At 50.5% G+C, this 57,671-nt stretch carries 54 protein-coding genes and 1 pseudogene (2 of these 55 only partly in view); 25 read left to right on the top strand and 30 right to left on the bottom strand.

Going from position 1 to position 57,671, the window contains the following annotated elements:
• A protein-coding gene (locus EL645_RS29000) for a PAS domain-containing sensor histidine kinase (RefSeq protein ID WP_161977784.1) crosses the window boundary here: on the top strand, nucleotides 1-1,180 show its 3' portion. 680 nt of this gene lie to the left of the window's left edge; only the last 1,180 of its 1,860 coding nucleotides appear in the window; its start codon lies off the left edge, out of view; the stop codon is at nucleotides 1,178-1,180.
• A 131-nt stretch (nucleotides 1,181-1,311) separates the two neighbouring features.
• On the opposite strand, the gene EL645_RS28995 is transcribed toward EL645_RS29000, so the two are convergent.
• The 4 genes from EL645_RS28995 to EL645_RS39655 form a co-directional block, all read right to left on the bottom strand.
• The gene (locus tag EL645_RS28995) at nucleotides 1,312-1,758 is read right to left on the bottom strand and encodes a hypothetical protein (protein WP_136625312.1); all 447 of its coding nucleotides are present in this window, start codon (nucleotides 1,756-1,758) and stop codon (nucleotides 1,312-1,314) included.
• 368 nt (nucleotides 1,759-2,126) lie between these two features.
• Nucleotides 2,127-2,480: a hypothetical protein gene (locus EL645_RS40295; protein WP_126555123.1), complete on the bottom strand. Its 354-nt coding sequence runs from the start codon at nucleotides 2,478-2,480 to the stop codon at nucleotides 2,127-2,129.
• A gap of 208 nt (nucleotides 2,481-2,688) precedes the next feature.
• Nucleotides 2,689-3,303 carry a TetR/AcrR family transcriptional regulator gene (locus EL645_RS28985; protein WP_126555120.1) on the bottom strand — a complete coding sequence of 205 codons (615 nt, stop codon included), beginning with the start codon at nucleotides 3,301-3,303 and terminating at the stop codon, nucleotides 2,689-2,691.
• Nucleotides 3,304-3,317: 14 nt separating this feature from the next.
• The gene (locus EL645_RS39655) at nucleotides 3,318-3,476 is read right to left on the bottom strand and encodes a hypothetical protein (protein ID WP_161977783.1); all 159 of its coding nucleotides are present in this window, start codon (nucleotides 3,474-3,476) and stop codon (nucleotides 3,318-3,320) included.
• Between the two features lie 101 nt (nucleotides 3,477-3,577).
• On the opposite strand from EL645_RS39655, the pseudogene EL645_RS28980 reads away from it, so the two are divergent.
• The 4 genes and pseudogenes from EL645_RS28980 to EL645_RS28965 all read left to right on the top strand — a co-directional run bounded on the left by EL645_RS28980 (nucleotide 3,578) and on the right by EL645_RS28965 (nucleotide 8,052).
• Nucleotides 3,578-5,364, top strand: a pseudogene (locus tag EL645_RS28980) (MFS transporter).
• Between the two features lie 199 nt (nucleotides 5,365-5,563).
• Nucleotides 5,564-6,103 (top strand): hypothetical protein, encoded by a 540-nt coding sequence (locus tag EL645_RS28975; protein WP_126555118.1) that lies wholly within the window; start codon nucleotides 5,564-5,566, stop codon nucleotides 6,101-6,103.
• Nucleotides 6,104-6,429: 326 nt separating this feature from the next.
• Nucleotides 6,430-7,341 carry a hypothetical protein gene (locus EL645_RS28970; protein WP_126555116.1) on the top strand — a complete coding sequence of 304 codons (912 nt, stop codon included), beginning with the start codon at nucleotides 6,430-6,432 and terminating at the stop codon, nucleotides 7,339-7,341.
• 192 nt (nucleotides 7,342-7,533) lie between these two features.
• Nucleotides 7,534-8,052: a YqhA family protein gene (locus EL645_RS28965; RefSeq protein ID WP_126555113.1), complete on the top strand. Its 519-nt coding sequence runs from the start codon at nucleotides 7,534-7,536 to the stop codon at nucleotides 8,050-8,052.
• Between the two features lie 47 nt (nucleotides 8,053-8,099).
• On the opposite strand, the gene EL645_RS28960 is transcribed toward EL645_RS28965, so the two are convergent.
• Complete coding sequence (locus EL645_RS28960) at nucleotides 8,100-8,957, bottom strand: class I SAM-dependent methyltransferase (RefSeq protein WP_126555110.1); 858 nt, start codon at nucleotides 8,955-8,957, stop codon at nucleotides 8,100-8,102.
• A gap of 404 nt (nucleotides 8,958-9,361) precedes the next feature.
• Here EL645_RS28960 and EL645_RS28955 point away from each other — a divergent pair, with 404 nt between their 5' ends.
• The 3 genes from EL645_RS28955 to EL645_RS28945 all read left to right on the top strand — a co-directional run bounded on the left by EL645_RS28955 (nucleotide 9,362) and on the right by EL645_RS28945 (nucleotide 13,752).
• Nucleotides 9,362-10,495, top strand: coding sequence for a multicopper oxidase domain-containing protein (locus EL645_RS28955; RefSeq protein WP_126555106.1), 1,134 nt, complete (start codon nucleotides 9,362-9,364; stop codon nucleotides 10,493-10,495).
• A 27-nt stretch (nucleotides 10,496-10,522) separates the two neighbouring features.
• Nucleotides 10,523-11,638 (top strand): multicopper oxidase family protein, encoded by a 1,116-nt coding sequence (locus EL645_RS28950; protein WP_161977782.1) that lies wholly within the window; start codon nucleotides 10,523-10,525, stop codon nucleotides 11,636-11,638.
• Nucleotides 11,639-11,874: 236 nt separating this feature from the next.
• Nucleotides 11,875-13,752 carry a serine/threonine-protein kinase gene (locus EL645_RS28945; protein WP_126555100.1) on the top strand — a complete coding sequence of 626 codons (1,878 nt, stop codon included), beginning with the start codon at nucleotides 11,875-11,877 and terminating at the stop codon, nucleotides 13,750-13,752.
• 314 nt (nucleotides 13,753-14,066) lie between these two features.
• On the opposite strand, the gene EL645_RS28940 is transcribed toward EL645_RS28945, so the two are convergent.
• The 4 genes from EL645_RS28940 to EL645_RS28925 form a co-directional block, all read right to left on the bottom strand.
• Nucleotides 14,067-14,906: an energy-coupling factor transporter transmembrane component T family protein gene (locus tag EL645_RS28940; RefSeq protein WP_371865833.1), complete on the bottom strand. Its 840-nt coding sequence runs from the start codon at nucleotides 14,904-14,906 to the stop codon at nucleotides 14,067-14,069.
• 134 nt (nucleotides 14,907-15,040) lie between these two features.
• Complete coding sequence (locus tag EL645_RS28935; protein ID WP_126555094.1) at nucleotides 15,041-16,786, bottom strand: ABC transporter ATP-binding protein; 1,746 nt, start codon at nucleotides 16,784-16,786, stop codon at nucleotides 15,041-15,043.
• Nucleotides 16,787-16,788: 2 nt separating this feature from the next.
• Complete coding sequence (locus EL645_RS28930) at nucleotides 16,789-17,142, bottom strand: hypothetical protein (protein WP_126555092.1); 354 nt, start codon at nucleotides 17,140-17,142, stop codon at nucleotides 16,789-16,791.
• Complete coding sequence (locus tag EL645_RS28925) at nucleotides 17,139-17,924, bottom strand: hypothetical protein (RefSeq protein ID WP_126555090.1); 786 nt, start codon at nucleotides 17,922-17,924, stop codon at nucleotides 17,139-17,141. The genes EL645_RS28930 and EL645_RS28925 overlap by 4 nt, the downstream gene beginning before the upstream one ends.
• 434 nt (nucleotides 17,925-18,358) lie before the next feature.
• On the opposite strand from EL645_RS28925, the gene EL645_RS28920 reads away from it, so the two are divergent.
• Nucleotides 18,359-18,817, top strand: coding sequence for an ABA4-like family protein (locus EL645_RS28920; protein ID WP_126555088.1), 459 nt, complete (start codon nucleotides 18,359-18,361; stop codon nucleotides 18,815-18,817).
• 81 nt (nucleotides 18,818-18,898) lie between these two features.
• Here EL645_RS28920 and EL645_RS28915 read toward each other — a convergent pair whose 3' ends face one another.
• The 5 genes from EL645_RS28915 to EL645_RS28895 form a co-directional block, all read right to left on the bottom strand.
• On the bottom strand, nucleotides 18,899-19,387 hold the full coding sequence (locus tag EL645_RS28915; RefSeq protein ID WP_126555087.1) for a methylglyoxal synthase: 489 nt from the start codon (nucleotides 19,385-19,387) through the stop codon (nucleotides 18,899-18,901).
• 327 nt (nucleotides 19,388-19,714) lie between these two features.
• Complete coding sequence (locus EL645_RS28910; protein ID WP_126555086.1) at nucleotides 19,715-20,593, bottom strand: carbohydrate ABC transporter permease; 879 nt, start codon at nucleotides 20,591-20,593, stop codon at nucleotides 19,715-19,717.
• A 2-nt stretch (nucleotides 20,594-20,595) separates the two neighbouring features.
• Nucleotides 20,596-21,564, bottom strand: coding sequence for a carbohydrate ABC transporter permease (locus tag EL645_RS28905; protein WP_126555084.1), 969 nt, complete (start codon nucleotides 21,562-21,564; stop codon nucleotides 20,596-20,598).
• A 101-nt stretch (nucleotides 21,565-21,665) separates the two neighbouring features.
• The gene (locus EL645_RS28900; RefSeq protein WP_161977781.1) at nucleotides 21,666-23,039 is read right to left on the bottom strand and encodes an extracellular solute-binding protein; all 1,374 of its coding nucleotides are present in this window, start codon (nucleotides 23,037-23,039) and stop codon (nucleotides 21,666-21,668) included.
• 167 nt (nucleotides 23,040-23,206) lie between these two features.
• Nucleotides 23,207-24,259 carry a LacI family DNA-binding transcriptional regulator gene (locus EL645_RS28895; protein WP_126555080.1) on the bottom strand — a complete coding sequence of 351 codons (1,053 nt, stop codon included), beginning with the start codon at nucleotides 24,257-24,259 and terminating at the stop codon, nucleotides 23,207-23,209.
• Nucleotides 24,260-24,591: 332 nt separating this feature from the next.
• On the opposite strand from EL645_RS28895, the gene EL645_RS28890 reads away from it, so the two are divergent.
• Together EL645_RS28890 and EL645_RS28885 are read left to right on the top strand one after the other, a co-directional pair.
• Nucleotides 24,592-26,559: a discoidin domain-containing protein gene (locus tag EL645_RS28890; protein ID WP_126555078.1), complete on the top strand. Its 1,968-nt coding sequence runs from the start codon at nucleotides 24,592-24,594 to the stop codon at nucleotides 26,557-26,559.
• Nucleotides 26,560-26,670: 111 nt separating this feature from the next.
• On the top strand, nucleotides 26,671-28,167 hold the full coding sequence (locus EL645_RS28885; RefSeq protein ID WP_126555076.1) for a discoidin domain-containing protein: 1,497 nt from the start codon (nucleotides 26,671-26,673) through the stop codon (nucleotides 28,165-28,167).
• A gap of 156 nt (nucleotides 28,168-28,323) precedes the next feature.
• Here EL645_RS28885 and EL645_RS28880 read toward each other — a convergent pair whose 3' ends face one another.
• From EL645_RS28880 to EL645_RS28850, 7 genes are all read right to left on the bottom strand, one after another.
• A complete protein-coding gene (locus EL645_RS28880; RefSeq protein WP_126555074.1) occupies nucleotides 28,324-28,764 on the bottom strand; it encodes a MaoC/PaaZ C-terminal domain-containing protein in 441 nt (146 codons plus the stop codon).
• Nucleotides 28,765-28,796: 32 nt separating this feature from the next.
• Nucleotides 28,797-29,246, bottom strand: coding sequence for an FAS1-like dehydratase domain-containing protein (locus EL645_RS28875; protein WP_126555072.1), 450 nt, complete (start codon nucleotides 29,244-29,246; stop codon nucleotides 28,797-28,799).
• A 20-nt stretch (nucleotides 29,247-29,266) separates the two neighbouring features.
• Complete coding sequence (locus EL645_RS28870; protein ID WP_126555070.1) at nucleotides 29,267-30,025, bottom strand: SDR family oxidoreductase; 759 nt, start codon at nucleotides 30,023-30,025, stop codon at nucleotides 29,267-29,269.
• A 99-nt stretch (nucleotides 30,026-30,124) separates the two neighbouring features.
• The gene (locus EL645_RS28865; protein WP_126555068.1) at nucleotides 30,125-32,266 is read right to left on the bottom strand and encodes an acetate--CoA ligase family protein; all 2,142 of its coding nucleotides are present in this window, start codon (nucleotides 32,264-32,266) and stop codon (nucleotides 30,125-30,127) included.
• 67 nt (nucleotides 32,267-32,333) lie between these two features.
• Nucleotides 32,334-32,744 carry a Zn-ribbon domain-containing OB-fold protein gene (locus tag EL645_RS28860; RefSeq protein ID WP_126555066.1) on the bottom strand — a complete coding sequence of 137 codons (411 nt, stop codon included), beginning with the start codon at nucleotides 32,742-32,744 and terminating at the stop codon, nucleotides 32,334-32,336.
• 8 nt (nucleotides 32,745-32,752) lie between these two features.
• Nucleotides 32,753-33,901 (bottom strand): acetyl-CoA acetyltransferase, encoded by a 1,149-nt coding sequence (locus tag EL645_RS28855; protein WP_126555064.1) that lies wholly within the window; start codon nucleotides 33,899-33,901, stop codon nucleotides 32,753-32,755.
• Nucleotides 33,901-35,067, bottom strand: a complete 1,167-nt coding sequence (locus EL645_RS28850; protein ID WP_126555062.1) for an acyl-CoA dehydrogenase family protein — start codon at nucleotides 35,065-35,067, stop codon at nucleotides 33,901-33,903. The genes EL645_RS28855 and EL645_RS28850 overlap by 1 nt, the downstream gene beginning before the upstream one ends.
• 747 nt (nucleotides 35,068-35,814) lie before the next feature.
• Here EL645_RS28850 and EL645_RS41555 point away from each other — a divergent pair.
• The 3 genes from EL645_RS41555 (at nucleotide 35,815) to EL645_RS28840 (ending at nucleotide 37,915) form a co-directional block, all read left to right on the top strand.
• On the top strand, nucleotides 35,815-36,009 hold the full coding sequence (locus EL645_RS41555) for a hypothetical protein (RefSeq protein WP_218032115.1): 195 nt from the start codon (nucleotides 35,815-35,817) through the stop codon (nucleotides 36,007-36,009).
• Entirely contained in the window at nucleotides 35,919-36,695 is a 777-nt protein-coding gene (locus EL645_RS28845) for a R2-like ligand-binding oxidase (RefSeq protein ID WP_218032302.1), read from the top strand. The genes EL645_RS41555 and EL645_RS28845 overlap by 91 nt, the downstream gene beginning before the upstream one ends.
• Before the next feature lie 80 nt (nucleotides 36,696-36,775).
• Nucleotides 36,776-37,915 carry a zinc-binding dehydrogenase gene (locus EL645_RS28840; protein ID WP_126555060.1) on the top strand — a complete coding sequence of 380 codons (1,140 nt, stop codon included), beginning with the start codon at nucleotides 36,776-36,778 and terminating at the stop codon, nucleotides 37,913-37,915.
• 127 nt (nucleotides 37,916-38,042) lie between these two features.
• On the opposite strand, the gene EL645_RS28835 is transcribed toward EL645_RS28840, so the two are convergent.
• The 3 genes from EL645_RS28835 to EL645_RS41550 all read right to left on the bottom strand — a co-directional run bounded on the left by EL645_RS28835 (nucleotide 38,043) and on the right by EL645_RS41550 (nucleotide 40,788).
• On the bottom strand, nucleotides 38,043-39,203 hold the full coding sequence (locus tag EL645_RS28835) for a GntR family transcriptional regulator (protein WP_126555058.1): 1,161 nt from the start codon (nucleotides 39,201-39,203) through the stop codon (nucleotides 38,043-38,045).
• Between the two features lie 245 nt (nucleotides 39,204-39,448).
• The gene (locus EL645_RS28830) at nucleotides 39,449-39,823 is read right to left on the bottom strand and encodes a hypothetical protein (RefSeq protein ID WP_218032114.1); all 375 of its coding nucleotides are present in this window, start codon (nucleotides 39,821-39,823) and stop codon (nucleotides 39,449-39,451) included.
• A complete protein-coding gene (locus EL645_RS41550; RefSeq protein ID WP_126555056.1) occupies nucleotides 39,769-40,788 on the bottom strand; it encodes a WD40 repeat domain-containing protein in 1,020 nt (339 codons plus the stop codon). Before EL645_RS41550 ends, EL645_RS28830 begins: the two co-directional genes overlap by 55 nt.
• Nucleotides 40,789-41,429: 641 nt before the next feature.
• Here EL645_RS41550 and EL645_RS28820 point away from each other — a divergent pair.
• From EL645_RS28820 to EL645_RS28800, 5 genes are all read left to right on the top strand, one after another.
• Complete coding sequence (locus tag EL645_RS28820; RefSeq protein ID WP_126555054.1) at nucleotides 41,430-43,241, top strand: ABC transporter substrate-binding protein; 1,812 nt, start codon at nucleotides 41,430-41,432, stop codon at nucleotides 43,239-43,241.
• A gap of 96 nt (nucleotides 43,242-43,337) precedes the next feature.
• Nucleotides 43,338-44,420 (top strand): ABC transporter permease, encoded by a 1,083-nt coding sequence (locus tag EL645_RS28815; RefSeq protein ID WP_126555052.1) that lies wholly within the window; start codon nucleotides 43,338-43,340, stop codon nucleotides 44,418-44,420.
• A gap of 18 nt (nucleotides 44,421-44,438) precedes the next feature.
• A complete protein-coding gene (locus EL645_RS28810; RefSeq protein WP_126555050.1) occupies nucleotides 44,439-45,317 on the top strand; it encodes an ABC transporter permease in 879 nt (292 codons plus the stop codon).
• A gap of 17 nt (nucleotides 45,318-45,334) precedes the next feature.
• Nucleotides 45,335-46,303, top strand: a complete 969-nt coding sequence (locus EL645_RS28805; protein ID WP_218032113.1) for an ABC transporter ATP-binding protein — start codon at nucleotides 45,335-45,337, stop codon at nucleotides 46,301-46,303.
• Nucleotides 46,304-46,414: 111 nt separating this feature from the next.
• Nucleotides 46,415-47,308 carry an ABC transporter ATP-binding protein gene (locus EL645_RS28800; protein WP_126555048.1) on the top strand — a complete coding sequence of 298 codons (894 nt, stop codon included), beginning with the start codon at nucleotides 46,415-46,417 and terminating at the stop codon, nucleotides 47,306-47,308.
• A gap of 214 nt (nucleotides 47,309-47,522) precedes the next feature.
• Here the strand turns inward: EL645_RS28800 and EL645_RS28795 are convergent, their stop codons facing one another.
• On the bottom strand, nucleotides 47,523-47,813 hold the full coding sequence (locus EL645_RS28795) for a thioredoxin domain-containing protein (protein WP_126555046.1): 291 nt from the start codon (nucleotides 47,811-47,813) through the stop codon (nucleotides 47,523-47,525).
• Between the two features lie 205 nt (nucleotides 47,814-48,018).
• Complete coding sequence (locus EL645_RS28790) at nucleotides 48,019-48,276, bottom strand: hypothetical protein (protein ID WP_126555044.1); 258 nt, start codon at nucleotides 48,274-48,276, stop codon at nucleotides 48,019-48,021.
• 519 nt (nucleotides 48,277-48,795) lie between these two features.
• Between EL645_RS28790 and EL645_RS28785 the strand changes: the two genes are divergently transcribed.
• The 5 genes from EL645_RS28785 (at nucleotide 48,796) to EL645_RS28765 (ending at nucleotide 52,212) form a co-directional block, all read left to right on the top strand.
• Nucleotides 48,796-49,626, top strand: coding sequence for an IS4/Tn5 family transposase DNA-binding protein (locus EL645_RS28785; protein ID WP_161977779.1), 831 nt, complete (start codon nucleotides 48,796-48,798; stop codon nucleotides 49,624-49,626).
• 115 nt (nucleotides 49,627-49,741) lie between these two features.
• On the top strand, nucleotides 49,742-49,999 hold the full coding sequence (locus tag EL645_RS45910) for a transposase (RefSeq protein WP_126555040.1): 258 nt from the start codon (nucleotides 49,742-49,744) through the stop codon (nucleotides 49,997-49,999).
• Nucleotides 49,936-50,226, top strand: a complete 291-nt coding sequence (locus EL645_RS43265; RefSeq protein ID WP_371865777.1) for an IS4 family transposase — start codon at nucleotides 49,936-49,938, stop codon at nucleotides 50,224-50,226. The genes EL645_RS45910 and EL645_RS43265 overlap by 64 nt, the downstream gene beginning before the upstream one ends.
• Before the next feature lie 242 nt (nucleotides 50,227-50,468).
• Nucleotides 50,469-51,356, top strand: a complete 888-nt coding sequence (gene mshB, locus EL645_RS28770) for an N-acetyl-1-D-myo-inositol-2-amino-2-deoxy-alpha-D-glucopyranoside deacetylase (RefSeq protein ID WP_126555036.1) — start codon at nucleotides 50,469-50,471, stop codon at nucleotides 51,354-51,356.
• Between the two features lie 196 nt (nucleotides 51,357-51,552).
• Entirely contained in the window at nucleotides 51,553-52,212 is a 660-nt protein-coding gene (locus EL645_RS28765) for a cyanophycinase (protein ID WP_126555034.1), read from the top strand.
• Here EL645_RS28765 and EL645_RS45905 read toward each other — a convergent pair.
• Nucleotides 52,149-52,364: a cytochrome P450 gene (locus tag EL645_RS45905; RefSeq protein WP_371865832.1), complete on the bottom strand. Its 216-nt coding sequence runs from the start codon at nucleotides 52,362-52,364 to the stop codon at nucleotides 52,149-52,151. The two genes, EL645_RS28765 and EL645_RS45905, sit on opposite strands and share 64 nt — an antisense overlap.
• A 113-nt stretch (nucleotides 52,365-52,477) precedes the next feature.
• Here EL645_RS45905 and EL645_RS28755 point away from each other — a divergent pair, with 113 nt between their 5' ends.
• A complete protein-coding gene (locus EL645_RS28755; protein WP_126555032.1) occupies nucleotides 52,478-54,148 on the top strand; it encodes an FAD-dependent oxidoreductase in 1,671 nt (556 codons plus the stop codon).
• A 107-nt stretch (nucleotides 54,149-54,255) separates the two neighbouring features.
• Here the strand turns inward: EL645_RS28755 and tnpC are convergent, their stop codons facing one another.
• From tnpC to EL645_RS28740, 3 genes are all read right to left on the bottom strand, one after another.
• Complete coding sequence (gene tnpC, locus EL645_RS28750; protein ID WP_126548577.1) at nucleotides 54,256-55,743, bottom strand: IS66 family transposase; 1,488 nt, start codon at nucleotides 55,741-55,743, stop codon at nucleotides 54,256-54,258.
• Between the two features lie 443 nt (nucleotides 55,744-56,186).
• Complete coding sequence (locus tag EL645_RS28745) at nucleotides 56,187-57,353, bottom strand: homogentisate 1,2-dioxygenase (RefSeq protein ID WP_126555030.1); 1,167 nt, start codon at nucleotides 57,351-57,353, stop codon at nucleotides 56,187-56,189.
• Nucleotides 57,354-57,385: 32 nt separating this feature from the next.
• On the bottom strand, nucleotides 57,386-57,671 hold the 3' end of the coding sequence (locus EL645_RS28740) for a fumarylacetoacetate hydrolase family protein (RefSeq protein ID WP_126555028.1). Its footprint extends 611 nt past the window's final position; only the last 286 of its 897 coding nucleotides appear in the window; the start codon falls outside the window, past its right edge; it ends in the stop codon at nucleotides 57,386-57,388.

The raw sequence follows: 57,671 nt of genomic DNA, 5'->3' as shown, positions 1-57,671 counted from the left end.
AGCTTTGCTGGCATTCAAGCTTCCAACGGACTATATCTACTATGTAGGAGGCAGCGGCTTAACTGCTGAGCAAGAACAGTATCTGCGAGAACGGGGTGGGCGCTTACAGCTTTCAGAGTTCCTGGATGAAACTATGATCATACACCTATGTGCTAATCAGGAAGTATTAATCACCAGTGATCGCTTGCGCAGATCGCTGATCTTTCCATCTGATACTCCTATCGAAAGCCTCTTATTAGTCCCACTATTTGTGGAGCAGAGGATGGTTGGAATGATCCAGATCGTCAAGGCGCGTTTAAACAACGAATACACAGCGGAGGAGATCGCACTGGTAAAAATAGTTGCCAGGCACACTATTCTGATTATTGAATGTATCTGCTGCTTGCAAAGGGCTGAAATGCAGACGAGAGAACTTGTGCTGAATGAAGTCAAGCAACTCACCACTGATTTCCTGACCCTGGCGGCTCATGAATTGCGCACACCGCTGACAGGCATGCTGGGCAACGTTCAATTAGCCCAGCGCCGCATAGAGACCTTGATGCGCCAGTGTGTGTCTCAGTCCGTTCCCTCAGCAGAGCAGTTCGAGCGCTTGCAACAGCCGCTGGAATCGGCCGCTCAAAGCGCCAAATTGCAGCAACGCATGATCAACGACCTGGTTGACGATGCACGTATCCAGAGCAATCAGCTTACATTGAATCTAAAGCCCTGTGACCTGAAAAAGATCGTTTTAAATACAGTGGACCAGCTACGCCATGATGCTCCTGGGCGTACCATCTTTCTCAAGATGGACGACGCAATAAGGCCAGAGCTGATTGTGCGTGCTGATAGTGAACGTATCATACAGGTGCTCACCATCTACATAGAGAATTCCCTGCGCGCGACATCTATGGAACAACCTGTTACGGTACAGCTCAGGGTTGAACATAATGCGGCCCATGTTCTGGTTAATGAGCAAGGGCAAAGTCTCTCAACTGAAGAGCAAGCCCATCTTTGGGATCGTTTCTACCGCTCTAAGAACAATGCGATACAACACGAGCTAGATTTAAGTTTGGGCCTGGGTTTCTATCTGTGCCGCGAATTTATGAAATGCCATAATGGAGATGTAGGTGTGATCAGTGATGCCGTACGGGGGACGACTTTCTGGTTTTGTTTGCCGCTGATCAAACCCATAGAGCAATAACTTTAGAATTGCTAATGTGAAGCGTGTCACTCCTTTACGCCCGCCCGCACCACATAAGATGACTTCTTGAGCGCCCAAGGCGCGCAAACTCAGTCGTGAAGATTGCGGAGCTGATGAGAGCCTGGCGCATTTTACAAACCCATTGGAGTCTGTGGACCAGCGGAAAGCGCTTCCTGGATGATTAAACTGAGATAGTGGTCCTGGGAGGCCTCGGCCAGGCCATAAAACTCTACCCCTTCATCGATGTACACGGCCATCTTTTCAAGGCAGGTCGCGATGGCAATCTCATCATCGGTCAAGCGTGCAGGCTTAAAGGGATTCTGGTAGATCCATTCAGAGCCTGCCAGGATGCCTTTCAGATAATAGCCCTCAAGGTTGCCATTCTCGCCCGCATTTTGGCGCTGTAACGTGAACGAGATTGGTGTCTGTACGTCTTGCAGGTAGCGTACTTCATTATTATTGATCTCGCCGCGCTCGCCGCGTATTAACAGGCGTGGCGAGCGTATCCAGGAGAAATACTGCTCATCGCAGAAATCATAGATGCCGAGCTGCTCACCAAAATTAAGTGAGGCAATCACCTGTCGAGAAGGCTGCAAATTATTGAAATAGGCTAGTTGGGCCTACCACTACTAACATTTATGGAGAAGTATCTGGCATATATAGAGTAAATGACTACCTCGTCCTTTCGCTAGTATGGCTTTTTAAGCTGATATCTGTCAATGGCGATATATAGAAGATCAGCGCTATTTAATATTTCTCTTTGGCGCCTGCGGCGCCGGGTTGGGGGTGTGGAGTGTGAGGAGTGGGCGGCCGCAGCCGCCCACTCCTCACACTCCACACCTGAAAGATGTACATTCTCTGGACGAACATGAAATAGCCCTGATAGAAGATAGCCGCCCTGCGTATGAGTCACTCGCAAGGCGGCTATCTCTATAGCAATGAGGCTTTAGTTCTTTGAGCTGGCAAACGCCAGGGCTTCTTGTGCCAGTGCCAGCCATGATAATTCAGAGGATGGGGCCAGTACAAACCACTCTTTCATTAAACGGCCATCGCGGCGAGGATCGAAGCGCTCCCCGGCGCCGAAAGCGACAAGGGCATCCACCCTGGATTTTGGTATTTTAACTACCAACCTTCCTCTGACGAGCATCGCGAAGATCTTATTCTGAAATTTTAGTCCAGAAGATCCGAAACTTTTTCTGGCCTTAGGGCCGTCCTCGGGCGGTTGTACACCTGGATAGCCAAGGAGCTCACCAACGACGCCCGCAAAACGCTCTTCGGGCGTCCTGGATGTATCAGTCATGAACAGTATACCTCCCACTTAAAAAATATTGCTATAGTTCATTAATCAAGCTGGCAGCAGCTATTCGGTGGTGTATCAAGACCTTAAATGGCGTTGGCGTAGGCGCCAAAATCATACGGGCTTAACTCGGTGCTGATGATATGTCTTATCGTGCAAATAATAATTGCACGACGGTTATTGGAGCGTACCAATTAAATTTTTATAACTTTTAATGGCTCGGACGCAGGGTATGCCAGGCGGCCCGGGCCAGTTCTTGTTGGGCTGTGTGGAAATCGCTGTTCTGGCGTGTCTTAAGCCAGCGGCGTACAAATTCGCGGCTGGGTCCAAGCAGCAGGGGAACATAGAGTTGATCCGGGTAAAGGGCAATGCTCCCATCATCGATAAAAGGGCGTAACCAGGCCATAATATGTTGGGAGACAGCATCGGATGATTGTTGAAGGGATTGTACCTGCGCGCTCAAATATTCGGTGCTATCAGCTTGAATAATATATTGGCCCAGGTCTGGATTAGCTGCGAACCAGCCAAGATAGGTAGAGACCAGTGTCTTGATAACCTCTTCCAGAGACAATCCTGGCGTATCCATGATAGCCTGTAGATGAGAATTCAGGCCTTTGCGGCCTTCCAGGTATAATGCTAGCGCCAGCTTCTCCTTGTTTTCGAAGTGGTGATAGATACTCCCTGTGCTGGCGCCAGACAACTGCCGAATATCCTCCATTGTAGTTTCGGTGTAGCCTCTGGTCGCAAATAATTTGAGAGCCGCCATTAAGATCGCTTGCCTGCGTAAAGCGGTCGTTTCGCTTCGGTAGGAAGCACTTTCAACCATATTAATCGCTCCTTCTATTTTTGCAGCATCTTCTTCCGTGTAGATACCGCATCATCCAGGCGGTGCAATCGATAGGAATACCAGCGGGGACGATGGATGTCGCGGCTAGCCGCACTTGAGCGGCGTTTCCAATTGTCTGTGAAAAATATGCCAGGATTTTGTTCGCACAACATTGTAACATAACCTTGACTAGAATGCTATTCTAGAATATTATTCTATTGATATGTACCTCTCTATTGTCCGCAAGCACTGCAATTTTCAGGAAGGAGAATCCATGGATACTGCGACCTCCAATGTGGACTCGCAAAAAGCACGGCGTGTTTCGCGATCACAGAGACCAGTTGGTCCTCACTATAAATGGGTTGCGCTCACAAACACAACGCTCGGCGTACTCATGGCAAGTATTGATGCCAGTATTGTCTTGATTTCGCTACCCGCAATTTTTAAAGGTATTAACATCAATCCATTGGCTCCCGGAGAAACCAATTACTTCCTCTGGATGTTATTAGGCTATATGGTGGTGACGGCGACCTTATTGGTAACATTTGGCCGCATCTCCGATATGTTTGGTCGTGTACGTTTATATAATCTAGGTTTTGCCATTTTTACCGTTGGTAGTATTTTGTTATGGCTCACGCCTGGTACAGGTAATACCGGGCATTAGAACTCATCATCTTCCGTTTTGTACAGGGTATCGGAGCTGGTTTCCTATTCTCCAATAGCGCTGCTATCCTGACGGACGCCTTTCCGGCTCATCAACGAGGATTTGCCCTAGGCATTAACCAGATCGCGGCCATTCTAGGATCGGTAATCGGTCTGATCCTGGGTGGTATCCTCTCTTACTTCAGCTGGCGACTCGTCTTCCTGGTGAGTGTCCCGGTAGGTATTGTCGGCACCATCTGGGCGTATACCATGTTGCGTGAAGTGGCTACCATTCGTGGCAGACAGAAAATCGACTGGGCTGGCAATGTCACCTTTGCCGTAGGCGCAACAGTGCTATTGCTGGGCATCACCTATGGTATCGAGCCATATGGTGGCTCACCGACCGGCTGGGGCAATCCGCTGGTGATCGGCGCATTGATCGTTGGTGTCCTGCTCCTGATCGCCTTCATCTGGATCGAACTACATACAGAAGATCCGATGTTCCGGCTCGACCTGTTTAAAATTCGCATGTTCGCCGCTGGAAACGCCAGCAGTTTTCTGGCCAGTATCGCCCGTGGTGGCCTGCAATTTATGCTTGTCATCTGGCTACAGGGTATCTGGCTGCCTCTGCATGGCTATAACTATGATGTCACTCCCCTCTGGGCTGGTATCTATATGATCCCGCTCATGGTTGGCTTCTTGCTAATGGGTCCATTGAGTGGCTATCTCTCGGATCGCTTTGGCGCGCGCATCTTCTCGACCACTGGCATGCTCATTCAAGCGGTCAGTTTCTTACTGCTCACATTTTTGCCCGCGAACTTCGATTACACCTGGTTTGCGGTCCTGATCTTCTTCCTGGGACTGGGACAAGGCATGTTCTCATCTCCTAATACCTCATCGGTAATGGGAAGTGTGCCAGCCGAACAGCGAGGTGTCGCCTCTGGCATGCGTGCCACCTTCCAAAACTCAGGTTCAATTGTGAGTATTGGTGTCTTCTTCAGCATCATTACAGCCGGCCTGGCCGCCGCCTTACCGAGCACGCTTGCCAATGGCTTAACCACAGCTGGTGTGCCCGCCGCGATTTCCGATAAGATCGCCCATCTTCCCCCCACATCGGCATTGTTTGCAGCCTTCCTCGGCTACAACCCGATGCAGACCTTGATTCCCCATCCTGTGTTGACATCTTTACCGGCAGCCAACCAGAGCAATCTGTTAGGTCATAGCTTCTTTCCTAACCTGATTTCATCTCCCTTCATGTTAGGAATCCATAACGTCTTCTATCTCTCAGCCGCCATGTGTCTGGTTGCAGCCATCGCTTCGTTACTGCGCGGCAATGGCCAGCAGAAGACCGTTCCAGTGGAAAGCGAGAGCGAAGATATCAACCTGGAGCAGGTCTCAACCTCAAGCCAGGTCAAATAAGCGACATAAATTTGTTTGTTTAGAACAGCAAAAAGAGAGTTTCTTGCTCTGATTGGGTATTGAGCAAGAAACTCTCTTTTTGCTGTAAATCAGAGCGGGAACTTTATTGTCCTGGAACACGTCAATACTATAACTGCGACGAAGCAGAGAGTGGTAATACGATTTTTCTCATCTATAAAGTTGAGAGAAAGGGAAACAGATGAAGAGCAAAAGTTTTACATATACCTGGCCGATCATGTGTACGCTATTACTAATGATATTCGTGTTAGCTGCCTGTGGTGCAAACCAGACCAGTGATCAATCACAATCCAGCACAAAGACATCTACCCCCACAGTGCAAGCTACCCAGAGCGGCAGCGCCCAGACAGCTACTCCTGGTGCTACTCAGGGGTACTGTGGCAGCATCTCACAAATGTTGCAGCGCTCCTCTGCTTCAACAGGAAAAAGTGATCCCCAGCAAGTCGGGAATTGTTTCTGGAATGCGTATCAGACGTGCACACCCGCCTCACTCAATTACGTGGTAGGTAGTGTAGATACCGTAACGACACGCACCTTCCTGATCCAGAAAACGGGTAGTGGTTGTTTGGTACAGGACAAATTACAGATGCGTGTAATACCTCGTCCGCCGCAAAAAAGCCAGCTATATACCTGTTCAGCTATAAAGATGCAGGCAACGGCATTACAAGTACTTAACTGCCAGACTGACGGTACTATTACCCTTTCCCTTATGAAGAAATAAGCTCTTAACATGTATTAAGCACAACAACAAAAGAAGAGACAGGTTTTGGCCTGTTCTCTTCTTTTGTTATGCAAAAAATTACATAAGAAATCGGTTTGATTACATAAGAAGAAAAATAAGAACAATATGCAGTGCAGCACAAAAAAGAATTTTTTTCTTATACTAGCAGTGATTTATTAAGGACTATATAAAAAATTAAGAGTTAATTAAAAATGAATTAAGTGATTGTAATATATTGATAATAGCAAACAGAAAAAACTTCAATAAAGGTTTTAATGTTCTTGCTAGAGATACTTCATCCCCCATTGTATTTAAGGAGGCTTATTTTGAAAAGACGGCCAAGACCAGTTCTTTTCCTGCCACTCCTACTTCTGGCCTTTGCGCTCTTACCTTTAACTAGCGCTTTTGCAGCCAGTGATAATGTTGCCGGGCAGCAACAAAAAGTCCATTTCTTTCCCCATCTGGGAAAATCAAGTGGAGCAGTTACGGCAGCAGTCGTAAATCCAAATGCCACAAACATGGGTTACTATGGAGGATCGGTACAAGGTGGTACCACTAACGTCTACGCTATTTATTGGGAGCCAACGCACAACGTATCTTCAACCTACCACAGTCTCATTCAACGCTACTTCAATGATGTCGGCGGATCTGGCCTTTACAAGAACAACACCCAGTATAAAGATTCCAGTGGCCGTATTCCATCTGGTACTCATCTGGTAGCTACCTGGACAGACACAGCAGGTTATCCTGAGAGCCCATTGCTGGATAGCGACATCCAGAATGAAGTCTCTCGTGCACAGAGCGTGAATCACTGGTCATCCAGCCTGACCAACATCTTCTTTGTCTTCACCCAGGCCAACCAGGATATCTGTTTTGATAGCAGTTACAGCCAGTGTGCATCCAATGCCTTCTGTGCCTATCACAGCTACTTTGGTAGTAACACCATCTATGCCACCATGCCATATGCTGCTAGCTTCAGCTGTAACGGTGGACAAGGACCAAATGGTGACCAGGCTGCCGATGAAACCATCAATGTTACCTCACACGAGCAAATGGAGGCTGCGACCGACCCCTTGCTCAATGCCTGGTATGACAGCAGTGGCGCTGAAATTGGCGACAAATGTGCCTGGAACTTCGGTAGTTCAAACGGCGCTAATGTCAGCTGGAATGGCCACCCCTACCGTGTGCAAAAAGAGTGGGATAACAAAGCCAGAGGTTGTGTCCTGACAGGGCCCTAAAATTACCCCATCCCATTAATAATTGAAAGGTTCCCGTCGCTTGCAATGTGGCAAGCGGCGGGAACCTTTTTTGTGCGTCCACAGATTATGATCGTTGGGTACAATTGGAAATTGTCGATTGTGTATCATCATCTTAAGAGGATTAAATGTTGCGCGTGGGTAAAGTCTATAGTGTGAGAAAGAATAAAGCCTGTGTTACGACGTGTACTTGCTGGAAGTCGTTATCTGATCCTGCTTGCAGTAGCGGGCTCATTACTTGCCTCTATTATTTTATTGCTCTATGGAACCATAACGATCGTAAAATTAGCAATAGAGCTTGCTATCCATCCTATTTTCACCACCGAAGATGCCAAACCTCTGTCGGTAGCGTGTATTGAAGTGATTGACCTATTCTTGCTCGCAACCGTTCTTTATATCGTTGCATTAGGACTCTATGAGCTTTTTATTGGCTCTGATCTTCCCACATTTCCATGGCTCGTGATCGAGACGCTTGATGATTTGAAGGTTAAACTCATTGGTGTTATTATTGTACTCTTAGCCGTAACCTTTCTCGCCTATGTTGTTGAGTGGAAGGGGAGCAATAACATACTTCCCCTCGGGGTAGGCATTGGCCTCATTTTATTTGCCCTGGGTTTTATTCTCAGCAAGGTAGATACCAATCATTCACCGGAGGAACCAGGGCCACTACATGAAGCCAATGGAGACTCCTAGCATCAGATTCGAGCATGCATTCCAACTGACAACAATGTAGCAACTTGCTATTGGACTGGTTTTTTGCCGATAGCGGTTAGCATATGCCACACACCTTTGAAGTCCTCGTGCAGCATTTCGATGCGTACCTGGCGCAAAGCCTCTGTGAAATCCTCCTGCGTCATAGCTTTGCTGTGCAAAAACAGAGGTAACAATGTAGTAAAAGTCACCACGAAATTGTCATATTGACTCTTATGTAATTCAGTTTGGAAAGAAAAATCGATGGGATGGGGATAGAGTGTGATACCTCCAAAGCCGCTTTGAGTCAGCAAATTTTTCAGGGATGATGCTACACCCAGACCACTACCATCGCTAGAAAATCCATAGCCCAGCGCGCTCACCGCCTGGTATGAACTCTTGAGCATTTTTTCAAGGGTCGGACTCGGCCCTACAGTCATTTTATCGCTTTCACTGATGCGTATAATCCCGCCGGGACGCAGGATACGTCGTATCTCAGCCAGTACTCCAGGCCAGGCAGTGCTCAATAAGAAAGTTGCCGCCAGGCGGATATTAACCAGGTCAAATTCAGCCGCAGCAAATTCGAGAGGCTGGAGTACATTGCCATGGACAAAGATCGCGTTCCCGCGCCCCTCGGCAGCCGCCCGTGCCCGTGCATATTCGACCATTTGGATACTTACATCTAATCCAACCACTTCACACCTGGGATAGCGATAAGCCACATCCAGTACCCAGCCACCAGGCCCACAACCGATATCTAAAATATGCATGATATTTTTGGGGAGGGTCGTAAATTCAGGTAAAACCCCTCCCATGCCCTGTGTAAGCAAGCGATCTTGCTCAGACAAACGTGTCATCTCCAGGCCGCTCTCTGGATCTGTGATATAAGTATCTTCGCGCTCCATCATACCCTCCCATTTGTTATTCCTCTATATAGATGGAATTGTACATGGCAAGAAAAAGAAATACAATAAGCAACCTTTGATAAATGAGTATAAATTAGCGGATGAATGATGTTAAAATGACCTGCATTCATTATCGAGGATAAAAATATGGAACATAAATTTAATCATGTTAAATTTATGTTCCATATACAGATTATATTAAATAATATTTAGTGTATTAAAGGATATGCAAGTCATACATCACTGTGCCTTATTGGTAGCTCTGCATCTAGTTACATATATGTAGCGTACTACAATTGTCTACAGTAAGCTCTTGTTTAAGACACGTTTTTAAACAGCAGTAATGAATATCGTTTAAAGAGTTTATTGTGCTTTTTAAATTTGCAATTATAAGGACCGAAAATTTTATGACGAGCAAGAACTTCAGATTCACACGAAAAACGCGTGTGATAGCAATGCTGGTAGTTCCAGTTACGGTTCTATTCATAGGTGCCTTGCTGGCTACACAATTTATGCACGGGGCAGCCAGGGCTGCTACAAGCAATGTGAAGCAACCGAGCGCACAGGTACGCAATTATACCTTTTACATCCGGGATAACTGGATGAAAATGCCCGATGGCCAACGTATTTATGTCATAGGCTACACTGACAAACCCCAGGGGGCCGCACAGGTACCGGGACCTGCGATCGTTGTTGATCAGGGAGATACCGTTAATGTTACCGTGATCAATGATAAGGCTAGTTTAAGTAACAACTTTCCAAATGCCGCTGGGAATTTAACCACCGCGCCTCTGCAGACTGTCGATGGGTTGCAGCTGCCATCGGAACTTGATAAAGAGATTGGTGCGGGCCCAATCGCCAAAAGTGGACAAAATTGGCAAAAAGTCAGCTATCATTTTGTCGCCCAGCAGCCGGGCAGCTATCTCTATCACGATGCCACCCCCATGCATGCCCAGATGGGGCTGTATGGTGCCTTAACGATTAAGCCCAAAGGAATTTTAAGCCGAGCATACCCTGGCGCTCCACCTTATAACAAGGAATATACTTTTGTGCTCAGTGACATGGACAGTGATGCGCACAAAAGCACCTATGATAATCTCACTAAAGGGAGCGCGGCCGTAGACTGGACCAAATACCATCCCAACTACTTCTTCATTAATAGTAAAGTCTGGCCGGACACAATGATGGACTCCAACGACTCCCTCAACGTCACTGTTGGACAGACCGTGCTGGTGCGCCTCATCAACGCTGGTTCAGAAGTCCATATGATGCATACACATGGCCATCACTTCCAGGTGATTGGTGCCAATGGACAGAAGCTAGCCCACCCATATTACAAGGATACCTTGATGCTAGCGCCGGGCGAGACCGCGGACATCAGTTTGTTCTTAAATAAGCCGGGCCGCTATATGTTCCATGATCATATCGAAGCCAATACCACTAACAATGGCGTTTATCCAGGCGGCATGATGACCATGATCAATATTAATTTGCCTAATGGACAAAATCCGGTGGCGATGCCAGATATGGGTAATAAGTAGTATATGGAAAAGAAAGAATTGAATTCTATGAAGAAGCAAAGGACTCGGCTCGCCATCCGCGTACTCTTATTAATGCTGGCCTGTATCGTTACTGGTATGCTTGGGGCCTGTAATCTCCCATTCGGAGGCTCAGCCGCAGACTCAAAGAGCGGCTTACCCATTCCCCAGACACGAAATTTTAAACTCTATGTACGAGACAACTGGCTAACCATGCCCGATGGTAAAAAAGTCTATGTCTTCGGCTATACAGATAATCCCAATGGCCACGCTCAGATACCAGGGCCGCCCATTATCGTAAATGAAGGAGACAAGGTCAATGTCACCCTGATTAACGATAAAGATCCGACCCTGACCAAATATAATCCCGGTGGCGATGGCCACACCATTCACCTGCATGGACTCGATCTATACAGCACTTCTGATGGTGACCCCATGACAACCCCTCCTCGCTCTGCCAGTGGGACTCCGCTGCCTTCGGGTAGCAAGCAGAAAGATGAGAAGACCGGTTCGCTCAAGCAGGGAGAACAATTCACTTATAGTTTTATCGCTGATCATGCTGGGACCTACTGGTATCATTGTCATGAAGCGACCCCCGAGCATATTCAAATGGGTATGTATGGAGCCGTGATTGTTAAACCAATTGCCCACCCCAATCAGGCATATCTCAACAGCCCAAAGTTTGATCTGGACTCGACCTTTGTGCTCAGTGATTTAGACCTGCCCGGCCACAATAATGATTACAGTAAATTGTATAAGAACACACCAGACGTTGATTGGACCAAGTCCAAAGTCAGTTATGCTTTGCTGAATGGTAAGGCCTGGCCCGCGACCAACCAGGATCCTCGTTCAACTATTAATGCGAAAGCAGGGCAGACAGTGCTATTGCGTCTGATCAATGCAGGTACCCAGATCTTTACATTAAGTGCACCAGGTCTCAAATTCCAGACCGTTGGCACCGATGGACGCAAATTGGACCAGTATCCTATAACCGACTCGGTTATTATCGGTCCAGCCGAACACAATGATGTGCTTGTCCATTTCGATCATGCTGGAAAATATATTCTGCACGAGCACATAGACGAAAATGTACCATCCAGTGTACCGACGACAGATGGGAATCTGACCACCATCACTGTCAGATAATGCTATAAGCGCATATATGTATTAGCGCAAGTAGAGTACCTCCATACATAACGGAGGTGCTCTACTTGTTTTTATTTGACGGAGATGTAGGAGTTTGCCGAGCGTGATAAAGGTAAGAATAAACAAGCGGAAGGTACTATATTCTAGAGGATAAACAAAATAGTTGACGTTGTCATATTATTTACGTAAAATATATAACTGTAAAACCTATTTATATATTTTTGGAGGCTCTCTGTATGGTAGATCAATCACTTCTTATTGGGAGACAATTAGGCAATTACCGTATGGAAGGCCTTATTGGACACAGTAGTAGCAGTGAAGTATATCGAGGAACACATGTGCAATTGCACCGGCAGGCAGCGGTCAAAATCTGGCATATACAGCTAAGCGAGAGCGAATGGCAAACGTTCCGCCGCGAAGTGCAGATCCTCTCTCTACTCGATCACCCTAATATTTTACGTGTCTTAGATGTGGGTAGGGAGCAAAACGTCCCATTAATGATAATGGAAGATGTGGCCAATGGCACCTTGAGGCAACGTTTAAAGGATGGCCAACGCTTACCATTATCGATTGTCGTAACCTACATCAAACAGCTTGCTAGCGCCCTGCAATATATCCACGATCATCGTTTGGCCCATCTTAACATCAAGCCCGAGAATATTTTATTAGATGGACAGAATAACGTACTTCTGAGCGATGTGCGTATCGCTACCATTGTGCGCCATATCGCGTCCAAAAACAGCCAGCTGAACATGAGTAATATTCAGTATATGGCTCCAGAGCAGGCTATGAATCAGCCACACTTAACGAGCGACCAGTATGCCCTGGCCGCCGTCGCCTATGAATGGTTGATTGGCGTTCCCCCATTTCAAGGTTCATACAACGCTATCCTTGAGAAGCACCGGATGTCGCCGCCACCTTCTCTGCTTGATAGGCTGCCAACGCTGCCAGAAGAGGTAGAGCGCACCCTGTTCACCGCCCTGGCTAAAGACCCTACCCAGCGCTTCCCGCGCATCACAGACTTTGCAGATGCCCTTGAGAAAGCCAGCTATCAAAAGCCCAGAGCGCGTAGTGAGCATGTGACCAACGAGATCAGTCCTATCTCAAATGCAGGGCAAAAAGCAACGGGTACCACCTCACAATTTGCCCGTTCTTTTTCATCCTCATTGCGCCCAAAAATGAATCTTACATCAGTCACTTCCTATGGTCAGCTCTGTGCATTGCCAGAGCCTGTCATGAGTCTAGACTGGTCTGCCGATGGCAAACAGATTGTCGCTGCTGGCGAAGGGCGCACCATAGCTATCTGGGATATTGCATCCAGGCAGGCCATTAAAACCTATCAGAGGCACCGAGGTAAAGTGCAGATGGTTGCCTGGGGGCCGAAAGAGATGAGCAAATCAATCGCTTCGGCCAGTAGTGAGGGAAACATTCAGGTCTGGAACGTCAACACAGGCACGCAACAGGCCTCCTGGCTTGAAGACGCCCCTATCCAATATTTTACCTGGTCGCCTGACGGCCAATTTATTGTTTCGCTTAACATTGCCGGAAACAGCATCAAGATCTGGGACGTCAAAACTGGTCGGCTCGTAATTCAATACAAAAGCAAGATTCAGCAATTGCAGGCCCTGGATTGGTCCGCCGATGGCACCTATATTGTTGCCGCCAGTAAAGAGGGTTCAATGCAGATGTGGTTTGTCGGAACTGGCATGGATGGGGACCGAGAAGCATTGCAGCGTGAGCAGACCCGGGTTTATCAGCGAACAGCAGTAAGCAATATTAATGCCCTGGACTGGGCTCCTAACAAGAAACTGCTGGCCTATGGTGGAGGCAACAATAGTGTCGATATCTGGAATCCTATTACGGGTATCTCGCCGGTTCATTATGACCACCACACAGGACCCATTCACTATGTCCAATGGTCTCCGGATGGAACAACCATCGCCTCGGCCAGTGCCGACAAATCGGTACAAATCTGGGATTCCGCCAAGGGGAAAGAGATCTATAGCTATCGCGGCCATACTGACAGTGTCAACACTGTCAGGTGGTCGCCTGATGGCAAACTGCTTGCCTCAGGTAGTAGTGATAGAACCATTCATATCTGGAGTCCCAGCTAAGCTCATTGGTTATCTCTGGATGTGTCAGACTCCCATTCGCATGGGAAGCGTGTCGTTTCTATGCGGACGTGCGCATGCGCGCCCGAATCTTTTTATTATAGGATGCAGAAAATGTTCTTCGCACATTTTCTGCATCCTATAATAAAAATGGACCAGAGTTATGAAGGATAATAGCGCATTTTATGCACTACATAAGAATACTTTGTGCTGACGCAGGCGCGCAAATTTAGACGTGAAGAGAGTAATTCGCATATATTGCAGCAGATGCACAAATTTGTGCATCTGCTGCAATATATGCGAATTACTTATTGTTTTTAGGCCTGGCGATTGGCGATGTGGAGCAGGATCAGGGCCAGGGTTAATAGGATTACCAGGGCGAGCACGCCGATAGCGTAGTAATCGTCGGTGGTCAGGCGATACTGATGCAGGGATGTGCGTTCGCGTTTGGTACCAAAGGCGCGAGCATCTACGACCATGGCGGTCACAGAGGTAGAGCGTAGCGAGCCGATCAATAGCGGGACTGTGATGGTGGGGATGGCGATCACGACACGGGTGATGTAACCAGGCCAGGCTGCGACCTCCCACCAGCGCGGGCGGCTTAAGTCATAGCCGCGCAGTTGTAGTACCTGCAGTAAAACGGTGGTACGCTCGATCAATTGGGGCAAGAAGCGCAGTGCCACCGTAAAGGCCAGGCCGACCGCGGCCGGCATGCGAAATTTGTAGAAGGCCCAGATAATTTCGGCCGGGGTGGTGGTGAGCAACAGGATCAGTGAAGCCGACAGGGCCACAATCACACGTCCCGCCTGTTGCACTCCATAAAGCAGACCATCAGTGGATAGGCCAGGGGTTCCTAACCAGCTCAGAGTCGGTGGAAAGACAAAGAAGAGATGGGCATTGGAGTGTGAGGTAATATAAAACATACCTTGCGACCAGATTAAACCAATGGCTGGTGTAAAGACCAATGTTAATACTACGCGGACTCGGGTAGCTGAGGGCCGCACTAGAATCCAGGGAATGACGGTGAAAAGTAGCAGGGCATAGACAAAGTTCCAATTGAGTAGCACACTTAAGATGCCGATAATGAATGGATAGAGCACCTTTATGCGCGGGTCCAACCGATGTACAAACGAGGGTCGTGGTTCATATGAGAACAGGTGGCGCAAACCTTTGGCTCCAATTAATGTGATGAAGAGAACTGGTAAGCTCAAAGGCACCACAAACATCAGCACATAGCCCAGTATGGTTTGTCCAGCAAGGGTGTGAAAGAAAAAATTATGTAGCCAGGGTATCATGAATGTGCCTCGATCGACTGGAGCGCTTGCAGAAACGCCTGGACGCTAAGCGAAACCTGGGGAGCCTGTCCACTACAGAGACGAGAGTGGAGCTGAGCAATGGGTGGCGCCAGGATACCATAGTCGGCTAGCTCGTCAGTATGGGCGAACACATAGCCAGGTGAGCCATCCAATACAATCCGGGTATTGTGCAGCACAACCATGCGATTAGCGTACTCGGCCACCGCCCCCATATTGTGGGTAATCATGACATAAGTTAAAACTTCACGTTCCCGCAAGGATTGTAAGAATTGTAGAAACGCACGGGCGTGCCCTTCATCTTGTCCCGTCGTAGGCTCATCCAGGATCAATGCCTGTGGATAGCGTGCTAGCAGCGCGCCGATCGCCAGACGTTTACGCTGGCCATGGCTCAGGTGAAAAGGATTTGCCGCACGATCGGCGGTCAAATCTATGATCTCGAGCAGTTTTTCCACGGTATAGGGTTGCTGTGTGCGCTGCTTGCGGCCGCGCTGATGCTTGACGCCAAACAGCAATTCTTGTTCGACCGAAGCCGTGAACAGCATTTTATCCGCAGCCTGAAACAGATACGCCATATATTCTGCCTGGCGTGAAATCTGTCCGGCCACCACTGGCTTACCACCATAGAGTATCCTGCCACGGGTGGGCGCTTGAAAGCCCATGGCAAGAGAGGCCAGCGAGGTTTTGCCCGTGCCATTGGCGCCCACAATCGCCAGCCAATCCTGAGCCTGAACTGTCAGATTAATATCTTGCAAGATCTTTTTGTCGCCATATGACAGTCCAACCTGTTCCCAGTTCAGAACATGATTAGTACCTGCTGCGCTAGCCTGGTCGGGATAGACCGAGATGGCAGATTGGCGTTGGGCGTGTTCGAGCAGCATCGTAGAATAAGATGAATGCGCGAGGGCGGCATAGGCCTCATCGGAGGTCAGGGGAAGCGTGTGCTGGAAAACATCTGGCAGGGCGTTGGCCAGTGAAACCATTTGCGGGACCGAAACTTCTAAGCGCTGCCAGGCGGTTAAATCCCTGAATGCGTTGCGTGGAGGGGCATCCACAATAATATGACCTGCATCCATCAACAAAACCCGATCCACCCAGGGCACAACCTCATCAATCTTATGCTCAACCAGCACGATGGTCCAGCCATACTGCTTATTCAACGTATGCAGTACACTTAATACCTCCTGGGTTCCCACAGGATCGAGATCGGAGGTTGGTTCATCAAGTACCAGCACCCGTGATTGCATGGCCAGGGTGGCTGCGATAGCGACGCGTTGCTTCTGACCGCCCGAAAGTGCGAATATCTCCAGTTTACGCGCGTATTCCATACGCGTATAGGCCAGTGAAGTAGCGACCCGTTGTTCAACTTCACTATGTGGTAGAGCCAGATTCTCAGGCCCGAAGGCGACCTCAGACTCCACATCCAGATGGACAAGTTGCTCATCGGGATTTTGAAAAACGATACCAATGTGTTGGGCCGCTTCATGTACCTCCATGGTACCAATCTCTTGCGAGCCCAGATAGACATGACCTTCAAATGTACCAGCGATACGCGATGGTATGAGCCCCGCCAGGGCCAGGGCGAGGGTTGATTTTCCGCATCCCGAGGGACCTGCGAGCAAGACGAACTCGCCCGCAGGAATAGTTAATTGTACAGAACGTAACACCGCCCGGCTTGCACCAGCATAGATGAAGGATACATTATCGACGTGCAGATCCGGCATGGTTATCCTTTGAGTTCTGTACTTGTCTCGACCTCTGTCGCACTATTTTCCGCCACTGGTTCAGCCGGAGCGGCTGTATCAGCTGCTACTTCAGCAGGAGCAACCTCAGCGGCAGGAGTCGTATCAGCAACTGGCTGAGTAGCTGCATTGCGCGACAAGACAAAGGCGATAATGGTGACTACCAGTAAGATGGCCGCAGCGATCAAGACAGTGGTTCCATCCGACATATGCAGCGTGTTATTGCTGGTATCGTCTGGATGGTAATTAGCTACCACCATATAGATACCATCAAGGGCAAGTAGAATGGTTAACACCAGGCCCGCAATAGCTATACGTCTGAGTGTAAGACTATTCATAATGATCCCCCTTCCCCAAGAGCACTATTAGCCGGTACATCCTGCGGCTCTTCAACTGGCCTGGTCGGTGTTGGGATAGCAGCAGGGTTAACCGAGCGAGCGATACGCACAGCCAGAGGACCCGAGATAGCAGCCTCAACCCCATTACCAATCACATTGAAGAGTGTGTAGAAGAAGATATAGCCCAGCGTTTTTGTTTCGCCCTGGATAAAGGGCCCTAGAAAAGCACTCTGAACTGTAACCGCCGGGAAGGCTCGCAGCGCACCCATGATCAAACCATCTACGACCGCGCTCCAATCGCCTTTGGAAAATACCTGGCCACCGCGCAACACGATATACAGATCTACGAATAAGCCCTGCAGCAGACCGTAAGGCCACATTAACACATTGATGCCAGTGCCGCTGTAAAGCAACTGCATCAAGATGAAGTTCAGGAAAACCATGGCGGTCGCACAACCAGGCTTGCGGATGAGTGCGATACCAACCATTAAGAGGAACATATAAGGGAGATCGTTCAAGGCTAAAAGGTGTCCGAAGGGAATCAACTGAATGATTGGCGTAATAAACTGATCGCCAATCAAGTTGTCATACACCTCAAGCAGCACACCCATGATCGCAATGATCAGAATGTCCTGAGTTGTCCAGCGGGCAAAATTACGACTGCGCTGATAAATAAAATAAATACCGGCGATCACGACCGCCCAGATAATGATGTACACAACAAGGCTTGTCGGATATGGCAAATTAACCGTTGTTGTGCCTTCCCAGGATTTAGGAAGCATGTCCACACCTCCAGATGAAAGAACATAGTCAAACAAGATGTTAAAAAGGACAATATAAAAGGGCACTGTGAATGTGATGGATTAATCCTATGCCAAGTATACGTGGTTTTATTTAATTAAAGGTAATATCATTATTAAATACTAGTAAACTATATGTAACTACAAATATTAAAAAGAGTTAGATAAATACATGCTCTCATCCAGTTTTGCTAAACCCTTCCATATAATAGATGCCCCGTGCTCATCTCGCACAGGTCACTATGACATTTGTCATCCTGGGATCATGACGAGCTTCACTATCGATCTGCGCGTTTTCCATTTATACTCATAGCAGATAACAAGATTTGAACAACATGACTGAGGCGTAGTCGCCAGCACAACTGAAGTTTAGTGTGCTGGCCTTATACCACTATATATGAGAGGATGAGTATTATATGGCGACACTTTTTTCACTCTGCAGCTTTTTAGCACTCCCTTTCTGGGCCTTGATGATTGTGCTACCGCATTGGAAATGGACCAGGCGCATCATACAATCGCCGCTGATCGTGGCGCCACTGGCCCTGCTCTACATAATTCTGGTATTGCCGCATGTGGGCGAGATTTTTCTGACCGTTGCCTCGCCAACCCTGGCGGGTATTGCCAGTTTGCTGAGCTCGCCGCTCGGGGCAACGATTGCCTGGGTACACTTCCTGGCCTTTGATCTTTTCGCTGGACGTTGGGCTTATCTGGAAAGTCAGGAGCGCCACATCAGCGCCTGGTTAATGGCCCCCATCCTCTTTTTCACTCTCATGCTAGGCCCATTGGGCCTGCTCCTCTTCCTTGGCGTGCGCGCGCTAAAATTAAAATCTGCCAATGATGCACAGGATCAAAGCGTGGTGGAGGCGAAAAACTAAATATAGGGTTGTGGGTTGATATATAAGAAGAAGATAGAGCACTATTAGTAGCTCTATCTTCTTCTTATTGTGCGTGTGTTACTAGACCGTTCCGACCGGGAATGGCAGCTCACGATTGACCTGGATTGCATGTTCCTGGAAGTTGCGCTCCAGGTAGTCATGGTAGTCAGGGAGATGAGGTTGATACTCATTGTGCATCAGATTTGAAGAGATCAAGAAATCGGCTGACGACCGATTACAGGCGATAGGGATATTCCAGACCACCGCGATGCGTAAGAGCGCCTTCACATCAGGATCATGAGGTTGCTGTTCAAGCGGATCCCAGAAGAAGATCAGCACATCAATCTCCTGGGTCGAAATTTTCGCCCCGATCTGTTGGTCACCACCCAGCGGTCCACTTTGCAGTTTGTGAATAGGGCGGCCAAGTTCTTGCTCTAATAATTTACCGGTTGTACCCGTCGCATACAACTCATGCTGGGCCAGGAAAAGTCGATTAAACTCAGCCCATTCCAGGATATCGCGCTTCTTATTATTGTGCGCGATGATAGCAATGCGTTTGCTCTGTCGCAAGGGAAATCTCCTTACATACTCATGTCGTCGGGATATTAAATTGGACACATAAGCTATTTGCTACCTTGCTACCATGCAAGCATAAAAAAGGCACAGAATTGTGGGGGTATCGTTACCAGGAAGGAGCGTTCCAAAGGAAATTTGTGGTCTCGCTGCAGTACAAGACGCGAGGATAATTGTATCTGATGTATTAAGCATTTTAACTGGCGGAAAACCATCTATGGATCTCCACATTCAATTTGTATCATATGTGCACGGCACTTGTCAAGAAAGCCCTGCCATATGGCAGGGCCTTTCAATTTATACTCAAATCTCCTGCATACCGCCTTATCCTTTAAGGCCAGTCGTCACGATGCCCTGGACAAAGTACTTCTGAGCAAAGAAGAAGAGGATCAGCATGGGAAGCACGTAGAGCACGCAGCCTGCGGCCAAGACATTGATCAGTGTCAGACCATGGAGATCGGCATAGCCATGACTGATCGCCACGGCCAATGTCGTATTATCAGAATCCAGAAAAAGTGTTGGGCCCAGAAAATCACCCCAGACTCCAGTAAACGCAAAGATCATCGAGGTCGCAATTACTGGCTTTGAGAGCGGCAGAAAAATCTGCCAGAAGATACGTCCATAGCCACAGCCATCGACGATCGCAGCTTCCTCTAATTCTTGTGGAATCGAGGCAAAAAACTGTCGAAAGAGAAAGCTCAAGAAAGGCGAACTAGCCAGTCCCCACAGTACCCAGGGCCAGTAAGTATCTACCAGGCCAAACTGTGAAAAGAGGATATAAGTTGGAATGATACCTACAATAGATGGAAGCATCATTGTCGAGAGCATCAGCATAAACAGTGGGCGTTTGCCCCAACCCCGTAAGCGCGCGAAGCCGAAACCCACCAGCGAACTGGTTGCGGTAATCAAGACGGATTGGATGGTTGAGAGCGCAAACGAATTCCAGGCAAAGTGCCAGTAGTCAATCAGTGTGACCGCCTGAACAAAATTATTCCAATGTACATGATCTGGCAACCACGTAATAGGAAAGGCATCCAAATCTGCGGGTGATTTAAGCGCCGTAAGAATCAGCCAGGCAAACGGAGCAATAAAGAGGAGGGTAAACACGATTAATAGTATGAGTACCGCGATATTGCCAAATATCTTGTGCGTGGCTACGGATTTGCGCTTTGTCGTCCTGGATGATAGTTGGATACTGCTCATAATCAGTCTGACTCCTTATCTACTTCGTAATATACCCAGAACGCACTGGAACGAAATACGAGTATAGTAATCAATAAAATAATGGCGAACAGCATCCAGAGCAACGCGGAACCATAGCCGAAGCGTTGTGAATAGAAGAACTGCTCGTACACATGAACCATATAGAGGTAGTTTCCGTGTGGAACTGAACCGTTGGTCGCGGTGTTACCGGTATCGGAGAGCAGCAATGGTTGGATCAGCGTTTGCAATGAAGCGATCATCCCCATTACGACCTGGAAGAAAAGGATGGGACTCAAAAGTGGCAGCGTTACTGAATGGAATACTTGCCAGTGACCGGCTCCATCTACTGTAGCGGCCTCTTGCAGTTCTTGTGGGATACCTTGCAAACCAGCCAGAGAGATAATCATACCACCGCCAATGCCCCAGAGTGTCATCAAGATCAGAGCATAGAACGCGGTTGGATCGATCAGCCAGGTAATGGTAGGGCCACCAAGGCGTTCTATCAGAGCATTTAGCGCGCCGGTATCGCGTGCGAACACAGAGCGCCAGATAACCGCAGACGCCACAATCGGCACTACTGAAGGCAGATAAAAGATGGTCCGAAAAATACTGATGCCTTTAAACTGCCGATTTACCAGTAGTGCCAATCCCAGTCCGCCAGCTATGCTGATCGGCACTGTGATGATCATAAAGAGCAAGGTGCGCCCCAGGCTATAATAGGTGAGAGGATCGGAGAGCAATTCCACATAATTCTGAAAACCGATCCAGCGCCAGATCGAAATGCCATCAAAATTGGAGAAGCTCATTACAAAAGCATAGATAAAGGGAATAACAGTCAGCGCTAGAAAACCTAAAATCCAGGGAGAAACAAAGAGATAGAACAAGCGATTAGAGTAGCGTTTCCATTGCCGTCGTGTTGTGCGAGAGCGTGGATTGGCTATTGTTGCGCCCTGCTTCGTCGCAAGTGCCATGAAGACCTACCTTTCTGGGTGTCTACATATGTCTTTGCTCACACAAGAGGGTCTTGCTGGTTTTGATCCAGGCAAGACCGCTCCTTGTTGTAACCCCATACTTAACCAATCTGCGACTTGCCCTGCTGCAACAGTTTATTGATGGTTGTATTCAACTGCTGTAGTCCACTGTCCAGGCTCGTTTGTCCGAGCATAACAGGTTTAATATTGTTATCAATGGCCTGGCTAATGGCCTGTGTTGTCGCATAGGGGGTAAATTGATAGGTGCTGAGATAAGGCAGTTCTGCTTTTTGTACGTTATAAGCCTGCTTATCATAAGCAGTTGCATTGGGTATTTGATCAAAGAGGTGCTTAAGGGGGGAGAGACCGGTGCCGGATTTCGCGCGTGCCACAGCTGGATCGCCACCCATATAGAACTCGAAAAATTTCCAGGCTTCATCCTGATGTTTCGATTTTTTAGGGATATACCAGCCGGTGCCACCATAACAATTACTGACTCTTTTGGTCGTACCCCATTGCGGCGCTGGAATCAGCAACGATTGCTTGCGCGTTTTAGGATCGGAAGTAGCCAGGTAGCTACTGAACCAGTAGCCCCATGGAACCATACCCATACGGCCACTAATAAAGAGTGGCCCCGACCAATCAGTACTAGGGTCGAGCGGTGAGTCACCTACACGGGCTTGCGCCCAACTCACAAACCACTGTATGATCTTGCGTATCTCCGGCTGCGTAAAGTCCATTTTACTGAGATCATTATTGACGTAGAGGGAAGCGCCCGCCTGATCCGCCATCGTCAGAATTTGTGCCAGGAAATCCCAGTTGGTACTCATGCCATAGGTTTTTAATTTGCTGCCCTGGTGAACCGTTAAGCGTTTGCCCAAATCCAGCATCTCATCAAAGCTGAGAGGCTGCTCCTGGCTGGGATAAGGCACCTTTGCCGCATCGAAAGTTGCCTGATTGATCCAGTACATAGAATCCTGTGACCAGTCATGTGGCATACCATAGCGTGGCCCCTGACCCTGCTTTTGACCATCCCAGCGATAGAGATCGCACACAGGTTGCAGATCATCCTCCTTAAGCAAGGTACTTTGTTTAAAATAATTGGTCAGATCGAGGGCTACGCCGCGCGCCGCTAAATTGGTAATCTCCGAACCGCCGGGCGTCTTAACAATATCGGGAGCGCTATTCGAGGCCAGCATGGCGCTCAAGCGGCTGACATCATAGTCGATGCGCTTGATAACGATGTTGGGATTTTGTTTCTGGAAGACACTGATCCAATGCTTACTCAATCCGGTATCATTGTTGTCATTGGCGTCATCCATGATGGTCAATGTGACGGGCCCTGAAGAACCGACCGCAGGCCCACTACAGGCAGCCAGTATGGCTTCGATACCACTGGCCGCACCGACAACGGCGGCTGATTGAGCAAGGAAACGACGACGTGTAGGTGATGAAATGTTGTTGTGCTCTGTCATAGAATATTCCTCCATCCCTGGGAAAATAAAATAGACGCAACACTTCGAAGCAAAAATTTTGTGCCTCGACTTTGAGACTATAGATAGAAAACACAGGCGCCAGTGGCGCAGCCTGGGTACGACTTCCCCTCGTACTGAATGGCAAAAGGGCAAATAAAGCTCTACAATTATCTGGGTGTAGGGCAAGGCGCGGTTGAATCACGAACGATCAATTTGGTTGAGAGCTCGATGCGCGGAACTTCAAGGGATTGTTCATCCAGTACGCGATAAAGCGTTTCTATTCCTACTCTCCCCAATTCATATGTTGGCTGGCGCACTGTAGTTAGTGGTGGGGTTACAAATGAAGCAAACCTGGTATCGTCAAACCCAACCACAGAAATATCTTCTGGTATGCTTAGATTATGCTCGCGAATGGCCCGCATTGCGCCTACTGCCATATCATCATTAAAGGCAAAGATAGCAGTTGGCCGATCTGCAAGTTCCAGCAGGCGGCATGCCGCGCTATATCCCCCATCGACCGAGAAATCACCATGGCACACCATCTCGGCTGAGTAGGTATTGTAGAGGCCAGCGGCTATCAGGACTGAATGAAAGCCGGCCAGGCGATCAATGCTGGCATTCCAGTCTGGATAGCCAGTGATCACTCCGATACGTTTATGCCCAAGTTCGACCAGGTGCTCGGTGGCGGCTCGACTGCCAGACATGTTTGCCGCCGATACAGTCGGAATCTCGTCGCCAAGCGGGTAACGCGGATCAACGACTACAAACGGATAATTCTGGGCACGTAGTTTCGCCAGCTCATCTTTGCTCTCAGAGGGCAAAATCAATAGTGCGCCGTCGGCCCCGCCGCCGCGCAAGCGTTCTAGTAGCGTTACCTCGCGGCTATGCTCGTGTCGGGTGGGGCAGATTACCAGATTGGCGTCATGCTCTTCGGCTACCTGGGTGGCTCCCTCCAAAATTTCAACAAAGTGGTCGACTCGGGGAACTGTAAAAGCGATGTAGCTGACGTGACCACTGACCAGCGAACGAGCATGGCGATTTGAGACATATCCCAACTCACGTACATATGCCATGACCTTATCGCGTGTCGCCTGTGACACATCAGGCCGCTCGTTCAGGACGCGTGAGACGGTCGCAATCGACACACCAGACTTTTGGGCGATATCCCAGATGAGCGCACGCGATGGGCCGCCTTGATTCTTTGCCCTTTTATCACTCACAAACCTCTCCTACTAGAAATACCAGTTGTACTTCGTTTTCTTGATCGCGGAAAAAACCGTAAACGTTTCCGGGACTTGCTTCAAGTCTAAACGGAATAAAACATGTTTGTCAAGTATTTTAACCAGTAAAAATCCCCAATTTGAAATATATCTAGCATAAAGCCATGTCTTGACAAACAAAAATGCCCATGTTACCTTTATTTCAGTGCTGCAAATCCGGAAACGTTTACGGAATGGCACACCTTTAAGAAGGCAGCTCTATTAACCTATCCCCATCGAAACAAATTGGTCACGGAGGACCGGCATACCTATTTTCTAAGGAGAAAAAGGCTATGGGTAAAAAGCAGCAGATGCTGAGATGGATGATGGTAGTGGGTGCGGTGATAGCAACGATTAGTCTAAGTCTAAGTTATGTTTTGTTCACAGGTGTACAAACCGCGGAAGCCAGAGCAAAACCCTCCTCCAACAATCTTGTGCTTAATCCCGGCTTTGAGTCTGGACTTACTAATTGGCTAGACGCCGGAGGCGATCCTCAAACCAACACCCAGGTGGTGCACTCAGGCACACAGGCCCTCCAACTAGGGCCAGCACAGCAGGCGCGCACGCAGACTGTGACCTTGCAGCCCAACACCCTTTATACGCTGACCGGCTGGGGCAAACTGATAGGGAGCCACGATTACAGCCAGATCAGTTTGCTAGTTACAGATAACACAGGCCAGCTTTATGGATACCAGATGCATTTTAGTGATGTCGACTGGACCTGGCAGGGGCAGACGGTTTTAACCCCCAGCACGATTAAATCGGCGTTAATTTTTATTCAGAAAAATGCTGGCACAGGAACATTTTACGCAGATGATATCTCGCTGGTTGCTGGTCGTAATCCTCTGGTCTGGCCTTACGAGGCTAACAGTATCTGGAACACGCCAATCGGCTCTAATGCGGTCTACAAATCAACGTATATTCAGAAGGCCGCCAATGTCTCCTTTGATCCTGTTTTCTTTTCCAACTTGCAGGGGGCCGTTGATTATAGCACCTATCCTCTGTATAGTCCCGATGGGCCTTCGTACACAGTGGGTGGCGTTACCTATGGTGGACGCTGTAAAGGCACCACGAACTATGGTACGATCAAATTGCCTGACAATCTGGTGGTAGGAGATGCTACACTGGCCCCCAATTATTCGACGCCCAATAATGCTGCTGGTATCGTACAGCCTGATGGGCGCACAGTTGTACAGATACAGCCACTGGCACGTTGTGACGCGAACGGACCGGCGAATGGCTATCGAGGGACCGAGAGTGATCTCTATGGAGATGGAATTCTAGGGACACACTTTGGCTCTGGTATGAACGTGTTGGGAGGCTTAATTCGCCAGAGTGAACTGGTTAATGCCACACCGATTATGCACTCCTTGCAGCTTGAAGTATGGGGTCGCAAATATTTTGCCTACAATCAAAGCGATCCTCAGCCCGGCTTCCGCTGGCCTGCCGCAAATCCAGATGGTTATGCTAAAGATCCAAATTATGGTTATTGCACCCTTGATCCCTGTAAGAGTAATCCAGACACCAGTTTCCGCCAGGGATCATTAATGGCGCTCAATCCCAGTCTGACTCCACAGAGTCTGGGTTTGACCAGCGCCCCAGCTATCAAGCTTTTCTACGCACTCCAGCACTACGGTGGTTATGTTGTCGATGATACCGGTTGGGATGACAACCAGATTGGCATCGATAATAGCGCTCTTGCTGATACTAACCTTGCGGATGCAACGTTTGTAAATGATGTTAACACGCTCTTTGCCAATCTGCAGATTATCGATAACAATAGCCCGAACAGCATTGGTGGTGGTGGAACGCCCCTGGTAAAGCCTGCCCCGGCGATCCATGCGAAAACCCTTACGCCCCTGAGCAAAACAGGCTGGAGCGCAACCGCCTCGGACAACAGTGCCGATGCATCGCTGGCACTGGATGGTAATGTCTTAACCGGTTGGAATACTGGCAAGGTCCCCTATGCAGGAGAAAACATTGTCATCGATATGAAGAAGCCACGCACCTTCAACCGCGTTGATATGGATAGTAGTCTCTATCCGTTCGCGCATGTCCAGGATTATGACATCTATGTCTCAGATGATGGCGTCAACTGGAGTAGCCTGGTCACGCATGGTTCTGCATCGCGTACCAGTCAGATTACTTTTGATACACAGACCGCACGTTACATAAAGATTCAATCGACAGGAGGTAGCATCAATCCATCCCAAATCTGGGCCGTCGACGAGATCAATGTCTTTAATGTCAAAACCCTGTAATATCACAACCCTGTAAACCCTGATTGGAGGGTCATGCAGGCTACGAAAAGCGACCAGCAGACATTTTTAAAAGTCTTCTACCACACGAAGTCGTGAAAAGGAGTTCCCTTCATGAGAAGACACGTTTTGCAGCGTTGGCAAACCAATCCTGCCAGGAAAACCTCCTGGTTAACTCTCTGTATCGCTTTGCTTATAGGCATAAGCCTGGCTTTTAGCTCGCCACAGACGGCAAGTGTAAAAGCCAGCAGTGGAACGCGTGACCCCCTGGTCCAACCCTTTGCCAGTACAAGTATCTGGAATATGCCAATTGGTTCTAATGCCAGTTATGTTGCCGCTAACATACCTGCCGCTGGAAATACCAGTAGCGACGCTGATTACTTTATTACGACCTCGGCCTCTGATCCGCAACGCAATCTTTATGATCCAGGCGCGTGGGGTCCTGGACGCTGTACCGGGACGCAGTTGAATGGGCAGGGGCCGATCGTCATTCCTGATAACACCGTTGTGCCCGATGCAACCAGCAATCCCTATTCTACTCCAAACAATGCAGCGGCGATCTTGCAGCCAGATGGGAAGACGCTGGTGCAGATTGAGCCGCTGGCACGCTGTAGTGCGGGTGGCAATGTTTATGGTTATCGTGCGTGCAATGCAGATATCACAGGAGATGGCATCTGCGGCGGCCATTTCGGTTCCGGGCTTAGCAGTATCGGGGGCATGATACGCTTAAGCGAGTTACAGGCCAGTGGTGATCAAACGATCCCGCATGCACTCCAGCTAGAAATCTGGGATAAATATCTCTACGCCTGTAATGGCACCGTCAATGGTTATCGCTGGCCTGCTGATCGTGCCGACTCAGGTGCCTGTGACAGCAGCAATGCAAATTCCTACAAAGGGACAAATGCCAGCCTTATGCAAGGCTCTCTGCTGGCTCTTTCACCAACGGCCACGCTGGATGGCCTGGGGATCAAGACCGACGCAGGGCGTAAAATGTTCTATGCGCTGCAAAATTATGGAGGTTATGTGGTCGACGATACAGGCTGGGATGACAACCAGATTGGGGTTGAAAATACCGTGCCTGCGAACTATGACTTTGGCTCCGGTGATTTAAAAAGCGATATCAATAGCCTGTTTTCTTCGCTGCAGGTTATTGACAATAATTCATCTAGCAATATTGGCGGTGGTGGTACGTTACGTGCGCCTCTTGCGCCACCGTTAGATGGTACTGCGCTGGATCGTAGCGGCTGGACTGCCAGGGGAACATCCAGTAACGCGCTACAGGCTCCTTTTGATGGAGACAGCTCAACACGCTGGACGACAGAGACTGCGCAGACCAATAATCAGTTTTATCAGATAGACATGGGACAGATTAATCGTATCAGTAGTATTACCCTGGACAGTAGTCAGTTTCCCGGCGATTACCCCAGGCAGTATATTGTCTTCTTATCAACATCTAATTGGACCTGGGGGAATGCAGTTGCGGCCGGGAGCGGAAATAACTCAATCCTGACCATTTCATTCAGTACACAGTCTGCTCGCTATATCACTATCCAGCAAACAGGTAGCGCAAGTAACTGGTGGAGTATTGGTGAGCTCAATGTATATCCATAAGTTGTAATGTGGAGCCTTTCCTTTTTGAGATGCATCTCTCTCGTGATGCTGGTGATCGCCAGCATCGCGTACGATCGACCCGTTTGGCCAGCAAATGGGTCGATCATACGCGATGCACTTTGTTGAGGTGCAGGTAAAAGATTTGCCACCAGTTGATTAACGATTGGGTAGGGCGGCCACAAATGTGCCGGCGACTTTAAGGTCGCCGGTTTGATCGATGGCCTGGAGCGTACCTGCAATGCGGACCTCGCCCTCGGCCTCATACTTCTCTGTGATCTTCCCTGAGCAGGTGATGATATCGTTGAGATGGGTCATGCCCTTGAAGCGGACGCCGAATTTGCGTATAGCCTGTGGACCTACGTAATCGCTCACCATCTGTCCCACCAGACCCATGATGAGCATCCCGTGGGCGATGATGCCGCCAGTACCAATCATCTCACCAACCTTTGGATCGGTATGCAAAGGATTAAAGTCGCCCGAAGCTCCTGCGTAGCGCACGAGTTGCAGGTGGGTGATCGGCTGTGTCGTCAAGGATGGAATGGTATCGCCAACCTGGACATCATCGGCATACAGCACTGGCTGTACCTGGTTTGTCATGGCGTTGCGCCTCCTTTCTGTGCTATCCCACACTACTCCCGAACAACGATGGTGGTCCTGGTATTCACTGGCTGATCATTTTGGTTGACATAACGTGTCTCCATGGTCAGGATATCCAGTGAATGGCCGCCGCTGCCGGGACGTGTCTTACCATCAACCAGGGTGGTGGTACCGGTTAGTACATCATTGGGATAGATGGGGGCCAGGTACTCATACTCTTCTTCGCCATGCAGGATACGAGCCACATTGATGCCCAGTTCCGCCATGCTATTGCCGCGTTGACGATTACCCCAGAAGTTGAACATGGTGGGAGTAGTAGGCGAAATGGGAACATCGGGGTAGCCAGCCGCCTGGGCCGCCTCACGGCTGTGATAGATCGGATTGGTATCGCCGATCGCCGTGGTGAGCTCATGGATCTTATTTCTCTGCACCTCGTAAGTGAAAGGGGCAAAGCGATAGCCAATTTTGCTGGTATCGAACATACAGGCTCCTTTGCGCAAACTTAGCGTGGGCCGCCGGCTACATAGATGATCTGACCACTGACGTAGCTGGCTTCCTCTGAAGCAAGGAAGTTAATAACATTGGCAACGTCGCGTGGTTGGCCCACACGGCGTACTGGAATAGCTTTGGAGGCCGCCTCAATCCGCTCCTGGGGATCGAAGCCCATGCGCCGAGCCGTCGCGCGCGTCATCTCAGTATCGATAAAGCCTGGTGCCACCGCGTTGGCGGTGATGCCAAAGGGTCCCAGCTCGATGGCCAGCGTGCGTGTCAGTCCCTGGAGTCCAGCTTTGGCGGTCGAGTAATTACTCTGGCCGCGATTACCGAGGGCCGAAGTAGATGAGAGCGAGATGATGCGCCCATATTTTTGTTTGACCATGTGCACCTGGGCGGCCCGGCTACAGAGGAAAGCGCCGCGCAGATGCACATTCATGACCGTTTCCCAATCATCATCCGTCATTTTGAAGAGCAGATTGTCGCGCGTCACCCCGGCATTATTGACCAGGATATCCAGCTGCCCAAAGTGGTCAACGCCTTGCTGTATCGCTGCCTCCACCGCATCCTTCTCGGTTACATTGCAAGCCACGGCCAGAGCCTGTGAGCCCACTTTTTCTATTTCAGCCACCACCTGCTGACTACCATCGGTATCGATATCGGCAACCACAATCCGTGCCCCATCTTCAGCCAGTCGTAATGCTGTGGCGGCCCCGATGCCTCGACCAGCACCTGTGACAAAAGCTACACGTCCATCAAGTTTACCCATGATACTTATCCTTTCGTACTTATAAAGCATAATAAATAATGGTTGTTTGTGGGTTTGCCCGGTATCCAACTGGTTCCGGGCAAACCATGCGGCAGGAACTTATTCCTGCCAGCTTAGCAGCACATCCAGTGCCTCAATCGAGCCGGGCTGGACGAGCAATGGATTGATCTCCAGCGCACTCAAATGAGGTCCCAGTGCCTGTGCGAGCATGCTGATGCGATAAATGACCTGGCTGAGTTCGTGCAGGTTGACACCAGCCTGGCCACGCGCGCCCCGCAGGAGGGCCGCTCCGCGCAGCTCACCCAGCATCGTGAGAATCTCAGCAGACTGGATCGGCAGCACACGGACCGCTGTATCTTTGAGCACCTCCGTCCAGATTCCACCCAGACCAATCGTGAGGACCAGGCCCCAGAGAGGATCGCGCACAATGCCGACCAGCAACTCAAGGCCGGGCGCCCGCATCGGACTGACCAGAATACCCTCGATCTCCGCATCTGGTGCTTGCGCCCGCACACGCTCCAGCATGGCGTTGAATGAGGAATGCACCTCTTCCACTGTACGCAGGTTAAGCGCTACACCCCCGATATCGCTTTTATGCGGCAGCGCGGGCGATTGGATTTTGAGGGCGACAGGCAGACCCAGCGTCCGGGCGGCCGCAACCGCTGCATCCGCCGTAGTGGCTAGCTGACCGGGCACCAGTGGGATGCCTGAGCGCTGCAGCAACGTACGTGCCCGTGCCTCAGACCAGGTTCCTCTGGCCAGATCGGTGGCAAGCGGTGGCAGTGGTGTAGCCTCCTGTGCTGGCATCCCTGCTGAGGCTTTAAGTTGTTCGGACCACCAGATGAATCTACCCAGGGCACGTACGCCATGTTCCAGGCCGGCGATAAAATGCAGGCCGGTACGCTCAACGACCAGGCGTGTCGTAGCTGGCAGATCCATGCAGGTATTGGTGGTCAGAACGACCGGGCGCGGCGCCGAGTGAATAATGCGCTTGAGATTATCATAGAGTGGCAGCGTGGTGGCCAGCGTTTCAGGGGTGGGTTCCCGTCCCCCTTCGACCGTAGTCAGGTTGAGCACAAAATCCAGATTGGGATCGTTGACCACTACCTCCAGCGCACGTTGCTGAAGTGTTGCATCCACTACCACATAGCCGGTCACATCCAGGGGATTGTGGCTGGTCGAGAACGCAGGCAGCACATCATGAAGCCGCTCTATAGTTTCCGGTGCGAAATCAGGGAGCTCCAATCCAACCTCTTCCGCCAGGTCCGAAATAATATCACAGGCCCCGCCGGAGGGGGTCACTACGCCCATGCGACGGCCGGGTAGCGGCGGCGTATAGCCTGCCAGGGCAGCGGTCGTCAAGAGATCTTCAAGCGAGGAGACACGAATAATACCCAGCTGGCGAAAGGCGGCCGCATTAATGGCATCATTGCCAACCAGGGCACCCGTGTGGGCCAGGGCGGCCCGCGAGCTGGCCTCGCTCCTGCCAATCTTGAATACCACGATAGTCTTGCCCAGTGCGCGTGCCTTCTCGGCAACGCGCCGCAGCTCAGCCGGATGGCGCACGCATTCCAGAAAGAGCGCAATAGAACGCGTAGACTCATCGGCCAGCAGATAGTCCACCACATCGGTTACCGAGATCATACTCTCGTTTCCTACCGCCACCAACAAACTCAATCCAATGGCATGTCCCTGCGCAAAGGCCAGCACCGCGCTGGTAAGGGCACCGCTTTGCAGGACCACGCCGACTGGACCAGACTTGAGCGGAGGGGTAATGGGCAGGCCGTAAGGTGTGATCTGATCAGTGATATTAATGAAGCCATTGCCATTAGGACCCAGAATGGTCAGCGCATGTGCCCGAGCATACTCAAGCAGCTCCTGTTCAAGCTGCGCGCCCGCCTCACCCGTCTCGCTAAAGCCGGAGGTTAACACCACAAAGCGCGTCGTACCCAGCTCGGCTGCTTCCTGCACAATCGAGAGCACGCGGGCCGTTGAAACCATCACAAATGCCAGGTCCACCACCTCAGGCAGGTCGCGCAAAGACTTGAATGCCCGTTGTCCATGCACAATCTCCCGATTAGGATTAACCAGGTAGACAGGACCCGCAAAGCCGAAATTCTTCAGGTTGTCAAAGGTATAGATCGACCAGCGTGAGTTATCGGTTGCTCCAATCAAGGCAATATTACGTGGGCGAAAAAAGCGGTGAAGCTGCTCTGCTGATATATGTTGGGACGGTATCATGCTTTAGTACCTCGCACATATACGAACTCAAACAACATTGTAAGAGAACTGGTTCAGGCCGAGAATATCACTCAAGGAGCTGAAAATAAGGCAGGGTGAAGTTCTCTTCAACGCTTTGAAAGCTGACCTGCACCGCAGCACCAATCTGGATACGTTCACGCGGAGTCTCGACGAGGCGTGACATCATGCGCACACCTTCCTCCAGTTCAATGATCGCGACAACAAATGGGAGATCTGTGGCGAACGGTCCGTAAGCCTGGTGGACAACCGTATACGAATAGATCTCCCCCTTGCCGGTCGTGACGATCCAGCTGAGAGTGGAGGCATGGCAATGTGGGCAGAGTGCGCGAGGATAGAATACGGCCCTTGAACAGCTAGTGCAGCGCTGGATACGCAGTTCGCCCTGCGCCAGGCCCTCCCAGTAGGGACGGGAATCGCTATCCTGCTGTAGCAGAGAAATAGGTAATTGTTCAGGCATGCGCTCAATTAATCCTTTCCCAAAATAACGGTAGCGGCCGACGAGAGCACACCACCCGTCCCATGGGCCAGGGCGATCCGAGCCCCCTCGACCTGGCGCGCGCCACATTCACCACGCAGCTGGCGTGTCGCCTCAATAAGCAGGAAAATGCCATACATGCCGGGATGGCAGTAGGAGAGTCCTCCGCCATTGGTATTCATCGGGAAGAGGCCGCCGGGCGCCGTACGTTGTCCGCTGACAAAGGCTCCTCCTTCACCACGGCCACAAAAGCCCAGTGCCTCCAGCGTTAGCAGCACCGTAATCGTGAATGAATCGTAGATTTCAGCCACATCAATAGCGTTCGGCGTAAGGCCAGCCATCGCGAAGGCGGCCTGTCCAGAGGTAATCGCCGCCCGGTGGGTAGCCAGATCAGGCATATTAGCGATCGTATTATGTGTATGGGACTCGCCATGTCCGAGTATCCAGACTGGTGCTTTGCGGGTAGTACGGGCCCGCTCGGCCGATGTGACAACTACAGCCCCGCCACCATCGGTGACCAGGCAGCAATCCAGCAAGTGCAGTGGCTCGGCCACCCAGCGCGAGTTGAGTACATCCTCGATACTGATCGGGTCGCGCATCATTGCCTTCTCGTTCATGGAGGCCCATTTGCGGGTCGCCACCGCCACCTCGGCCAATTGCTCACTGGTCGTGCCATACTCATGCATATGGCGCATCGCCGCCAGCGCATATGCGCCCACCGGTGTTGGCAGGCCAAAGAGCGGCTCATACTGTTCGGTCAACTTAAAGGCTGTATGGCCACGCTGGCGTGAACGATCAGAGCGCTGGGTGCTGCCATAGGTGATCAAGGCCACCTCAAAGAGTCCCGCCTCAATGCCGGCCAGCGCGTGTCCGATATGGGCTTCAAATGAAGAGCCGCCGATGTTCGTGGAATCGGTATATTTGGGCTGGAGACCCAGATATTCGGCCAGCATCAAGTTGGTGGACCAGGCCCAGTTGCCAGCCCCAAAGAGTGCCTCCACATCATTGAAGTCCAGGCCCGCATCGGCCAGCGCGGCCTGTGCCGCCTGCGCCTGGAGTTGGAGCACAGTTTTATCCGGGGTGCGGCCAAGATCTGATTCGGCCACACCCACAATCGCGGCCCTGCGCGAGGAGACCATTAAAGTGCCTCCCCCAGTTTCACATGGCCGCGCAACAGATTACGTGAAATGATAAAGCGCTGGATCTCATCGGTGCCCTCAAAGATTCTCCACAGGCGCACTTCGCGATACCAGCGCTCCACCGGTAGCTCTTTGGTATAGCCCATGCCGCCGTGGATCTGGAGCACCCGATCAACGACATGATTGACCATATTGGAGCCATGTAGTTTCGCGATCGAAGAGGCGTGGCGATTATCCTGTTTCTGCTCCGCCAACCAGGCCGCGTAGAGCGCGAGCCAGCGTGTCGCCTCGATCTCAACATGCGAATCGGCGATCATCCACTGGATCGCCTGGCGATCAGCAATCGGCTTACCAAAGGTCACGCGTGTATGGGAATAATCGATGGCCATCTGCAAGGCGCGTTCCGCCACACCCACTGCCCGGCAAGCGATCGCCCAGCGTCCCGCCCCGATCCACTGCATTCCGAGATTGAAGCCACCATTAAGTTTGCCCAGGATATTCTTTTCGGGGACGCGTACATTCTCAAAATAAAGCGAAGCCGGTCCCCACTCGCCCATCGTGTGGATATAATCGGAGCGCCAGCCCATCTCACGATCAACCAGAAAACAGGTCACACCACCGTGCGCGCCCTTCTCCACGTCCGTGACCGCAAAGACCATAGCAAAGTCCGCCTCATTCCCATTAGTAATAAAGACCTTCTCGCCATTAAGAATCCAATGATCTCCATCCTGGATCGCGCGCATCTGAATATTAGCGGCATCCGAGCCGGCGCCAGGTTCGGTCAGCGCAAAGCAAGAGCGACGCTCACCATTGATGGTAGGGATTAAATAGCGCTGTTTTTGTTCTTCATTGCAATAATAGAGGATATTATCGGCGTTGCCGCCAAAGGCAAACGGCACAAAGGTGCGGGCCAGCTCCATGCTAACGACCGCTGTCATTAACGGACCAAGATTCGCCCCACCGTATTCTTCTGGGGTATTAATGCCCCAGAAACCCATCTCTTTGGCCTTACGTTGTAACTCCCGAATCTTGCCAGGCTCGATGCCGGGGCGGCCCTCGCGCTCATTGCGTAGCACATCCCCTTCCAGGGGCATCAATTCTCTTTTTACAAAATCACGCACGGTCTGCTGAACCATTTTCTGTTCGTCGGTCAGGCTAAAATCCATGGCTGGCTCCTTTGCACTATTGATTGAGTCACGACCTTGCAGATAACAATAGACCTCTTAGTCTACTGTCCGTATCAGGCTCATAAAAAAGATGGGCAGACCCTTACTAATCGTTGTAAATGTCTGCTGCTGGTGGCACTGTATCATTCCTTTTTGTTTTTCGAGTGGGACGGGAATAAAGCGCCCGCAAGGGGCGCACGTACTGTGCGGGAATAAAGCGCCCGCAAGGGGCGCACGTACTGTGCGGGAATAAAGCGCCCGCAAGGGGCGCACGTACTGTGCGGGAATAAAGCGCCCGCAAGGGGCGGTATATTCCATTTAACGCTTCATAGAAATGAATGCAGCAATAAACACGATCAGTACGTGCGGGGCTTGCCCCCGCTTTTAATCTTCCTGCTTAAAAAAAGCAAAAATAAGCAGATTTTGCAGCTATTTGATTGAGCGCATAGCATTACTCTTGTTGCTTTTTCGGGTAGGAACGGATGAAGCGGGGACAAGCCCCGCACGTACTGATCTTTATTCTTGTTGCTTTCGATGCATTGATTGTTTCTTAAATGAAAAATATTGCCCGCAAGGGGCGCATACACTGTATTGATCTTGTGCACAAGCGTAGCATATTTTAATTGAATATTCAATAGAAACAGCTTTACGCGATATGCACCTTGACTTTCATTTGTTAAGAAAATACACTGGAAGTATATCTAAGGTCTGCTATAAACTCCGGTATCCGGCGAAGGAGCAACTTCTATGACAGCAGTTCCCAATCGGACCTATACCACGTTGAGTAGTCGTGGTTTGCGCCACGATATTCTCCCCATGAAACTCTATCATAAGGCCAAGAAACTGGGTACCTGGGACCCCGCGCGATTGATCTCACTCAGGATCGGCTGGATTGGCAGCAGGTGCCAGCTGAAAGGCAGGCGCAGATTCGGCGTAGCGTGATCGCTTTCCAGGCTGGCGAAGAGGCGGTTACCCTGGATCTGCTGCCATTGATTATGGCTATTGCCCGCGAAGGTCGACTTGAAGAGGAAATGTTTTTAACCACGTTCTTATGGGAAGAGGCTAAACATACAGAATTTTTCCGGCGTGTGCTGGATGAAGTATTGCGGGAACAAAACGATCTCCACGAAGGGCGCAGCTCGAGTGGTGGACGCGACATATTTGCGCATGAGTTGCCGCGCACAATGAATTTATTGCTGACCGATCCCTCACCGGTCAACCAGGCTCGGGCCTCGGTACTCTACAACATGATTGTCGAAGGGGTGCTGGCCGAAACTGGCTATTTCAGCTTTGCAAGGATGCTAGATGAGGGCAATATCATGCCCGGCTTCAGGCAAGGCATCGGCTTGATCAAGCGCGATGAATCCCGACACATCGCCTACGGGGTCTTCTTAATTTCCCGCCTGGTAGCTCAGGACCCTGATCTCTGGCCGGTCGTCGAGGGGCGCATGCATGAATTATACGATGCCATTGCTCGCAACCAGGAGCAGGATGGAACGCCCGAAGTGATTCGTGATTATGCCCGGCAACAATTTGAGAAACGGTTAACGCGTATTAGTCGTGCCCGTACTCAGAGTTTGGAACAGGTCTACCATGCCGCCGAAAGCGAAGAGGCCGAAGCGATATAAGTAATATCCTCGACCCGTTCGTTATAGTGCATCGAGGATAAAGTGGCCGCGAAGGCCCCATGTACAGGAGGAGCTAAAGGATGCTGGTAAAGGCTGCTGTATTGTATGAGGTGGGCAAAGCTGCCCCCTATGCAGATTCGAAACCGTTGAGCATTGAAGAGGTTGAGTTAGATGCTCCTGGGCCAGGGGAAGTTCTGGTTGAGGTGGTTAGCGCAGGTCTGTGTCATTCTGATCTCTCGGTGATCAATGGTTCAATGTATCCACAACTTCCCTATCCCATGATTCTGGGTCATGAAGCCAGTGGCATTGTGCGTGAAACTGGTTCTGGTGTTACCGATGTCAAGGTAGATGATCATGTGGTTTTTTCGTTTGTGCCGATGTGTGGGCACTGCGACAACTGCGCGGTTGGGCGCCCTGTTCTGTGTAAGAATGGAAGTGTCTCCAATGCGCGTGGGACATTGTTGAGTGGTGAGAGGCGTTTTCATACGGCCAAGGGCCAGCCGATTAGCTATTTTACAGGGACCTCGGCCTTCTCACAGCTTACGGTGGTGTCGCAAGAATCGCTGGTCGTCATTGAGCGTGATGTGCCGCTGGATAAAGCGGCTCTATTGGGCTGCGCACTGATCACTGGCGTCGGGGCCGTGATGAATACCGCCAGAGTTTCGCCGGGTGAGGCTGTCGTGGTATTTGGTCTGGGTGGCGTGGGTTTAAGCACGATCATGGGCGCTAAGCTGGTCGGGGCGTCACCAATCATTGCGGTTGACATGCTGCCCTCCAAATTTGAACTGGCCAAACGCCTGGGGGCCGACTACACCATTGCGGCAGGCGAAGGTGATCCAGTCGCTATGATAAAAGAGCTAACCCGCGGTGGGGCTAATTATGCCTTTGATGTCGTTGGCAACACCAACGTCCTGGCCCAGGCCTTCAGTGCTATTCGTCCTGGTGGAAAAGCTATCGCCGTGGGCATTCCACCCAGCGACAAATTTGTCTCAGTACATGCCGCCGCCATGGTCTTACAGGAAAAAGTGCTGCAAGGTTCTTTTATGGGATCGGCAGTGCCGCGCCGCGATATTGCGCGCCTGGCCCACCTGTATATGACAGGTAAATTGCCGCTGGACGAACTGCTCAGCCCCTCAATTACTCTCGAAGAGATCAATACAGGCTTTGATCGCCTGGCCCAGGGAACCGCCATTCGCCAGCTACTACGCTTTAACGAGTAGCGGCTTGCGTGCAATACCACACGCTATGTTGGCTCATGGACGCGTTAGAATTAGAATTAGAATTATAGCGCGTCCATGAGCAGAGATAACTCTGACCGCCCATCTACACATGATCTGATGCGATGGGTCAATTATGTTCTTCATCGGGCGAACTGAGAACCTGGAGGCGGGCACCACACGATTGACGCACAATCAATTGGGTTGGCAATACAATATGTTTCGCCGCACCGAGTACATGTTTCTCGATACGATTAATCAACAGGGTACCAGCCTGGATACCCATTGCAATGCCCTGCTGTGCGACGGTAGTAAGCGGCACACTCAACAGTTCAGCATAGCTCAAATCATCGAAACCAACGAGCGCCACGTCCTCAGGAATTCGCACCCCGGTGCGAGCGGCAGCTTTAATAAATTCCAGCGCGACCCAATCGTTGACCGCGAAAATAGCGCCCGGCCGGTCTGGTCTGCGTAAAATCTCATCAAAGCGAGCCGAGTCAGGCTCTGAGCCAGTAAGTAGATCGGCGAATAGCAGGCTATCATCATAGGGTCGCTGATACTCGGATAACGCCTTGCGATAGCCTTCCCAGCGATCGCGAACCGAGGTTGTCTGCCGTCCGCCCGCGCGTGAATAGGCAAAGCCAATCCGTGTATGTCCCAGAATGGCCAGATGTTCCGTAGCGCGATAGCCACCACCCACATTATCAGACACAACATAGTCACTATCCAGCTCAGTCATATAGCGATCAACCAGTACAAACGGGAAGCCGACATGTTTTAAGCGCGCAATAGCATTATCTGTAGACTTATTGCTGAGCGGAAAAATGATCAAGCCTTCGGTCGTTAGCTGCAGGCGTGCAATATCGCGCGCCAGCAACTGTTCGTTTTCTTCACTATATGCGAAGATCACCTGGTAGCCACGTGATTTTACAGATTGTTCAATGCCCCGCAAGAGCTTCATATTCAGCTCATCGGTAGCCTGATTCAAAATGACCCCAATATTTTTTTGTGTAGAGATGGTCATATCTGATCCATGCGTAAGTGCCGCGGAGCGCACAAATGTGCCGCTGCCTTGAATGCGCTCCAGCAATCCTTCACGCGTCAGCTCACTCAGCGCCTGGCGCACCGTTCCCCGGCTTACATGGTATTGCTGCGCAATCTCGAACTCAGTCGAGATACGGCTGCCATGGGTTAACTCGCCAGATAGAATACGCGCCCGCAGCTCGCTGACAATCTGCATATACATAGCTTTCATAGTCTTCGCATGTGACTCTTTTTCAGGTTTATGCACAGTACGGAATTCCTCACTGGATGAATGGACCAATAGTAAATATTGCGAACCAATGGTGTCGCCTTACGTTGGGAGAGAGTATGCACAAACAAGGTTGCATTTGTCTATACAATTTTATGGACAAATTTGTATAGATTTCGGGTATTCTCTAATGTTAAACGTCAGTGATACAGGAATTTCTGATCGACTGTAGCAAAATAGCTGGATCCTTAGGCTATGCTAGCCGTCGATATGTCGTATAGACATTAAGGAACCTGAAAGACCTGCAATGCATAGTTATCATACCCATAGCGACACATTGAGAGACACGTCTTATTTGATAGAATTCCATAGGCTTTGGGGGTAACAATGGCGAGATATTGGCTATCTGGCGACCAGGCTAATTGAGCTGGATTTTTAGGTGCTGGATAAGAGAATAGGGTTTTCCCATTCTGTGCATCCCAGAATTGTATTACCGAACGATTGCCATTATCTCCCTGAATCAACTCACCGCTTCCCACCAGATAATTACCCGCAGCCAGATAGTTGCCATTGGGTGACCAGGTAGCATAGACGGGTTGCCCATTTACAGGCTGGCAGGAAAAGAGCTGTTTTCCTGTCTGACTGGAGCAAACGACCATGGTTGAGCTATGCTGACTGATAAGCGTAAAGGCCATACGTCGGCTGTCGGGTGACCAGGCAATGCTCCTGTCCTTGCTATCGGGCGCATTGGGGCTGACCGCAGCCGCGATCTGAAAACGCTCATGGCCGCTGCGAGCATCCCAGACCCCCAGCACTCCTTGTTGCTGTACTCCTGGGAAGAAAAGGCCAATGCAGAGCTATCGGGTGACCAGCTTAAGAGTGTGAGTGGACCTGCAGAGCTGGGGGCAGCATAGTGCCAGAGAAGTCGACCCTCTGAGCCATCATGTACCTGTACAGAGCCATCTGGATCATTGATAGCCAGTAGCGTGCTATCGGGCGACCAGGCAAACATACTTTTGCTGGAGGCTAGCGGGTACTGTGAGAGCAGGCGCTGAGCTGATACATCCCATATCTGCACAAATTCGGCGCTAGATTGATGCGGTGGAGGAGTTTGAGCCTGGGTAAAGGCGATATGTGTCCCATCAGGCGATAGGGCCACTGCCCGCGTTGTCGAGTTCGGGAGGCTGTGCGTCCAGAGATTATAACCATTGAGGGCATTCTGGATCAGAAACGCTGTATCTGTTATATATATCAGGCGTGTACCATCCCTGGACCAGGCTACCGTGTGGGCCTCGGTGTAGCTATGTCCCGGCCAATTTTTTTGTTTCCACTGTTGCTGTTTACTTTGTATATTGACCACAAACAGGCCCTGGTTACTGGCGTAAGCAATCTGCTTATTATCTGGTAGCCAGGCGAAGTCTATTCCTTGCCAGGGTATATCACATACCAGGTGGTTGAGAGGCACTTTCACCCTAACAGTATCCGCCCGGGTTGCCAGATCAAGAGCGCAGCCGCTACCAAGCAGGGCTCCTCCCAGTAACACCCCACCACGTAAAATAGAGCGGCGAGCATACATTTTCCTGGCGCTATAGGGCGCAGGTTTTTGTTTAGTGTCGCTGTCCATAAAGTATGACCTCCTTGTCAATACAGCATGGAATTAGTATACCTAATTAAAGAACAAATTACGAGTCTGAGAGAACAAATTTCGTAAATTTGTTAAATACTATTGACAAAGCGCTATACATTTCATTAATATAATTTGTATAGCTAATTTGCAAAGAGTCATTGTCGATTCTTGAAGATTTTTAGTATATCCTTTGTTCCTATTGCGCAGATTGCAATAGGAACAAAGGGAACCTTTGAATGCTACTTATTAGCGAAAAAGGTTTTTTAATTCGACTGAAAGAAAGATGTAATGGTAGAGGATGCCATACGTCTTTCTATTATGCCAATATGGCATAGCTATGTTTGAGCTTGCGCAAAGTGAAAACAGTGGTATCAAGGAGGATGCCTGATGAAATGTGTAGACAGCTTTACCCCAGGTTTTTTTCCTGTTACAGTTCTCCGTTCGCTACATACATATGACCTCCTGTTACCAGAACCCTTACTTTACCCAAATGGTAAACATGACAACGATGTATCCATGTAGGTAGTACTGGCATAGTCGCGTCTGGCATGCTTAAAAAGCCTCTGTGAGCGCGTGTATACGTCAGGACAAACACAGCCACCAATCTTTGGAGATTGGTATGGGAAAGGGGTATTTTCATGTCTGAGCAACCGTATGTTGAGCAGCCTCACACCGAGCAACTCGATAATCCCGTAGAACTATCAATGTCGCGACGGCAAGTACTGCAGTTGATGCTTTTGACAGGAGGGAGCCTGGCATTAGGCAACGTACTGGCGGCATGTAGTGATAGCTCTTCACAGAAGCAGCAATCACAATCTCTCTCCCCTACGCCGCGCAACCAGACCGTTATTATCGATCAATCCCCCCAGTTTGCTGTCTTTGACAGTTTTAATCCCTTTATTCCAAACGGCCAGGAATATGAGACAGGTTTTGGACAGATCTGTAAAGAATTTCTCTTTTATTTCAACATGGTATCAGGTGAGATAAAGCCATGGTTAGCCACGGGTTGGAAATATAACAGCAATCATACCCAGCTGACCTTGAGCTTGAATCCCAAGGTGCATTGGAACGACGGAACCGCCTTTACCTCCAAGGACGTAGTTTTTACCATCCAAATGTTATTAGGTAACACCGCACTGATTGGTTCATCCAACTACACACCCTACGTCCAGAAGGTATCAGCACCAGACGATCATACTGTGGTCTTTGATCTAAAAAGCTCGAATCCACGTTTCCACTACAATTTTATTTGTGGCATCGTCGGTTCACAGGAGATTGTTCCTGAGCACATCTGGTCTAAGCAGAATCCTATGAGTTTCAAAGGAAGTCCACCAGTCTGGACCGGACCATATAAGATTGATCGCACCATCCCATCCCAGTTTATGTACGTCTGGAAGAAAGATCCTAATTACTGGAACAAGGATGAGTTGGACCCCAAACCAGAATATGTAGTCTATCGTACAGCGCCGAGTGTGGACTCAGAGGTTGAGCAATTTAAACGGGCCCAGGTTGATGTACCAGCTTTTGACTATCAACATGCCGTAGCCCTGAAAAGTAGTTATAGCAATATCATCATCGAGACCAAATTCCGCGATCCCTGTCCACGCGCCATCGGCATCAACAGTGATCCCTCCAAGGGTTTGCTGGCCGATCCACGGATGCACTGGGCTATCTCCTACTTGATTGATCGTAAGACCCTGGGCTCGACCGTCTGGTTTGTCCCGACCCCGCCAGCGCAGTATCCATGGGCGGATTATCCCGCCAACGACAAATGGTCGGACCCGGCTGTGGCCTCCAAGTATCCTTTGACCTATGATCCTCAAAAGGCTAAAGACCTGCTCGACCAGATGGGGGCCAGGGCGGATAGCAGCGGCAAACGCAGTTATAAAGGGCAACCCTTACAATATGAGATCATGACCACGGCTAAAGTCGGAGATCCCGAATATATCAATGGGCAGAAACTGGCAGACGGACTGAACAGCGTTGGTGTTGGGGCAACTATCCGCTTCTATGAAAGCTCTGTCTGGACCAACAAGCTCAATAATGGGCAATTTGACATCACCACCTGGTGGTTGTGTGGCAACGTTTTTGATCCAGGCCAGCTATATACAGGTTTTGAGACCAGCAGGACCAAACCCATCAACCAGGATGCCAGTACTGGTGGTAATGTACTACGCTCCCAATATAAAGATCTGAGCGATCTCGCGGTAAAGCTGGATAATGCCGATCCTTCTGCCAGTGAAAACAAGCAGCTATTCAGTCAGGCATTGGATGCTTACTACAGAGAGATGCCACTGATCCCGCTCTACCAGACAACTTATCCAACCATTTTTAATAACAGCTATTGGACAAACTGGCCTACTGATGACAATCTTTATCAAGTTCCCTCTAACTGGTGGGGACAATTCTTGTTTGTGATCGGTAGCATCAAGCCCACCGGAAAAGCGTAACGCGCATACTCAGTTATCCTGAAAACCGTTCCATGCTGGCTCAGACATGCGTAAGGATGTTTGGCCAGCATGGACCTCGCATAAAGGAGTTCCGCGATGATCAAAAGTGCGCCGCAAAGAATTACCCCTGGCAAAACACGCATCTTCCCAGCCCTACGCTTATGGCTGGCAACCCATCCATTAATCGCCTATGCATTACGACGCTTTGGAGCCTATCTACTCACCCTCTGGGGCTCATTGACCGTCACCTTCTTCTTCTTTCGCCTCATCCCTGGTAATCCGATTGCCTCATTTGTGCAAAGTTTGCAATCGCGCCAGGTATACAATGTTCATGCCAGCCAGGATGTCGTACAGTATTACAATAAAATATTTGGCCTGGACGGCAACTTATTTCAACAATACCTGCACTACATGTATCAACTGATTGTGCTCCATGACCTGGGGCCATCTCTAATTAGCTTTCCCACCTCATCGCAGGTCCTCATTGCACGATCTCTTCCATGGACTATCGGCCTGCTGGGACTCTCGACCCTGATCTCCTGGGTGCTTGGTCTGATACTGGGCGCATTGATTGGCTGGAAACGCGAAAAAAAGGCTTCGGAATGGATGACCAACCTGTGTATCGCGCTCTCCCACATCCCTTTCTACTTTATCGCCCTGATCCTGATCTTCTTTATTGCCTACCGGCTCGACTGGTTTCCCCCTACCTCAGCCTATGATCCTTCGCTGGACCCGGGCTTTAACCTGGATTTTATCCTCAGCGTGATCAACCACGGCACCTTGCCAGCCCTTTCGATTGTCATCATTGGTGTCTGTAGCTGGATGCTCTCAACGCGTATGTTGATGATCACTATTGTTGGTGAAGACTACCTGACCTTTGCGGAAGCCAAAGGACTCAAGCCACGTAGTATTTTGACCCGTTATGCCTTGCGCAATTGCTACCTGCCACAGATTACCGGTCTGGGTATCACGCTGGGATCGATCTTTAATGGCAACGTACTGGTGGAGCAGCTCTTCGCCTATCCTGGCATCGGGAATCTATTTGTCACAGCCATTCAACAATTAGACTTTAATACAATCCAGGGTATTGTCGCATTGGCCATCTTTGGCGTACTCACCGCGAATCTGATTCTGGACCTATTGCTACCCGCATTTGATCCACGGGTCAAATACAATTAAGGGAGGGAGAGATATTTAATGCGCAGATTTCTACATGCTCTCTGGAGTTTATGGAGCTCAAGCATCAAAGTCCAGGTTGGCGCGTTGATCCTGGCTTTCTTTATTATTCTGGCCGTGCTGCATCCCGTGATTGCAAATATTATCGGACACGGCAATGATCCTCTGGCCATCTCCATCAATCCTCCCTGGGAATTGCCGAGCTGGCAACACTGGCTGGGGACCGACCGTTATGGGCGTGATATCCTTGCTATGACAGTGACCGCCTTGTCAGCCTCACTTGAGGTCGGAGTTATCGCGGGCGTGCTCTCGACCGTGATTGGAGTCGTGATAGCCTTTACCGCCGGCTATAAAGGAGGGAAAGTAGACAGCGTTCTCTCCAGTATTACCGATGTGTTTCTGGTTGTGCCCAGTTTTCCCCTGTTGATCACCCTGTCAGCCTATTCAAAAGGGGTCAGCCTCTTTTCTGTGGCCGTGATCCTCGCCATCTTTAGCTGGCCATTTGCCGCGCGCACAATTCGCTCACAGGTACTCAGCCTGCGTAGCCGTCCTTATGTGGAACTGGCCAAGGTAACCAAGCTCAACGACTTCGAGATCATCTTCGAAGAACTGATGCCCAACCTGCTCCCCTTTATCGGAGTTGGTTTTGCCTCGGCCTCACTGGGCTCCATTTTCGCCCTGGTTGGCTTAGAGGTTATTGGCCTGGGACCCAGCAGCACGTTGGATCTAGGCTTAATGCTAAACTGGTCCCAGAGCTGGGGGGCGTTGAGCCTGGGAGCATGGCCCATTTTTGTGGCCCCGGTGGTGGTGCTGGCCCTGCTCTTCTTCTCCGTCAACTTGATCAATATCGGACTCGAAGAGGTATACAACCCACGCCTGCGCAAGACGGCTGGCGCATAAGCAGGAGATAGATCAAAATGGCAAACAGTATATTACAGAGTGTCGATATGAAGTCCCTGATCGGCACCCCGATGCTAGAGATCGAAGACCTGCGTGTCTACTACGACACGGTCAGCGGGGTCTCAAAGGCGATCGACAGTGTCACCTTGAACGTAAAGCGCGGTGAGATCCTGGGCATCGCGGGCGAATCTGGTTGTGGTAAAAGCACCCTGACCACGGCACTTTTGCGTTTGACGCAGAGGCCCGGCTATATTGCCGGGGGCAGTATTCGTTTTTATCCCGCCAACAAGAAGCCAGTTAGCCTGTTAGAGTTGGGCGGAGAACAGCTGCGCACAATACGTTGGAAGCATATCTCCTATCTTCCACAAGGCTCAATGAACTCGCTCAATCCGGTTCTGCGTATCGCGGACCAATTCGCGGATGTGATGTTAGAGCACAGCTCAATTACCAAACGAGAAGCCTTGAAATTGATCCCCCACCTGTTGCAACAAGTGGGCCTGGATGGACAGGTCTCCAGGATGTTTCCACATGAGCTCTCAGGTGGTATGAAGCAGCGTGTCACCATTGCCATGGCGATTGCGCTCAATTCGGACCTGGTGATTGCCGACGAACCAACGACTGCTCTGGACGTCCATAACCAGCGCATAGTAATTCAGATGTTAGGTGAATTGCGCGACAAACTAGGGATGACCATCATCCTCGTCACCCATGACATGGCGGTACATGCCGAACTGGCCGATCGGGTCGCCGTCATGTACGCGGGCTCATTTGTCGAGATTGGTGATGTGCGGCAGATCTTCAAAGCCCCCCGCCATCCCTATACACAAGGACTGATCAACTCTATTCCCAGTGTTGGTGGACCCCGAGTGCGCCTGGCTGGCATCAGAGGCAATACCCCAGTCCCCGTGACTGGCCGTCCGGCTGTCGTTTCCACACTCGTTGTCCACAGGTCATGCCGCGTTGTTCCCAGGAGATACCAGCGCTGATCCCACTTTCTAATCTACCAACGCTCGGTGTGTCAGAAGCACAACTGGAGCAGCAAAAGCAGACCCTGGTAGCCTGTCACCTGTATACACAACCCGAAACGGAGAATGCTCATGACAACTAGTTCCAGCGATATCGTCCTGACCAATATTACTCAGATTTTCCGTGGAGCTTCGGTTCGCAGCGTGGGTGGTGAATTTAAGGCTGTCGACAATGTCTCATTCACACTGTCAGCTGATCCGCCAGGTATCGTCAGCCTGGTTGGACAGAGTGGTAGCGGTAAAAGTACGATCGCGCGCATTATTCTGGGATTGCAAAAGCCAACCGAAGGGAGTGTAACGTATCGAGGAAAAGATATATATAAGCTCTCCGCGCGCGAGTATGATGCCTACCGCCAGGAGATACAGCCTGTTTTTCAGGACCCCTATGGTATTTTTAATCCCTTCTATCGCGTCGATCGTGTCTTCTGGACCGTGATCAAAAAGTTTAAGCTGGCCCGAAACAGGCAACAGGCCCTGGCTAAGATCGAAGAGTCGTTGCACGCCGTAGACCTGCGGCCTGAAGATGTGCTCAACCGTTATCCCCATCAATTGAGTGGAGGACAACGCCAGCGCGTCATGCTCGCGCGTGTTCACCTGCTACAGCCCAAATTTATTATAGCCGATGAGCCCATTTCCATGCTGGACGCAGCGGTGCGTGTCTTATTCCTCAACATCCTGATCGACTTCCAGCAAAAATATGGCATGACCACACTCTTTATCACGCACGACTTATCCACGGCATATTATGTAGGGGGAAAGATATTGGTAATGTCAAAAGGGGAGATCGTCGAGCGCGGTGATATAGACGATGTCCTGGTCCACCCGACCCATCCCTATACTCAGATGCTGCTATCCTCGATCCCGATCCCTGATCCCGATGCTCGCTGGCAAGACAAGACCAGCCTGGTTGATATTGAAGGAGCTATGCCAATTGTAGCATTGCCAGATATGGAAGTTCCGCGCTAAGCGCTCCTGTGCGGGCATTTTCTATACCACACTATAAACTAATGTTGAGCATTGCAGGTGTGCACGCACATGTATATGGGAAGTGTGTTACTCTTGTGCGGGCATGCGCTGGCGCGCTCAAACCTGTTTTCTTATGTGGTGCCAAAAGTGCGCTCGGCGCACTTTTGGCACCACATAAGAAATTCTGCCTGCTGACACTGGCGTGTCCTAAGACTTATTTAACGAGTACGACCAGGCGCCAGCCACCGAATATGCGGACGGCCAGGTCTGGATTGATGGCATAGCAGAGTCGGCCAGGGAATCTAACCAGACCTCTCTTAGTCATGCGTAACATTTTGACCAGGGCCTGCATTGGATGCCTAACCTTCGACCAGGGGGTCGTATCGAGAGGCTGCAAACTATAGAAATAATCCACAACTTCATAGCCAGCATCGCGCAAAATTTCTAAGGCGATATCTTTAGTAAAGAAATGCAGATGGCCCGTGGCATGGCGATAATCGGCCAACTGATTTCTGGCAATTGAATGCTGATTGAATGACTGAAAGGTCTAATGGCAACTGAAGTATTTATAGGTGCTTTTCGGTTTGAGATCGCGCAAGACCTGGAAGCAATTCTCAAAATGCTCCAACACATCTACTAAAAGGATCAAATCAAAAGTAGATGTTCGCTCCTGAAAAAAGTCAGCTAACTGAAAATGGAGTTGGGGGTTTTCACGTAGTTTGGCCAGCGCAATTGCCTGCGGGCAATGTCATAGCCCACAAACGTGCTTTCTGCTGGCAATTCGTGTTGCATGATACGTAGAATCTCGCCAGCCCCGCACAGCCAATGTCACAGATGGTATGGGGGGAAAGTGCATTACGCTTGATCATTTGGAGTACACTATCAGCTTTCCATTGAGCTGCATCGATATGCCAACCGGGATTTTTCTGAAGATATTCACCATTGGTGTAGAAATCTGCGACTACCATCTCGAGTTCTCCTTCATTGGTACAGGGCTTTGTAAACGCGTTGGCAGGTATACAGAATATTTTATACTACTAAGACGAATATTAGCTGAAAAGGGCTTCCTGCTAACTTTATCATCTATTATATTGTAATTTGTATTTACCTGGCTATGGCTCGTTTACTGGGAACATAATATAATAAAAAGTTGTTTTCATTCAAATTTGAATTAAATGTATTTGTAAACAGTAAATAATTTTACTGTTCTTGTAATTGAATGATAATCCCCTAAGATTAACATGTCATTAATGCTTTGAATGAATTCTGCCAATCTCCGAGAAGTATGAGTCATCCCGGATTTTTCAAAAATCCGAAAAACGGGTTTTGCGCTCCCAATGCGGGAGGTGCAGGAGGTCGGCGAGCCCTCCTGCCGGGGTCTGACTTTTTATCACATTTTTAGTCGTTGAATCGTGGAAGCAGAAAAACCACGGTTCTTGGTGCACATGCCATTGGAACGACCAAGAACGAAAAGAAAGGAGAAGGTGATGTTGTCTCCAGCAATCTTGTTGTCGTCTCAGCAGTGGGCTCAAGCCACCTTTGGCTCGGTCCAACTGGGCGATCCACGTCGTGTGCAGCGTGCCGTCGATCTTGCGTTCCACCTTGCGCAGCATCCACAAGCGTCTCTGCCCGGTGTGTTGAGCCCGGCGGGCTTGGAAGCGGCCTATCGATTTGTGCATTCGTCGCATACCTCGTATGAACATCTGGTTGCTCCCCACCTGCAACACACACGGCAAGCATGCCACCAGCAGGCACAGGTCTTGTTGATTCAGGATACCACAGAGATGGATTACCAGGCTCATCCTACGACGCGTGGACTGGGGCCCATTGGCAACGGAACGCATCACGGCTTTCTGTTGCAAAGCGTCCTGGCTGTTGTACCTCAGCACGATCAGTTGTTGGGATTGGCTCATCAAGAACCCTTTTTGCGCCAGCCAGCCCTGAGAAAGAGAGCAAGCAACAACGCTGGAAACGCGAACGGGAATCGGAGGTATGGGAGCGCAGTGTGCGCATCCTGGGCTCGCCTCCTGCTGGCAGTCAATGGATTCATATGGGCGACCGCTACAGTGACATCTTTGCGTTCATGCGCCAATGTCGAGAGCAGGGGTGTGATTTTCTCGTCCGGGCCTATGAAGATCGCTGTATTGATCTGTTGGTGGAACAAGGAGAGACACCGGTGCCCCCACGATCGCATCATCATCGTAGCCCCACGCTGCATTTGCTGGAGGTGGTCAAGCAGATGCCCATTCGGTCGAGCATGTGGCTGGAACTCAAGAGTAGCCAGAAACACCCGGCCCGCAAGGCCCTTTTGGCCGTGAGTTGGCAGCCCGTGCGTCTGTTGCCTCCCCGCACACGGGAAGCCAACCAGTGGCGTCCGCTGGTGATCTGGGTCATCCGTGTGTGGGAACCTGATCCCCAGAAGGGGTTGAAGCCTTGGACTGGATCTTGTTGACCTCGGTCCCCACCCACACGGCAACTCAAGCCCAAGAGCGGGTCGAGTGGTATCGCAGGCGTTGGATTGTTGAGGACTATCACCAAGGTCTCAAGACGGGATGCCATATGGAAGAACGAGAGATTCGGGATTACGAGGGGTTGCGAACGTTGCTGGGCATCATTGCCCCATTGCCGTGCGCTTGTTGCAATTGCGTGTGCTTTCGCGTCAATGTCCTGACGAGCTGGCACGGGCAGTGATACCCACTGATATTGTCCTGGTGGTGGCTCATTTGAGTGGGCATCCAGCAAAAACCATGACGGTGCAGCAATGCTGGCATGGCATTGCACGTCATGGTGGCTACTTGGGTCGCAAAGGCGATGGCCCACCTGGATGGAAAACCTTGTGGTTGGGGTGGATGTATATCCAGAACGTGTTGCAGGGAATGCAACTCGCTTCCCTCCTTTCGAATCAACTAGATTTGTGATAAAAAGTCAGACCCCGGCAGGGAGGCCCTGCACCCCCAGTTTTGGGAACTTTTTCAAAAGTTAGGGATGACTCATATCCTGTGCGGGCGGGCGCGCCTGCGCCCGCCCGCACAGGAGCGACAGCCTCACATATTGATTTGAATCGATCTTATAGATAAAAGGAAGAAGGAACCTCTTTAGGCATGTTATAATGTTGAGGCATTGTAAATGTCAATTTATAAATATTGGAAGATTGAGATAAATGTCACAGATTGAAAAAGAGCCATTGACCTTTATGGCCGTACATGCGCATCCCGATGATGAAGTAATGGGTACAGGTGGAACCTTTGTGCACTATACCGCACAGGGAGTACGTACAGTACTGGTCACCGCCACCCTGGGTGAAGAGGGTGAAATTGTCGATCCAGCCTTAGATGAACAGGCGAAAGCAGCTATGTTCCCACGCCTGGCTGAGGTACGACGTCAGGAGTTACAGGAAGCAGTTAAAGCATTAAATATCCAGGAATCGCGTTTGCTGGGTTTTCGTGACTCAGGCATGGCCGGAACCGACTCCAACAACCATCCCGAATCTTTTCACCAGGCCCTGTTTAATGAGGCCGTCAAACGTCTGGTAGCCTTGATTCGCGAGTTCAAGCCACAGGTCCTTGTCACTTATGACGCCTTTGGTGGCTATGGTCATCCAGACCACATTCAAGCCAACCGCATCACCAATGCCGCCTTTGATGCCGCCGGTGAGGCTCGTTGTTTTCCTGAACTGGGCCTGCCAGCCTGGCAGCCAGCCAGACTCTATTATACGGCCATGCCGCGCTCCATGATGGTCGAAGCCATGAAAGAGTTGCAAAAATCTGGTGTTCCCGGTCCCTGGGATAATCCAGCTATGAATACCGCCATTATGGGCACGCCCGATGAGTTGATTACCACGCGCATCGATGTAAGAAAATACGTTGATCATAAAATGAAGGCCCTGGCCGCCCACAAAACCCAGATCTCACCCGATAGCTTCTTCTTTACCGTTCCTGAAGCACAGCGAGAGCAAATGTTGGGTTATGAATACTTTGTGCTGGTGCGCAGTGCCCAGACCCCGCACAACGGAGCGCTGGAACAGGACTTGCTGGCTGGTCTGGGTTAGTGGATACCCACACGCGCAGCACTGTAATTCTTATAGTCTGAATAAGACAATGACGAAATACCTTTGACCCGACTCGTTCTTCTTTGAATGATATGATCATAATGATACAGGGGTAACGACGACGTTGCCCCTGAAGGGAAGGAAAAATGATGAGTGGATATATTGTATTAGAGGGTGGGGCCGAGTTTGGGGCAAGATGGCAGAGCCAGATCGAAGGGCGATCGAGCTGGCGGGTGGGATGGACAGCATGATCAGTATTATTCCGACCGCCGCAGCCCCCGATCATAATCATCGACGAGCGGGACAGAATGGAGTCAACTGGTTTCAGCACCTGGGAGCAACGAACGTCAAATCATTGCCCCTGATCGACAAAGCGTCCGCCAACGCGGAAGAGATTGTGGCCGCGCTCAACCAATCCAACCTGATTTATTTGCTGGGTGGCTTTCCCCACTTTCTGGGCCAAACCTTGCTCAAAAGTAGGAGCTGGGAGGCCATGCGCCAGGCTTACGAGCGCGGCGCTGTACTGGGCGGCAGTAGCGCTGGAGCCATGATTTTATGCCAGTACTACTTTGATCCCCAGAGCAAAAAGGTGGTTGAGGGACTGGGCCTGATTCCCCAAGCCTGCGTCTTGCCGCATCACAATGCCTTTGGTAGTAACTGGGCCGCTCAACTAACAAAACTACTACCGCAAGCGCTGTTATTAGGTATTGATGAACAGACAGGCATGATCAACGATAGTGGCTCCACTCAAAAGAACGTATGGCACGTTTACGGTAAAGGTACAGTCACACTCTACCATAACGGTGACACCAGTGTATACAAAGCGGGCGAGCCCTTTGAGGTCCCTATTGCCTGAGTATTCAACCCCGACGCCTGACAGTCATTTTCCTTTAGCACCTGCAGCGTGTAGGGCAGTCGAGGGAGATCGGCATAGGAGGGCGCGCGACCCTGCTGAACCGTATCGACCTCATGCTGCAAACGCTGATTGATCTCAGGACGGAGAGCCAGCAGATATCAGATACGGCACGCACGGGATATAATATATGTGGAAGTATACTTTCATCGGCTAGCCAGTACAGTGTCTGAGCTCTTCAAGTTCTGATTGATACAGAAGGGGTAATATGATTACAGCGGACCTTGTGGCGCAGGTGCCTCTATTCTCTCAACTTTCCAAGGAACAACAGCAGCAGATTGCCAGCCAGGCCGCTGATGTGCGCTTGCAAGCGGGCGAATGGTTAATCCAGGAGGGCGAGTTGCCATCTTTTTTCGTGTTATTAGATGGTTCGCTTGAAGTAATTAAACATCAGAACGATGTTGAACGGGTGCTTGATTATTATGGTCCTGGTAGCTATTTTGGAGAGCTTCCGCTCTTGCTAGGATCGACGGCGGTAGCAAGTTTGCGCGCCCATGAAGCCTCACGAGTCTTGCGGCTGGATCCAATCGATTTCCAGACATATATCCTGGGGATACCCTCTCTGGGCCATGAACTGCTCAAGACGATGGCCCGGCGTATCAAGAACTTACAAGAGCTTGCCGTCTCCAATACGCCAAATCTTATCCAGGTAATTGGATATCGTTGGGATCCAGCGTGCCATGATGTGCGTGACTTCCTGGTGCGCAATCATGTACCCTTTACCTGGCTCGAACCTACCGATCCTAAAGCCCAGGAGCATCTGCAAGCGCTGGGCAATCCCGATGTCTGCCCTATTATCGTGCTGCAAAATGGAGTGACCCTGATTACCCCTACCCTGAGGCAGCTCGCCGAGCAGGTTGGATTGCAGACCACACCCACAGAAGCCTCCTATGACGTTGCCATTCTTGGAGCCGGTCCGGCTGGTCTGGCGGCCGCAGTTTATGGGGCTTCAGAGGGATTGCGCACATTACTGATTGACCGAGAGGCCCCCGGCGGACAGGCTGGCACCTCATCACGGATCGAGAACTATCTTGGCTTTCCTTCAGGCCTTTCCGGGGAAGAACTGAGCCATCGCGCCTTACTGCAAGCCAGGCGCTTTGGGGCTGAGATTATCGTAGCTCGCTGTGTGGAGGGGATTACCCTGGAGGCTGATCCACATACGATTATTCTGGATGGAGATGAGCGCATCAATGCCAGGGCGATAGTGATTGCGACCGGGGTCAACTGGCGCCGCCTGGCTATATCGGGTGTTGAAAAATTTGTGGGTCGAGGTGTGTATTATGGAGCCGCCCGTAGTGAAGCACTGAGCACAAGTGGCAAGGATGTATATCTGATCGGAGGCGGGAACTCGGCGGGCCAGGCGGCCCTGTTCTTCGCCAACTATGCCAGCTCGGTTACATTGCTAGTGCGAGGCGATAGCCTGGAGGCAACGATGTCGCATTACCTGATTGAGCAGCTTGCACTCAAGGCAAATGTTGTGGTGCAGGTACATTGTGAAGTAGTTACAGCTCGCGGTAAGGATCATCTGGAGTCAATTGTGGTGCGCGATCGCCAGAGCGGGACCGAGCAGACACATAACACGGATGCGCTATTTATCTTTATTGGTGCCAATGCTCAGACGGCATGGCTGCCAGCAGCTATCAGCCGCGATGAAGGCGGCTATATCTTAACGGGACAGGATGTGCTTGCAGATAAAGCCGCCGAAAAACATTGGCCGCTCAAACGCAATCCCTTTCTACTTGAGACCAGCGTCCCCGGGATCTTCGCAGCCGGAGATGTACGCCACGGCTCAATTAAACGTGTCGCCTCCGGTGTTGGTGAGGGCAGCATGTCGATCGCCTTCATCCATCAATATCTTGCTAATAATGCACACCCATAATATTTCTTTAAATACATCGATATGCGTGGTTTGTTTTGGCTGGAGTCGCAACAACAAACACGATTTGTACGTACGGGGCTTGTCCCAATACATTTCATTTAAGGTAACTACTCAGTAGCCCATGCAATGGGGAAAGGAGAACCAGCAAAAACCGCAGCAATGGCAGCAAGCATTGAGCGCCCCTGCTTGCGCATGGTTGAAAGATAGCTGCGAATGATGCAAAAAGCCGTAGCTCCATCGTCACTGCGGAAGGTTCCGGAAATCTTTTGCTGCACTTTCACCATGCGTAAATCTCGTTCGGCGAGATTGTTGGTAAAAGGCACAGACAGGTCCTCCAGAAAACCCAACACTTGATCAGCTCGCTTTAAGAGCGCATCGAGCAGATTCTTGGAGGCTTCCTGTTTTTTGCGTCCTTGTCGTTTGGGCTGCAGACTTCCTGGGGGAGGGGCTTGAGCGGCATGCGTGGCAAAGCCAGCGGCCAGAATGGCAAAATACTGGGCAAGCCACTGCTCCCGTTCGGGGGTGGGGACGGCGCTCGCTCCTTGGAGGCGCCAGCGATCAGCGGCTTGCTTCATCGCCAGCAACAGATCGAACATGGCTTGTCCCCAAGGCTGCTTCTCCTGTTCGGCGACATACAGGCAGTCGCGTAGCAGGTGGGCTCCGCAGAGGCTATGGGTACAGAGGTAGCGATCATAGCTGGACCAGCGATCATGCATGGAGCGGCCCTGATAGTGTGGCCAGATCCCAATCTGCTCCAGAGCCTGATGCCCTCGTTTGCGATGCCAGGAGTACAGGGTGAGCCAGGGAGTCGCATTGAGATGCATCCAATGCAAGATGCCTTTGACACGCATCCCCGTTTCGTCAGCATGTTGCAAGGGGCTGGCCAGCAGTAAGGTTTTGATCCGCTCGATGCTCGACTCAAGGGTCTTGGCTGCCTGAGCAATCCAACGGACCAGCGTGCCTTCGGACAACTGACACCCGCACAGATCAGCAAGAGCTTCACAGGTGCGTTGCAGTGGCACCAGTTGAAAGTGGGAAAGATAGACCGCCAAGGCTTGGACCTGCGGGCCATACTGGACAGCAGCATCGACGCCTGCCGGAAAAGACGCCTGCGTCACATGCTGGCAATAGGGGCAGCAGATTGCTTGTCGGCAATGCTCCTCGACCAGCAAACGCCACGTGGGCAGATCGTGGACTTGACGGCGTTCGTTGGTGATAGCTGCCTCCTGCTCAAGAGGGTACTGACATGCTTCACAGTGCGTTGGACGATGAAGCACGACGCTATCAGGAGTCAATGCTTGCATCAGGGTATGACCGTGGTGACCGGCTTGTCCACCGGAAGTCTTGCCGCTTTTGCGCCGCTGTTTGCCAGGTTTGCGACCCAATCCATCACTGGAAGGAGGTTTACTACTATTATGACTATCTTTTCCCAATCGCCGTTCAAGCTCTTCAATGCGCAACAAGGCACCTATGAGCAATCCTTCGAGCTCTTCGATCCTGCGATCTTTCTGCTCTGCTTGCTCTTTGAATGCCTCTGCTTGCTCTTTGAGCTCTCGGTAGGCTTTCTGAAGATTTCTCACTTCTTCTTCTGTCATGCTCTTAGTTTATCAGCTTTGTCCAGCTTTTCTCAAGGTACTGAGTAGTTACCATTTAAGAATCAAACAGTGCATTGGACGCAGCAATAACAACGATCTGTACGTGCGGGGATTTTCCCCGCTTTATCACTTTTTGCATGAAAAATAAACAAGTACGTGCGGATTTGCCTCCGCTTCCGCCATTATTGCACGAAAAGCACATCCTACTGGGGAAACGATCGGGCTCTGATGCCTGAATATGTTATAACACATGTCTATTGTAATTTTTAGAGTAGAAACGGATGAAGCGGGGACAAGCCCCGTACGTACAGATCGTTGTCATTGCTGCTTTTGAGTTTTGCTGGTAAATGAGAGATATTGAAAAAGGACAGAAGGGGTCGTGCCCGGTTTCACCACGTTGTGAAGCCGGGCACGACCCCTTCTGGATTAGAGAGAGGATTGTATTAGTGGTCTTCCAGCCAGCTATAGGGATAGGCTGAATCGTCGAGGGTATGGGCCATGGTGGTGAATTTCAAGGGATTGAAGGTGTCGATCATCACGGCCAGCTCATCGGTGCGCTCGACGCCCAGGCTTTTTTCGACGGCACCCGGATGGGGTCCATGGGGGATGCCACGCGGATGCAGGGTCATTGAAGAGCGCTCAATGCCTTTGCGGCTCCCAAAGTTGCCATTGACATAGTAGAGTAGCTCATCGCTATCGATGTTGCTGTGGTTGTATGGTACAGGGATCGAGAGCGGATGGTAGTCGAGCTTGCGCGGTACAAACGAGCACACGACAAAGTTGGGTCCCTGGAAGGTTTGATGGACTGGTGGCGGCTGGTGGACGCGTCCCGTGATCGGCTCAAAATCGGCGATATTGAAGATCCAGGGATACTCACAGCCATCCCAGCCAACGGTATTGATGGGATGGAAATCGTACCAGTAGCTGGTGATCAGGTTTCCCACCTTCACGCGTACCTCAAATTCGCCCTGCTCCGTATGGCTCACTAGCTCCTCAGGACGGCGGATATCGCGCTCGCAGTATGGCGAATGTTCTAGCAACTGACCATTAGGGCTGAGGTAGCGGCGCGGTGGCTCGATCGAGCCATGGGCCTCGACAACCAGCAAGCGTGTTTGGGCACTATCGGGCGCGATAGTGAAGCGATACGTAGTGCCGCGCGGAATGATAATATAGTCGCCCTCATGGTAAGGAAGCAGGCCGAAGGTCGTTTCCAGAACACCGTGACCATCATGGACAAAGTACATCTGATCCGAATCACCATTGCGATAATAGTAGCTCATATCCTGGGTTGGCAGGGAGATACCAATTGTCAGATCTTTATTGTACATCAGAACCATATTGCCCAACACAGCATCACTACCAGGTTTAAGGGGAGCGGTCTTCAAATGATGGTGACGATGTACATCCTCGTTCCACTCCTCAAATTGCTGCTTGCTGAACGGCTCAATCTTCTTCACACGGGTAGGAGGATAATGGTAGTAGATGTTCGAATAATTATTCGAGAAGCCCTCAATACCAAAGAGTTCCTCGGAATAGAGCGTACCATCCGGCTTATGAAACTGCGTATGCCGTTTGGGTGGAATCTCGCCCAGACGATGATAAGGTGGCATCGGTTGCACCTCCTCTATGAGTATGTTGTAAGTTATACAATTCTATTCCGCAATACACCGATTCCAGAGATCTCAAGTTCAATCGTCTCACCGCGCTGTAGCCATGGATGAACCTGGGTGCCAATTTCTAGCAGGCAACCTGTGCCAACGGTACCGGAGCCAAGGATATCGCCAGGGCGCAGGCGAGCATTGCGCGAGGCATAGGCGATCAACTGAGGAAAGCTATAGTAGATCTGGTTGAAATTGCCGCGAGAAATCTCCTGACCATCCACACGGGCCAGCATAGTCAGGTCATAACGCTCACTGCTACCGCTACCA

This window comes from Dictyobacter kobayashii (assembly GCF_003967555.1).
GTDB lineage: Bacteria > Chloroflexota > Ktedonobacteria > Ktedonobacterales > Ktedonobacteraceae > Dictyobacter > Dictyobacter kobayashii.
The sequence above is the reverse complement of the archived record's forward strand: the minus strand, read 5'-3'. Positions and strand labels throughout refer to the sequence as shown.

Bases quoted from the DNA above. Each gene is read 5' to 3' on its own strand.
- EL645_RS40295 (WP_126555123.1), bottom strand. From the start codon at position 2,480: ATGACTGATACATCCAGGACGCCCGAAGAGCGTTTTGCGGGCGTCGTT.
- EL645_RS28985 (WP_126555120.1), bottom strand. From the start codon at position 3,303: ATGGTTGAAAGTGCTTCCTACCGAAGCGAAACGACCGCTTTACGCAGG.
- EL645_RS39655 (WP_161977783.1), bottom strand. From the start codon at position 3,476: ATGTTGTGCGAACAAAATCCTGGCATATTTTTCACAGACAATTGGAAA.
- EL645_RS28975 (WP_126555118.1), top strand. From the start codon at position 5,564: ATGAAGAGCAAAAGTTTTACATATACCTGGCCGATCATGTGTACGCTA.
- EL645_RS28960 (WP_126555110.1), bottom strand. From the start codon at position 8,957: ATGATGGAGCGCGAAGATACTTATATCACAGATCCAGAGAGCGGCCTG.
- EL645_RS28955 (WP_126555106.1), top strand. From the start codon at position 9,362: ATGACGAGCAAGAACTTCAGATTCACACGAAAAACGCGTGTGATAGCA.
- EL645_RS28950 (WP_161977782.1), top strand. From the start codon at position 10,523: ATGAAGAAGCAAAGGACTCGGCTCGCCATCCGCGTACTCTTATTAATG.
- EL645_RS28945 (WP_126555100.1), top strand. From the start codon at position 11,875: ATGGTAGATCAATCACTTCTTATTGGGAGACAATTAGGCAATTACCGT.
- EL645_RS28935 (WP_126555094.1), bottom strand. From the start codon at position 16,786: ATGCCGGATCTGCACGTCGATAATGTATCCTTCATCTATGCTGGTGCA.
- EL645_RS28930 (WP_126555092.1), bottom strand. From the start codon at position 17,142: ATGAATAGTCTTACACTCAGACGTATAGCTATTGCGGGCCTGGTGTTA.
- EL645_RS28925 (WP_126555090.1), bottom strand. From the start codon at position 17,924: ATGCTTCCTAAATCCTGGGAAGGCACAACAACGGTTAATTTGCCATAT.
- EL645_RS28920 (WP_126555088.1), top strand. From the start codon at position 18,359: ATGGCGACACTTTTTTCACTCTGCAGCTTTTTAGCACTCCCTTTCTGG.
- EL645_RS28910 (WP_126555086.1), bottom strand. From the start codon at position 20,593: ATGAGCAGTATCCAACTATCATCCAGGACGACAAAGCGCAAATCCGTA.
- EL645_RS28905 (WP_126555084.1), bottom strand. From the start codon at position 21,564: ATGGCACTTGCGACGAAGCAGGGCGCAACAATAGCCAATCCACGCTCT.
- EL645_RS28900 (WP_161977781.1), bottom strand. From the start codon at position 23,039: ATGACAGAGCACAACAACATTTCATCACCTACACGTCGTCGTTTCCTT.
- EL645_RS28890 (WP_126555078.1), top strand. From the start codon at position 24,592: ATGGGTAAAAAGCAGCAGATGCTGAGATGGATGATGGTAGTGGGTGCG.
- EL645_RS28885 (WP_126555076.1), top strand. From the start codon at position 26,671: ATGAGAAGACACGTTTTGCAGCGTTGGCAAACCAATCCTGCCAGGAAA.
- EL645_RS28880 (WP_126555074.1), bottom strand. From the start codon at position 28,764: ATGACAAACCAGGTACAGCCAGTGCTGTATGCCGATGATGTCCAGGTT.
- EL645_RS28875 (WP_126555072.1), bottom strand. From the start codon at position 29,246: ATGTTCGATACCAGCAAAATTGGCTATCGCTTTGCCCCTTTCACTTAC.
- EL645_RS28870 (WP_126555070.1), bottom strand. From the start codon at position 30,025: ATGGGTAAACTTGATGGACGTGTAGCTTTTGTCACAGGTGCTGGTCGA.
- EL645_RS28865 (WP_126555068.1), bottom strand. From the start codon at position 32,266: ATGATACCGTCCCAACATATATCAGCAGAGCAGCTTCACCGCTTTTTT.
- EL645_RS28860 (WP_126555066.1), bottom strand. From the start codon at position 32,744: ATGCCTGAACAATTACCTATTTCTCTGCTACAGCAGGATAGCGATTCC.
- EL645_RS28855 (WP_126555064.1), bottom strand. From the start codon at position 33,901: ATGGTCTCCTCGCGCAGGGCCGCGATTGTGGGTGTGGCCGAATCAGAT.
- EL645_RS28850 (WP_126555062.1), bottom strand. From the start codon at position 35,067: ATGGATTTTAGCCTGACCGACGAACAGAAAATGGTTCAGCAGACCGTG.
- EL645_RS41555 (WP_218032115.1), top strand. From the start codon at position 35,815: ATGACAGCAGTTCCCAATCGGACCTATACCACGTTGAGTAGTCGTGGT.
- EL645_RS28840 (WP_126555060.1), top strand. From the start codon at position 36,776: ATGCTGGTAAAGGCTGCTGTATTGTATGAGGTGGGCAAAGCTGCCCCC.
- EL645_RS28830 (WP_218032114.1), bottom strand. From the start codon at position 39,823: ATGGTCGTTTGCTCCAGTCAGACAGGAAAACAGCTCTTTTCCTGCCAG.
- EL645_RS41550 (WP_126555056.1), bottom strand. From the start codon at position 40,788: ATGGACAGCGACACTAAACAAAAACCTGCGCCCTATAGCGCCAGGAAA.
- EL645_RS28820 (WP_126555054.1), top strand. From the start codon at position 41,430: ATGTCTGAGCAACCGTATGTTGAGCAGCCTCACACCGAGCAACTCGAT.
- EL645_RS28815 (WP_126555052.1), top strand. From the start codon at position 43,338: ATGATCAAAAGTGCGCCGCAAAGAATTACCCCTGGCAAAACACGCATC.
- EL645_RS28810 (WP_126555050.1), top strand. From the start codon at position 44,439: ATGCGCAGATTTCTACATGCTCTCTGGAGTTTATGGAGCTCAAGCATC.
- EL645_RS28805 (WP_218032113.1), top strand. From the start codon at position 45,335: ATGGCAAACAGTATATTACAGAGTGTCGATATGAAGTCCCTGATCGGC.
- EL645_RS28800 (WP_126555048.1), top strand. From the start codon at position 46,415: ATGACAACTAGTTCCAGCGATATCGTCCTGACCAATATTACTCAGATT.
- EL645_RS28790 (WP_126555044.1), bottom strand. From the start codon at position 48,276: ATGGTAGTCGCAGATTTCTACACCAATGGTGAATATCTTCAGAAAAAT.
- EL645_RS28785 (WP_161977779.1), top strand. From the start codon at position 48,796: ATGTTGTCTCCAGCAATCTTGTTGTCGTCTCAGCAGTGGGCTCAAGCC.
- mshB (WP_126555036.1), top strand. From the start codon at position 50,469: ATGTCACAGATTGAAAAAGAGCCATTGACCTTTATGGCCGTACATGCG.
- EL645_RS28765 (WP_126555034.1), top strand. From the start codon at position 51,553: ATGGCAGAGCCAGATCGAAGGGCGATCGAGCTGGCGGGTGGGATGGAC.
- EL645_RS28755 (WP_126555032.1), top strand. From the start codon at position 52,478: ATGATTACAGCGGACCTTGTGGCGCAGGTGCCTCTATTCTCTCAACTT.
- tnpC (WP_126548577.1), bottom strand. From the start codon at position 55,743: ATGACAGAAGAAGAAGTGAGAAATCTTCAGAAAGCCTACCGAGAGCTC.
- EL645_RS28745 (WP_126555030.1), bottom strand. From the start codon at position 57,353: ATGCCACCTTATCATCGTCTGGGCGAGATTCCACCCAAACGGCATACG.